General features: G+C 63.4%; 45 protein-coding genes and 1 CRISPR repeat array. Of the genes, 24 read left to right on the top strand and 21 right to left on the bottom strand.

The genetic code is table 11. The features are described from left to right. The first annotated feature begins 123 nt into the window (after nucleotides 1-123). Entirely contained in the window at nucleotides 124-1,647 is a 1,524-nt protein-coding gene (exaC, locus tag PHX69_RS01640; protein ID WP_288042058.1) for an acetaldehyde dehydrogenase ExaC, read from the top strand. 178 nt (nucleotides 1,648-1,825) lie between these two features. Beyond that, entirely contained in the window at nucleotides 1,826-2,212 is a 387-nt protein-coding gene (locus PHX69_RS01635) for a DUF779 domain-containing protein (RefSeq protein ID WP_288042056.1), read from the top strand. A 408-nt stretch (nucleotides 2,213-2,620) separates the two neighbouring features. Here the strand turns inward: PHX69_RS01635 and PHX69_RS01630 are convergent, their stop codons facing one another. The 6 genes from PHX69_RS01630 to PHX69_RS01605 all read right to left on the bottom strand — a co-directional run bounded on the left by PHX69_RS01630 (nucleotide 2,621) and on the right by PHX69_RS01605 (nucleotide 10,044). Continuing rightward, a complete protein-coding gene (locus PHX69_RS01630; RefSeq protein ID WP_288042055.1) occupies nucleotides 2,621-4,594 on the bottom strand; it encodes a methyl-accepting chemotaxis protein in 1,974 nt (657 codons plus the stop codon). Between the two features lie 136 nt (nucleotides 4,595-4,730). Then, nucleotides 4,731-6,413, bottom strand: coding sequence for a PAS domain S-box protein (locus PHX69_RS01625; RefSeq protein WP_288042054.1), 1,683 nt, complete (start codon nucleotides 6,411-6,413; stop codon nucleotides 4,731-4,733). A 299-nt stretch (nucleotides 6,414-6,712) separates the two neighbouring features. Next, nucleotides 6,713-7,543 (bottom strand): orotidine-5'-phosphate decarboxylase, encoded by an 831-nt coding sequence (pyrF, locus tag PHX69_RS01620; RefSeq protein WP_119012191.1) that lies wholly within the window; start codon nucleotides 7,541-7,543, stop codon nucleotides 6,713-6,715. A 33-nt stretch (nucleotides 7,544-7,576) separates the two neighbouring features. Further along, nucleotides 7,577-8,167: a methionine biosynthesis protein MetW gene (gene metW, locus PHX69_RS01615; protein WP_119012190.1), complete on the bottom strand. Its 591-nt coding sequence runs from the start codon at nucleotides 8,165-8,167 to the stop codon at nucleotides 7,577-7,579. Beyond that, the gene (gene metX / locus PHX69_RS01610; RefSeq protein ID WP_288042053.1) at nucleotides 8,164-9,357 is read right to left on the bottom strand and encodes a homoserine O-acetyltransferase MetX; all 1,194 of its coding nucleotides are present in this window, start codon (nucleotides 9,355-9,357) and stop codon (nucleotides 8,164-8,166) included. Before metX ends, metW begins: the two co-directional genes overlap by 4 nt. 123 nt (nucleotides 9,358-9,480) lie before the next feature. After that, entirely contained in the window at nucleotides 9,481-10,044 is a 564-nt protein-coding gene (locus PHX69_RS01605) for a TMEM165/GDT1 family protein (RefSeq protein ID WP_119012188.1), read from the bottom strand. A 451-nt stretch (nucleotides 10,045-10,495) separates the two neighbouring features. Between PHX69_RS01605 and rbp (PHX69_RS01600) the strand changes: the two genes are divergently transcribed. Next, entirely contained in the window at nucleotides 10,496-10,924 is a 429-nt protein-coding gene (gene rbp, locus PHX69_RS01600; protein ID WP_288042051.1) for an RNA-binding regulator, read from the top strand. A 271-nt stretch (nucleotides 10,925-11,195) separates the two neighbouring features. Then, entirely contained in the window at nucleotides 11,196-11,738 is a 543-nt protein-coding gene (rbp, locus tag PHX69_RS01595) for an RNA-binding regulator (protein ID WP_288042049.1), read from the top strand. A gap of 29 nt (nucleotides 11,739-11,767) precedes the next feature. Here rbp (PHX69_RS01595) and lptC read toward each other — a convergent pair whose 3' ends face one another. Genes lptC through PHX69_RS01580 form a run of 3 tightly spaced genes read right to left on the bottom strand, consistent with a single transcriptional unit; the run spans nucleotide 11,768 to nucleotide 13,919 of the window. Beyond that, nucleotides 11,768-12,367 carry an LPS export ABC transporter periplasmic protein LptC gene (lptC, locus tag PHX69_RS01590; RefSeq protein ID WP_288042047.1) on the bottom strand — a complete coding sequence of 200 codons (600 nt, stop codon included), beginning with the start codon at nucleotides 12,365-12,367 and terminating at the stop codon, nucleotides 11,768-11,770. Further along, on the bottom strand, nucleotides 12,364-12,909 hold the full coding sequence (locus PHX69_RS01585) for a KdsC family phosphatase (RefSeq protein ID WP_119012185.1): 546 nt from the start codon (nucleotides 12,907-12,909) through the stop codon (nucleotides 12,364-12,366). The genes lptC and PHX69_RS01585 overlap by 4 nt, the downstream gene beginning before the upstream one ends. A gap of 11 nt (nucleotides 12,910-12,920) precedes the next feature. Beyond that, nucleotides 12,921-13,919 (bottom strand): KpsF/GutQ family sugar-phosphate isomerase, encoded by a 999-nt coding sequence (locus PHX69_RS01580; RefSeq protein ID WP_119012184.1) that lies wholly within the window; start codon nucleotides 13,917-13,919, stop codon nucleotides 12,921-12,923. A 48-nt stretch (nucleotides 13,920-13,967) separates the two neighbouring features. Between PHX69_RS01580 and PHX69_RS01575 the strand changes: the two genes are divergently transcribed. After that, nucleotides 13,968-15,953 carry a monovalent cation:proton antiporter family protein gene (locus tag PHX69_RS01575; protein WP_288042045.1) on the top strand — a complete coding sequence of 662 codons (1,986 nt, stop codon included), beginning with the start codon at nucleotides 13,968-13,970 and terminating at the stop codon, nucleotides 15,951-15,953. 4 nt (nucleotides 15,954-15,957) lie between these two features. Here the strand turns inward: PHX69_RS01575 and gyrB are convergent, their stop codons facing one another. From gyrB to dnaA, 3 genes are all read right to left on the bottom strand, one after another. Continuing rightward, a complete protein-coding gene (gene gyrB, locus PHX69_RS01570; RefSeq protein WP_288042044.1) occupies nucleotides 15,958-18,564 on the bottom strand; it encodes a DNA topoisomerase (ATP-hydrolyzing) subunit B in 2,607 nt (868 codons plus the stop codon). Between the two features lie 115 nt (nucleotides 18,565-18,679). After that, nucleotides 18,680-19,789: a DNA polymerase III subunit beta gene (gene dnaN, locus PHX69_RS01565; protein ID WP_119012181.1), complete on the bottom strand. Its 1,110-nt coding sequence runs from the start codon at nucleotides 19,787-19,789 to the stop codon at nucleotides 18,680-18,682. Between the two features lie 130 nt (nucleotides 19,790-19,919). Next, nucleotides 19,920-21,332: a chromosomal replication initiator protein DnaA gene (gene dnaA, locus PHX69_RS01560; protein ID WP_119012180.1), complete on the bottom strand. Its 1,413-nt coding sequence runs from the start codon at nucleotides 21,330-21,332 to the stop codon at nucleotides 19,920-19,922. 262 nt (nucleotides 21,333-21,594) lie between these two features. On the opposite strand from dnaA, the gene rpmH reads away from it, so the two are divergent. From rpmH to PHX69_RS01505, 11 genes are all read left to right on the top strand, one after another. Further along, the gene (gene rpmH / locus PHX69_RS01555; protein WP_005798102.1) at nucleotides 21,595-21,729 is read left to right on the top strand and encodes a 50S ribosomal protein L34; all 135 of its coding nucleotides are present in this window, start codon (nucleotides 21,595-21,597) and stop codon (nucleotides 21,727-21,729) included. A gap of 64 nt (nucleotides 21,730-21,793) precedes the next feature. Further along, a complete protein-coding gene (locus tag PHX69_RS01550) occupies nucleotides 21,794-22,240 on the top strand; it encodes a ribonuclease P protein component (protein ID WP_288042042.1) in 447 nt (148 codons plus the stop codon). Then, the gene (gene yidD, locus PHX69_RS01545) at nucleotides 22,237-22,530 is read left to right on the top strand and encodes a membrane protein insertion efficiency factor YidD (protein ID WP_119012178.1); all 294 of its coding nucleotides are present in this window, start codon (nucleotides 22,237-22,239) and stop codon (nucleotides 22,528-22,530) included. Before PHX69_RS01550 ends, yidD begins: the two co-directional genes overlap by 4 nt. Continuing rightward, entirely contained in the window at nucleotides 22,527-24,218 is a 1,692-nt protein-coding gene (gene yidC / locus PHX69_RS01540; protein WP_288042040.1) for a membrane protein insertase YidC, read from the top strand. Before yidD ends, yidC begins: the two co-directional genes overlap by 4 nt. Before the next feature lie 71 nt (nucleotides 24,219-24,289). Further along, nucleotides 24,290-25,717 (top strand): tRNA uridine-5-carboxymethylaminomethyl(34) synthesis GTPase MnmE, encoded by a 1,428-nt coding sequence (gene mnmE / locus PHX69_RS01535; RefSeq protein ID WP_288042038.1) that lies wholly within the window; start codon nucleotides 24,290-24,292, stop codon nucleotides 25,715-25,717. A 90-nt stretch (nucleotides 25,718-25,807) separates the two neighbouring features. Then, nucleotides 25,808-26,299 carry a Crp/Fnr family transcriptional regulator gene (locus PHX69_RS01530; protein ID WP_288042037.1) on the top strand — a complete coding sequence of 164 codons (492 nt, stop codon included), beginning with the start codon at nucleotides 25,808-25,810 and terminating at the stop codon, nucleotides 26,297-26,299. Between the two features lie 209 nt (nucleotides 26,300-26,508). Beyond that, entirely contained in the window at nucleotides 26,509-27,579 is a 1,071-nt protein-coding gene (locus tag PHX69_RS01525) for an RNA-guided endonuclease InsQ/TnpB family protein (RefSeq protein ID WP_288042036.1), read from the top strand. 66 nt (nucleotides 27,580-27,645) lie between these two features. Beyond that, the gene (locus PHX69_RS01520; protein WP_288042035.1) at nucleotides 27,646-28,539 is read left to right on the top strand and encodes a hypothetical protein; all 894 of its coding nucleotides are present in this window, start codon (nucleotides 27,646-27,648) and stop codon (nucleotides 28,537-28,539) included. 73 nt (nucleotides 28,540-28,612) lie between these two features. Beyond that, nucleotides 28,613-29,167 carry an anti-sigma factor domain-containing protein gene (locus tag PHX69_RS01515; RefSeq protein WP_119012173.1) on the top strand — a complete coding sequence of 185 codons (555 nt, stop codon included), beginning with the start codon at nucleotides 28,613-28,615 and terminating at the stop codon, nucleotides 29,165-29,167. A 72-nt stretch (nucleotides 29,168-29,239) separates the two neighbouring features. Beyond that, nucleotides 29,240-29,398 carry a hypothetical protein gene (locus PHX69_RS01510; RefSeq protein ID WP_288042033.1) on the top strand — a complete coding sequence of 53 codons (159 nt, stop codon included), beginning with the start codon at nucleotides 29,240-29,242 and terminating at the stop codon, nucleotides 29,396-29,398. A gap of 28 nt (nucleotides 29,399-29,426) precedes the next feature. Next, nucleotides 29,427-29,648 (top strand): hypothetical protein, encoded by a 222-nt coding sequence (locus PHX69_RS01505; protein ID WP_288042031.1) that lies wholly within the window; start codon nucleotides 29,427-29,429, stop codon nucleotides 29,646-29,648. Nucleotides 29,649-29,749: 101 nt separating this feature from the next. Then, nucleotides 29,750-30,789: a CRISPR direct-repeat array (repeat unit 37 nt; unit sequence GTTTCAATCCACGCCCACCATTACTGGTAGGCGAATC). A 226-nt stretch (nucleotides 30,790-31,015) separates the two neighbouring features. On the opposite strand, the gene cas2 is transcribed toward PHX69_RS01505, so the two are convergent. Genes cas2 through PHX69_RS01465 form a run of 8 tightly spaced genes read right to left on the bottom strand, consistent with a single transcriptional unit; the run spans nucleotide 31,016 to nucleotide 39,702 of the window. Beyond that, the gene (gene cas2, locus PHX69_RS01500; protein ID WP_288042029.1) at nucleotides 31,016-31,306 is read right to left on the bottom strand and encodes a CRISPR-associated endonuclease Cas2; all 291 of its coding nucleotides are present in this window, start codon (nucleotides 31,304-31,306) and stop codon (nucleotides 31,016-31,018) included. 9 nt (nucleotides 31,307-31,315) lie between these two features. Next, on the bottom strand, nucleotides 31,316-32,344 hold the full coding sequence (gene cas1c / locus PHX69_RS01495; RefSeq protein WP_288042028.1) for a type I-C CRISPR-associated endonuclease Cas1c: 1,029 nt from the start codon (nucleotides 32,342-32,344) through the stop codon (nucleotides 31,316-31,318). A 26-nt stretch (nucleotides 32,345-32,370) separates the two neighbouring features. Beyond that, a complete protein-coding gene (gene cas4, locus PHX69_RS01490; RefSeq protein WP_288042027.1) occupies nucleotides 32,371-33,027 on the bottom strand; it encodes a CRISPR-associated protein Cas4 in 657 nt (218 codons plus the stop codon). Nucleotides 33,028-33,032: 5 nt separating this feature from the next. Next, nucleotides 33,033-33,911, bottom strand: coding sequence for a BRO family protein (locus PHX69_RS01485; protein WP_288042026.1), 879 nt, complete (start codon nucleotides 33,909-33,911; stop codon nucleotides 33,033-33,035). 12 nt (nucleotides 33,912-33,923) lie between these two features. After that, entirely contained in the window at nucleotides 33,924-34,922 is a 999-nt protein-coding gene (gene cas7c, locus PHX69_RS01480) for a type I-C CRISPR-associated protein Cas7/Csd2 (protein WP_288042024.1), read from the bottom strand. After that, a complete protein-coding gene (gene cas8c, locus PHX69_RS01475) occupies nucleotides 34,919-36,790 on the bottom strand; it encodes a type I-C CRISPR-associated protein Cas8c/Csd1 (RefSeq protein WP_288042022.1) in 1,872 nt (623 codons plus the stop codon). Before cas8c ends, cas7c begins: the two co-directional genes overlap by 4 nt. Then, the gene (cas5c, locus tag PHX69_RS01470) at nucleotides 36,787-37,443 is read right to left on the bottom strand and encodes a type I-C CRISPR-associated protein Cas5c (RefSeq protein WP_502958455.1); all 657 of its coding nucleotides are present in this window, start codon (nucleotides 37,441-37,443) and stop codon (nucleotides 36,787-36,789) included. Before cas5c ends, cas8c begins: the two co-directional genes overlap by 4 nt. 9 nt (nucleotides 37,444-37,452) lie before the next feature. Beyond that, nucleotides 37,453-39,702 carry a CRISPR-associated endonuclease Cas3'' gene (locus PHX69_RS01465; RefSeq protein WP_288042021.1) on the bottom strand — a complete coding sequence of 750 codons (2,250 nt, stop codon included), beginning with the start codon at nucleotides 39,700-39,702 and terminating at the stop codon, nucleotides 37,453-37,455. A 236-nt stretch (nucleotides 39,703-39,938) separates the two neighbouring features. On the opposite strand from PHX69_RS01465, the gene dinG reads away from it, so the two are divergent. The 6 genes from dinG (at nucleotide 39,939) to PHX69_RS01435 (ending at nucleotide 45,487) form a co-directional block, all read left to right on the top strand. Continuing rightward, complete coding sequence (gene dinG / locus PHX69_RS01460) at nucleotides 39,939-42,155, top strand: ATP-dependent DNA helicase DinG (RefSeq protein WP_288042020.1); 2,217 nt, start codon at nucleotides 39,939-39,941, stop codon at nucleotides 42,153-42,155. Nucleotides 42,156-42,189: 34 nt separating this feature from the next. Further along, nucleotides 42,190-42,552, top strand: a complete 363-nt coding sequence (locus PHX69_RS01455) for a zinc ribbon domain-containing protein YjdM (RefSeq protein WP_119012170.1) — start codon at nucleotides 42,190-42,192, stop codon at nucleotides 42,550-42,552. Nucleotides 42,553-42,796: 244 nt separating this feature from the next. Continuing rightward, nucleotides 42,797-42,994, top strand: a complete 198-nt coding sequence (locus PHX69_RS01450; protein WP_119012169.1) for a hypothetical protein — start codon at nucleotides 42,797-42,799, stop codon at nucleotides 42,992-42,994. Between the two features lie 135 nt (nucleotides 42,995-43,129). Continuing rightward, nucleotides 43,130-44,110, top strand: coding sequence for an extracellular catalytic domain type 1 short-chain-length polyhydroxyalkanoate depolymerase (locus PHX69_RS01445; RefSeq protein ID WP_288042018.1), 981 nt, complete (start codon nucleotides 43,130-43,132; stop codon nucleotides 44,108-44,110). Nucleotides 44,111-44,169: 59 nt separating this feature from the next. Continuing rightward, nucleotides 44,170-44,835: an Lcl C-terminal domain-containing protein gene (locus PHX69_RS01440; protein ID WP_288042016.1), complete on the top strand. Its 666-nt coding sequence runs from the start codon at nucleotides 44,170-44,172 to the stop codon at nucleotides 44,833-44,835. A gap of 31 nt (nucleotides 44,836-44,866) precedes the next feature. Next, the gene (locus tag PHX69_RS01435; RefSeq protein ID WP_193552665.1) at nucleotides 44,867-45,487 is read left to right on the top strand and encodes a 3'-5' exonuclease; all 621 of its coding nucleotides are present in this window, start codon (nucleotides 44,867-44,869) and stop codon (nucleotides 45,485-45,487) included. Between the two features lie 13 nt (nucleotides 45,488-45,500). On the opposite strand, the gene chrA is transcribed toward PHX69_RS01435, so the two are convergent. Then, the gene (gene chrA, locus PHX69_RS01430; RefSeq protein WP_288042013.1) at nucleotides 45,501-46,706 is read right to left on the bottom strand and encodes a chromate efflux transporter; all 1,206 of its coding nucleotides are present in this window, start codon (nucleotides 46,704-46,706) and stop codon (nucleotides 45,501-45,503) included. 60 nt (nucleotides 46,707-46,766) lie between these two features. Between chrA and PHX69_RS01425 the strand changes: the two genes are divergently transcribed. Both PHX69_RS01425 and PHX69_RS01420 read left to right on the top strand, forming a co-directional pair. Further along, nucleotides 46,767-47,255, top strand: a complete 489-nt coding sequence (locus PHX69_RS01425) for a C40 family peptidase (protein WP_288042012.1) — start codon at nucleotides 46,767-46,769, stop codon at nucleotides 47,253-47,255. Nucleotides 47,256-47,528: 273 nt separating this feature from the next. After that, nucleotides 47,529-48,140: GAF domain-containing protein (locus PHX69_RS01420; RefSeq protein WP_288042009.1), on the top strand; the 612-nt coding region annotated here is incomplete at its 3' end.

Below are 48,140 nucleotides of genomic sequence, written 5' to 3'. Positions count from 1 at the left end.
CCATGAAATCAAGGCACTGCGCAGTCTGGGTGGCGCTGGCACGGGTTTTGAGTAACAGGAAGGCATCGGACAGCCCGATGGGCCGACCCGGTACACACCACCCATCCACAGGAGACACCACACATGACCGTTTACGCAGCCCCCGGCGCCGCAGGCGCCACGATCACCTACAAGGCCCAGTACAACAACTTCATTGGTGGCCAGTTTGTGCCCCCGGTCAAGGGGCAGTACTTTGACGTGGTCAGCCCCGTCAATGGCCAGGTCTATACCCAGGCCGCGCGCTCCACTGCCGAAGACATCGAGCTGGCCCTGGACGCCGCCCACGCCGCCGCCGATGCCTGGGGCAAAACCGATGCCGCCACGCGCAGCAACATCCTGCTGAAAATTGCCGACCGCATCGAGCAGAACCTGGAGCTGCTGGCCTACGCCGAAACCGTGGACAACGGCAAGGCCATCCGCGAGACGCTCAACGCCGACATCCCGCTCACCGTGGACCACTTCCGCTACTTTGCAGGCTGCGTGCGCGCGCAAGAAGGCGCCTTGAGCAACATCGACGACACCACCGTGGCCTACCACATCCAGGAGCCGCTGGGCGTGGTGGGGCAGATCATCCCGTGGAACTTCCCCATTCTGATGGCCGCCTGGAAGCTGGCCCCCGCACTGGGCGCGGGCAACTGCGTGGTGCTCAAGCCCGCAGAGTCCACCCCCATCTCGATCCTCATCCTGGCCGAGCTGATTGCCGACCTGCTGCCCCCGGGCGTGCTCAACATCGTCAACGGCTATGGCCGCGAGGCGGGCATGCCGCTGGCCAGCAGCAAGCGCATTGCAAAAATTGCCTTCACCGGCTCGACCAGCACGGGCCGCGTGATTGCGCAGGCCGCTGCCAACAACCTGATTCCGGCCACGCTGGAGCTGGGCGGCAAAAGCCCCAACATCTTCTTTGCCGACATCATGGACAAGGACGATGCCTTTCTGGACAAAGCCATCGAGGGCCTGGTGCTGTTTGCCTTCAACCAGGGCGAGGTTTGCACCTGCCCCAGCCGCGCGCTGATCCAGGAAAGCATCTACGACCGGTTCATGGAGCGCGTCTTGAAGCGCGTGGCCGCCATCCAGCACAAAAACCCGCTGGATACCGACAGCATGATGGGCGCACAGGCCAGCAAAGAGCAGCTGACCAAAATCCTCTCGTACCTGGACTTGGGCAAGCAAGAAGGCGCCGAAGTGCTGGCCGGTGGTGGCCAGGCCCACCTGGGCGGCGACCTGGAAGGCGGCTACTACGTGCAGCCCACGCTGTTCAAGGGCCACAACAAGATGCGCATCTTCCAGGAAGAAATTTTCGGCCCCGTGCTGGCCGTGACCACCTTCAAGGACGAAGCCGAGGCCCTGGCCATTGCCAATGACACGCTGTACGGCCTGGGCGCGGGCGTGTGGAGCCGCAACGGCAACGTGGCCTACCGCATGGGCCGCGCCATCAAGGCGGGCCGCGTGTGGACCAACTGCTACCACGCCTACCCGGCCCACGCAGCCTTCGGCGGCTACAAAGAATCGGGCATTGGCCGCGAAACGCACAAGATGATGCTCGACCACTACCAGCAGACCAAGAACCTGCTGGTGAGCTACAGCGAGAACAAGCTCGGCTTCTTCTGATCGAGGCCTGATGCATCCGCCAGGGCGTGGCGCTTTGCCTGCGTCAGCGCCCGGCGCCATGGCCCGTGGGGGCGGCCGCCTCATACTGGGGTACCAGAAATCGGCGGCCACCCCCACGGGCCACGGCGCTGATGAAGTCTGTGATGAATTTGAAAACAGACCCTTACAGGAGAACACCATGGTTGACCGCGTGATTGCCACCCCGGCCGCGTTGGCGCTGATTGCCACGCTGCAAGTCCAACACGGGCGCGAACTGATGTTTCACCAAAGTGGCGGCTGCTGCGACAACAGCGCCGCCAACTGCTATTTGCCCACCGACCTGACCATCGGCCCCTACGACGTGAAGCTGGGCGAGGTTGGCGGCGTGCCCTTCTACATCAGCCAGTCGCAGTACGACACCTGGAAGCACACCCAGCTCATCCTCGATGTGATCGAGGGCACGGGCGGCACTTTCTCGCTCGAAGGCGCCGATGGCAGGGCCTTCCACACCCGCTCGCGCGTGTTCACGCCGGCGGAACTGGCCGAGCTGGGCATCACACCCGCTGCTGGCCCTGAAAAAATTTAAGCCAAAACAGGCTTCAGCGCCCGCCTATCAAGCGCTTGCAGCTATCAAAGTAATAGTAATTTGACCGCCTGCGCCACAGCGTAGCGCGGCGGTCTGCGCCCGCCCCGGGCACGCGGGAAAACCCTGGGGACAAAACTGGCACAAGGCAATAGTTATCCACAGAAAAACGACCCGGCACCAGGTTATCCCCGTTGGGGCGACAGCAGGCACAGGGCGCAGGGCACAGGCATGGCCGGAGTGCAACCCTTTGTCAGGCAAGGGGAAACAGGAGTTATCCCCAGAAAACCGAGCCCTCTACTATTACTACTATGTATTTATCCAAAGTATTTCTCTAAGAAAGAGAGGACAGGAAAAGACCGCGCCGCAGGTCTTGTCCTGAAACCGCGCCCATCTGGGCAGTACCGGCTTTTAGCCCATGCCCAGCGTGCGCACTGCCTGGCGTTGGCCTGCATCGCCATGGCCGAGTTTGAATATCGACACCACCTGCACCAGCTCCTGCGCCTGGCTGCGCAGGCTGCTGGCGGCGGCGGCCATTTCTTCGACCAGGGCAGCGTTTTGCTGCGTGACCTGGTCCATCTGCGTGACGGCATCGCCCACCTGGGCCACGCCTTGCGACTGCTCCTGGCTGGCCGCGCTGATCTCGCCCATGATGTCGGTCACGCGGCGGATGGAGGTGACCACCTCGGTCATGGTGGTGCCCGCGCGGTCCACCAGGCTGTTGCCGTGCTCCACGCGCTCCACGCTGGCCTGGATCAGCGTCTTGATCTCTTTGGCCGCTGCGGCCGAGCGCCCGGCCAGGCTGCGCACCTCGCTGGCCACCACGGCAAAGCCCCGGCCCTGTTCGCCCGCGCGGGCCGCTTCCACAGCAGCGTTGAGCGCCAGGATGTTGGTCTGGAAGGCAATGCCGTCGATGACGCCGATGATGTCGGCAATCTTGCGCGAGGCGGCATTGATGTCGTGCATGGTGGTTACCACCTGGGCCACCACCTCGCCGCCCTGCGTGGCCACGGTGCTGGCGCTTTCGGCCAGCTGGTTGGCCTGGCGGGCGCTGTCGGCGTTTTGGCGCACGGTGGAGCTGAGCTGCTCCATGGCGGCGGCGGTTTGTTCCAGGGCGCTGGCCTGGCTTTCGGTGCGCGCGGACAGGTCGCTGTTGCCCTGGGCGATTTCGCCGCTGGCAATGGCCACGCTCTCCGAGCCCCGGCGCACCTGCTCGACCACGGGGCGCAGCTTGGCGCGCATTTGCTGCTGGGCTTCGATGAGCATGCCCACTTCGTTGGTGCCGTGGGACTGGTCAGCGCCGCTCAGGTCGCCGTTGGCCACGGCGCGGGCCAGCGCTTCGGCCTTGGCCAGCGGCTGGGTGATGGAGCGCACAAACACCAGCGCCATCGCCGTCGTCATCGACAGCGTGGCCACCAGGGCCAATGCCACCCACAGCAGCATGTATTGCAGCTGCTTCACGCGCGTTTGCAGGGCGTTTTGCAGGCTGTCCATGGCCGTGGCGTTGACGGAAAACAGCGCGTCGATGGTGCGGGTAAAGTCGTCAAAGTAGTCTTTGGCGGGCATCTTCAGCTCGGCAGCGTTGATCAGGTTCTGGTCGGCCATCTGGCGCGTGGCCTGGATGCGGGCCTGCAGGTCTTGCACCGGGCCTTGCAGGGTCTGGCGGAAGGCGGGGTGGCTGGCCATGGCACGCTCAAAGCTGCGGAACGTTTCGCCATGCAGCTCGCCAGCACGTTGCTGCAACCCTTGCAGGGTGCTTTTGCCCTGCGGGGTCAGTTCGCCCAGCACCAGAAAGCTCGACCCTTGCGCCCGCATGATGCCCAGCTTTTCGCTCAGCATGGGGGCGTGTACCAGCGTGGTCTGGATCAACGCGCTGATGGCCTCGTCGTGCTCTACCTGCAGGCCGTAGTCGTGGCGCAGCGATTCGCCCAGCAGCATGATGTTGGCAATCAGCTGGGTGTGCTGGGCCGTGCTTTGCGGTGCGCCCAGGCTGCGGTTGGCCACCTGGGGCTCCAGCGCCTGCCAGGCCTGCTTGGCCTGGCTCCAGGCGCTGGCATCGGCGCTGCTGACCTGGGCGGCCTTGAAACGGGTGTCCACCTCGTCCAGCGCCTTGCCAATGGCGTCGCGCACGGCCGGGCGGCGCGCGCCCAGCTCGGCGTTGCCGCTGAGCATGCTGGCCGACAAGCCCCGGTGTACTTGCATCAGCTGCACCAGCTTGTTCAGGGCAAACAAGGGGGCGGCGCCGGTCACTTCACGCCGCGCCGAGGCAATGTCGTTCAGCGAAGTGCTGACGTACAAAAAAGTGGGCAGGGCGCTCATCGACAACCCGATCAGGCCCAGGATGATGAATTTTTGAAAAAGACTGAGGCGGTGAAGCAGCGACATGATCAGGGCCCGACAAGGAAAACACAGAACCCGCTCCAGCCAGTGCAGTGCGCTGGGGCGGTGCAATGGCTGGATTGTCGTGTGGCCCGCTTCGGTCGTGCAATGTTTTCTTCCGGGCGGGGCGTGCCCGGCGGGTCTATGCGTTTTCCTGCTGCGTCAGCATGGTGCCGATTTCGCGTGCTGACGAGGAGGTTTTGGCAGCCAGGCTGCGCACTTCGCCCGCCACCACCGCAAAGCCCCGGCCCGCTTCACCGGCCCGCGCGGCCTCGATGGCGGCGTTGAGCGAGAGCAGGTTGGTCTGCATGGAGATGGCGTTGATGGTGGCCACGATGTCGGCGATGCGCTCCATGGTCTGCTTTTGCACCGACTGGTCTTGGCCATACACGACCACTTTTTCCAGCGCACCGTCGATGTCGCGCACGGGGCTGAAGGTGGCCACCAGCCACAGCGGCTCGCAGCCGGGGGCCTCGATGGCAAAGTTGCTGTGCAGCGGTTCGCCGGCCTGCAAACGCGCCAGCCGCTCGGGCGTCAGTTGGCGCGCCATGGCCTGGCCCAGTGGCTGCGCCACCTGGGCCAGTGCGCTGGCGTTCAGGCGGCGCAGCAGGGCCGGGCTGGCATCGGTGGGTTGGCCGCGCAAGTCCACATCGAACATGCAGGTGGACTCGCGGATGGCCGACAGGCGCACCGCGTTCTCCAGAAACGCCAGCTTGGTCTGCGTGATGTTGGCGGTGACGGAGATGTGCCGCTCGACGTGGCCTTGCGCATCGAACAAAGGGTTGATGGCCAGCGAGATCCACAGCGGCGCGCCGTCTTTGTGGTAATTGACCACCTCTTCGTAGAACGGCTTGGCCGCGGCAATGCGCTCGCTCATGCGGCGCACGGTGGCTGGGTCGGTGAGTTTGCCTTGCAGGATGGCGCCGGGTTTGCGCCCCATGACTTCGTGGGGCTCCCAGCCAAACAGGCGGGTGAAGCCGGGGTTGACGTATTCGATCAGCCCTTGCTTGTTGGTGACGATGACCGAGTTTTCCGTGCCAGCGGCCACCATCGACAAAATGCGCATGTGCTCGCGCTGCTGCACCTGCTCGGTCACGTCCTTGACAAAGGCGGTGTAGAGGATTTTGCCTTCCAGGCGCACTTTGGACAGCGACAGCACGCCCCACAGGATGCCGCCATCGGCACGCTCTATGCGCACTTCGCGCGTGGTGCCCACGATCTTGTCCTGGCCGGTGCAGCGGTTGGCGTCGATGAAGCCGTCGTGCTGCGTGCGCAGCCCCTGGGGCACCAGCATTTTCACGTTCTGCCCCAGCACGGCCTGGCGCGGGTAGCCCCACAGGCGCTCGGCAGCGGCGTTGAACAGGGTGACGCAGTTGTGCGCATCAATCGTCACCACGGCATCGACGGCCTGCTCCAGGGTTTGGCGCACCATTTCGCGCGATTCGCGCTCGGCACTGATGTCGCGCACCACGGCGGTGTAGCCCGCTTTGCTGCCCACATCGGTGCGCGACAGCGCCAGCGACACCCACACCTGCGCGCCCGAGCGCGTGGTGAGCGCCACTTCGCGAAAGGTGCCGACGATGCGGTTTTCTCCGGAGCTGCGGTGGCGCTGGATGTAGCCGTCGTGCGCGTCCTGGTGCATCTGGGGCACCAGCATTTTCACGTTCTGCCCCAGCACCTCGCTGCGCTGCCAGCCCCACAGGCGCTCGGCGGCATCGTTGTAGAACACGACGCGGTTGTGCTGGTCAATGCTGACGATGGCATCAATGGATTGCTCCAGAGCCACCAAGGCTTGTTGTTCTTTGCGGGGAAAAAAGGAAAACATAGGGGCCCAGGAAAATGTGCGCTCTCAGCCAAGGCCGCTGCGCTGCACAAAACGTTCGTTCGATTGTGGCTTCCTTGTTTGACAGATCGACCGCCTTCCAGGCGCCGCAGCCCGCGCAGCCAGCGCCATCCTGTGGGGCAAAAAACCGCCACCTTCCATCAGCACGGCGCGCCCTGTTTTTATGCCAAATCAGCCTTTAACCCTTGCGGGGTGGGCGCTACCAGCTATAAAAATAATAGTTCTTCAGGGGGCCAACCGCCCTGCCGGGCAGGGCAGGGCGCGCTGGATGCCACCCGCGCTCAGGCGCCAGGGCGGGCGGCTTGCAGCAGGTCGCGGGTTTTTTGGGCTTCGCGGCGGGCGGCGTCGGCAAAGTCGGCGCCACCGCTGGCGTACAGGATGGCGCGCGAGGAGTTGACGATGATGGGGCCGTTGGCGCGCCAGCCTGCGCGCACGGTGGCGGCGGCGTCGCCGCCCTGCGCGCCCACACCGGGAATGAGCAGCGGCACCGTGGGCGCCAGGGCGCGCACGCGCTCGATCTCGGCGGGGTAAGTAGCGCCCACCACCAGGCCGAGCTGGCCGTTTTTGTTCCACGGCCCTTGCGCCAGGCGGGCCAGGTGCTCGTACAACAGCGGCTGGCCGTCCACGCTGGCCAGGCGCTGGTTTTGCAGGTCGTCGCCACCGGGGTTGGAGGTGCGGCAGAGCAAAAATGCGCCCTTGCCCGGGTATTGCAAATACGGCTCCACCGAGTCAAAGCCCATGAACGGCGAGAGCGTGACGGCGTCGGCGCCGTAGCGCTCGAAGGCTTCTTTGGCGTACTGCTCGGCAGTGGAGCCGATGTCGCCGCGCTTGGCGTCCAGGATGACGGGCACGTGCGGCGCGTTGGCGCGCAGGTGTTGCATCAGGCGCTCGAGCTGGTCTTCGGCGCCGTGGGCGGCAAAGTAGGCGATTTGCGGCTTGAAGGCGCACACCAGGTCGGCGGTGGCATCGACGATGGCGGCACAGAAGTCGTAAATCTTGCGCGGGTTGCCCTGCATAGTGGCAGGAAAGCGGGTGGGCTCGGGGTCCAGGCCCACGCACAGCATGGAGTTGTTTTGCGTGGCCGCGTTGCGCAGCATGTCGAGGAAGGTCATGGCGGTGATTTTAGGTGGGGGCAGACAGGGCGATCAGGCGCCGCCGCGCTCGAAATGGAACACCGCCGTGCCCGCGCGCGCGTTGGGCAGAAAGCGCACGGTGCGGCCCTCTTGCAGGCCAAAGGCGTCGAGGATGCGCAGCTGGTTTTTGTGCGCCAGCACTTCAAAATCCTTGTACGTGCCGACGCGGATGTTGGGCGTGTCGTACCACTGGTAAGGCAGGCGGCGCGTGACCGGCATGCGCCCGCGCAGCACCGACAGCCGGTTGGGCCAGTGGGCAAAGTTGGGAAAGGCAACGATGCCCGCACGGCCCACGCGCGCCGTCTCGCGCAGCATGACCTCGGCGTTGCGCAGGTGGGGCAGGGTGTCGATTTGCAGCACCACATCGAAAGAGTTGTCGGCAAACAGCGCCAGGCCCTCATCCAGATTGAGCTGGATGACGTTGACGCCCCGGCGTACGCAGGCCAGCACGTTGGCGTCGGCAATCTCCACGCCGTAGCCGCTGCAACCTCTGCTGCGCTGCAAATAGTCCAGCAGCGCGCCGTCGCCGCAGCCCAGATCGAGCACACGGCTGCCTTGCGGCACCAGGGCGGCAATGGCCTGCATGGTGGCTTTTTCGGTCATGCCAGCTCCTTTGCAATGCTATCAAAATATGAGCTTACTACGCCCATGTAGCGGGCGTCATCGAGCAAAAAGGCATCATGCCCGTGGGGCGCGTCGATTTCGGCGTAGCTCACGTCGCGGCGGTTGTCGAGCAGCGCCTTGACGATCTCGCGGCTGCGCTTGGGCGAGAAGCGCCAGTCGGTGGTGAAGCTGACCAGCAGGAATTTGGCCGTGGCGCGCGCCAGCGCCTGCGTGAGGTTGCCACCGTGGGCACGGGCGGGGTCAAAGTAGTCCAGCGCGCGGGTGATGAGCAGGTAGGTGTTGGCGTCGAAGTATTCGCTGAACTTGTCGCCCTGGTAGCGCAGGTAGCTCTCGATCTGGAACTCGATGTCTTGCGTGCTGTACAGGTAGGCCCCGGCGCCCTGCGTGGGCACGGGTGCCGGGTTGGCTGCGGCGCCTTCGCTGGTGGTTTTGTCCATCACCCGCTGGCGCAGTTGGCGGCCAAATTTCTCGTTCATCACGTCGTCGCTCAGGTACGTGATGTGGCCAATCATGCGAGCAATACGCAGGCCGCGCTTGGGGATGACGCCATGCTGGTAGAAGTGCCCGCCATGAAAATCCGGATCGGTGACGATGGCGCGCCGCGCCACTTCGTTGAAGGCGATGTTTTCGGCCGTGAGGTTGGGTGCGCTGGCCACCACCACGGCGTGGCGCACGCGCTCGGGGTATTGCAGCGTCCAGGAAAGCGCCTGCATGCCGCCCAAGCTGCCGCCGAGCACGGCGGCCAGCTGCGTGATGCCCAGCCGGTCGAGCAGCCGGGCCTGGGCATTGACCCAGTCTTCCACCGTGACCACCGGAAAATCAGCGCCATAGACCTGTCCGGTGTCGGGGTGCGGGTGCATGGGGCCGGTGGAGCCAAAGCACGAACCCAGGTTGTTCACCCCGATGACAAAGAAGCGGTTGGTATCCACGCTCTTGCCGGGGCCGATCATGTTGTTCCACCAGCCCTCGCTTTTGTCCTGGCCCGCATAAACGCCGGCCACATGGTGCGATGCGTTGAGCGCATGGCACACCAGCACGGCGTTGGAGCGATCGGCGTTGAGCTGGCCGTAGGTCTCGAAGGCGAGTTGGTAGTCGCGGATGGAGGCACCGCTTTGCAGTGGCAGCGCCTCGGGAAAATGCAAAAACTGAGGGGTGGCAATGAACGACATAAAAAAACCCGGCAACGCTAAAAACGTGGCCGGGCGGGGTGTCGGTCTGTCTTTAGCAGGATTTATAAAGCGCCCGCAAGCTGTGGCAAATCGGCGCGTGGGGGCACTATAGCAAAAGCGTACTCAGGCGGGTACCCACAATGCCAGCACGCCCAAAGCCAGAAAAATCAGCGCCGAAACAATATGCACAGCCCGCACCGGCACGCGCCGCATCATGCGCTCGCCCAGCCAGACGACCGGGGCATTGGCCAGCATCATGCCCAGCGTGGTGCCCGCCACCACCCAGGCATAAGCGTTGTACTGCGCTGCCAACATGACGGTGGCGATCTGCGTCTTGTCGCCCATTTCGGCCAGAAAAAACGCCAGCACGGTGGTGCCAAACACGCCCAGGCGCGGCGCGTTGCCGGTTTCGCCGTCGTCGAGCTTGTCGGGAATCAGCATCCAGACGGCCATAGCGATAAACGACACCCCCAGTACCCAGCGCAGCACCTGCGGCCCCAGCACGGTGGTGACCCAGGCTCCGGCAGCGCCTGCCAGGGCATGGTTGAGCACGGTAGCCACAAAAATGCCCAGCACGATGGGCCAGGGCTTGCGAAAACGCGCCGCCAGCACCAGCGCCAGCAACTGTGTTTTGTCGCCCATTTCGGCCAGGGCAACGATGGAGGTAGAGACGAGGAAAGCTTCCATGGGAGTGATCAGGTCTGGCCGGACAGGTGGATAAACGCATCGACCGCACTCCGACTCCGGCTCAGGGACGGTGTGCGGTCAATGGTCTTGCCAATCCGAAGACTGCGGCTGCCATGGAGCGTGGGGCCCCAAGTGTGTTGACAGCAGCGCACAGGCATTGCACCTGGGCCGGCTACTCCCCAAAGACGGCGCGATCATACTGTGCCGCAGTGGAAAAACTACGCCTTATCTCCTGATAAACCCTCGCCCAGTCCGGTGCCGTAAAGGTCGTTGAAAAATAAATGCCAAGACGTTATGCAAATTGACTCATAATGAACCCGCTTTTCTGCTCTCTGGGCTGGAAAGTAGTTAAGTTAGCGGTGATTGGTCAGTTTCGCGTCTTTGAAGTCGTCACAGGTTTGTTGATTGCGTCGGACTCCATCGCGTTTTCATGTTTTTTGAGGAGTCCTTTATGGGCAACAAACTTTACGTGGGCAACCTGCCCTACACGTTCCGTGACAGCGATCTGGAACAAACCTTCAGCCAGTACGGCTCCGTTTCCAGCGCCAAGGTGATGATGGAACGTGACACCGGCCGCTCGAAGGGCTTTGGCTTTGTCGAAATGGGCAGCGATGCCGAAGCACAAGCCGCTATCCAAGGCGTGCATGGTCAAAACTTTGGTGGCCGTGACCTCGTAGTCAACGAAGCCCGCCCCATGGAACCACGCGCTCCCCGTAGCGGTGGCTTCGGCGGCGGCGGTGGTGGCGGCTACGGTGGTGGTGGCGGCGGCGGTTACGGCGGTGGCCGTAGCGGCGGCGGTGGCCGTAGCGGCGGCGGTGGTGGTGGCGGCTACGGCGGTGGTGGTGGCGGTGGTTACGGCGGTGGCCGTAGCAGCTACTAAGCACACAGCATTTGCAGACTCAGTGTCTGCAAGCTGCGCAAAAAAGGAACCTTCGGGTTCCTTTTTTTATGTCCTCACGTAAAAGACGTGCTGTAGATCGTAAAAACCCTTGCCTTTCGGCCAAACCTCCGGAACATAATGCGCTTGCAGGCCATGCCTGCTTTGGGTTTGCGGTGATCCTTCAGGGTAGGCGTGGCGCATCCATACGGTGGGCTGACGGCGTTTTTGGGGCTCTATCGCTTTGTCATATGTGTTTTTGAGGAGTCCCTTAATGGGCAACAAGCTGTATGTCGGCAATTTGCCGTACGGAGTGCGTGATAACGATCTGGAACAGGCTTTCAGTCAATTTGGCAGCGTCACCAGCGCCAAGGTCATGATGGAGCGCGATACTGGGCGCTCGAAGGGTTTTGGTTTTGTCGAAATGGGCAGTGATGCCGAAGCACAAGCGGCTATCCAAGGCATGAATGGCCAGTCTCTCGGTGGACGAGGCATTGTGGTCAATGAAGCCCGCCCCATGGAGCCGCGTCCTCCACGCAGTGGTGGCGGCTTCGGCGGCGGCGGTGGTTATGGCGGTGGCCGTAGTGGTGGTGGTGGCGGTTACGGCGGCGGTGGCAGCTATGGCGGTGGCCGCGAGGGTGGCTACGGTGGTGGCGGTGGTTATGGTGGTGGCCGCGAAGGCGGCGGTTACGGCGGCGGTGCTGCACGTGGCGGCGAAGGTGGCGGTGGCCGTGGCGGCGATGGCGGTTTTCGCAGCCCCTATGGCAATGGCCCACGCGGTGGTAGCCGTGGCGGCCAAGGTGGCAGCAACTACTGATTAGTTTAGATTCAGGGGCCTGGGGCCATTCAGTGCCCTGGCATCAACACGCCGCGCACGTGGCCCTGCAATTGCAGCACTTGGCTACCATGGTCGTATTCCAGGGTATCGGCGGTAAAGTGGTCTTTACCTCGCGCCAGACTCACTGGTTGGTTTGAACGTACCTGCTCTTTTCGGGGCCAGATATGTAGAAAATCGCCACGAAACTCCAGTGGTGGTTGGGCTGCTCCCAAGGGTTCGCGGATCACTACCGCGTGGCCAAAAAGCTGCACTTCCGAGCCGTCGGCATTGCTCAGTGCGCGATCCGCACTGGCGCGCGTGGCTTGGCCGTTGGTTGCCACTGAATGCATGCGCATTTTGTCGATTTCCAGTGTGTCACTGTCTGGATAGTGGCGCGCTGCTTGGCCATATATCTCGCTTTCCAGTTGACCGGACGCGCCGAAGTTCTGCACTGAGAAATGGTTCATGAAGTAATCCGGCCCAGGGCGCTCCAGTGTAGATACGGGCGACGCCTGGGGTACAGGAGCATTGCGCACCAGCCACCAAGTGCCCAGTGCGAGCAAGGCCATGAGCAACACAGGAAGGTAGATGGAGAGGCCATCCCATCCCCGGCGCAGCAAGCTTGTCATGCGTTGTATTGCGCCAATAAGGCGGCATAGCGGCCACTGGCTACCAGCAGCAGATCGCAGAATTCACGCGCTGCACCATCGCCTCCGCAGGCGTTGGTCACATGGTGGGCTGTAGCACGCACTTCAATTTGTGCATTACACGGTGCGCAAGCCAGTGCGCAGCGGCGCATCACGGGCAAGTCGGGCCAGTCATCTCCCATGGCGGCGGCCTGCGCCCAATCCAGATTCAGCGTGTCCAGGATGTGCTGTGCAGCAGGGCGTTTTTCTTCGGTACCAAAAACGGCGTGCGTGATGCCCAGTGCTTGCAAACGCAGACGCAGCGGTGCCGAGTCACGCCCCGTGATCACCGCTGGCGTGATGCCCGCCTTTTGCAGCAATTTGAGCCCGTGACCATCCAGGGTATTGAAGCGTTTAAGGGTTTCGCCGGTTTCGCTGAAATACAGGCCGCCGTCGGTAAGCACGCCATCGACATCAAAAAATGCCACACGCACGTCTTGCGCGCGCAGCAGCAGCTCGGGGGGAAATTGGAGCGTTGGCAACATGGAACAGGCCCTCAGATGACTTTGGCGCGCATCAAATCGCCAATGTGAACCATGCCCACCAAAACGCCTGTCGCATCGACCACCAACACGCTGGTGATGCCGTGGGTTTCCATCAAGGCGGCGGCATCAACTGCCAAGGCATCGGGGGCAATGGTACGGGGGTTGCCATGCATGAGTTCAGCCGCAGTGGCGCCGCGCAAATCGGCACCCGCTTCCAAGCGGCGGCGTAAATCGCCATCCGTGAAAATGCCCTGCACTTTGCCCGCCCCATCGACGATGGCCGATGCACCCAGCCGCTTGGCGCTCATTTCACGCATCAGGGCGCCAAAATCGGCTTGCGGTGCTACGCTGGGCACTTCATTGCCGCTGCGCATGACGTCGCTGACGTGGGTGAGCAGCTTGCGCCCCAATGCACCGCCCGGGTGGGACCGGGCAAAATCCTCTGCCCTAAAGCCACGCGCATCCAACAGCGCTACAGCCAGCGCATCGCCCAACGCCAATTGCGCCGTGGTGCTGGCGGTGGGGGCCAGGTTCAGCGGACACGCTTCGCGCTCCACGCTACAGTCGAGCGCTAAATCTGCGTAGCGGGCCAGCGTGGAGTTGGCCTGGCCAGTGATGGCAATCAGCGGCGCCCCCAAGCGCTTGAGCACGGGCAGGATGGCGGTGAATTCGGTGCTTTCGCCGCTGTTGGAGATAGCCAATACCAAATCGTGTGCTGTCACCATGCCCAGATCACCGTGGCTGGCTTCACCGGGGTGAACGAACAGGGCCGGGGTTCCTGTAGAAGCCAGCGTGGCGGCAATTTTTCGCCCCACATGACCGCTCTTGCCCATTCCCATGACGACTATCCGGCCCGGCGTTTGCAGCATTTGCTGCACGGCCTGCGCAAAGCGCACGTCCAGGCGCTGGCCCAAGCCGCGCAGCGCGGCGGCTTCAATGTCAAAGGTTTCCCGTGCCAGGCGCAAGGCCTGGTCGGCGTCAAAGGGGCGCGTCGCGGCGGCAGAATGCATGCCCGGATTCTATCGACCGGGGCGTGAAGGCTGGGCTAGCATCCAGAGATGTCCTCACTTGCCTTGACTTTGCTTTACTTATTGGCCGCCGTATTGGGGGTGGTGGTGTGCCGCAGCCTGAAGCTGCCGCCCATGCTGGGTTATTTGGCTGCGGGGGTGCTCATTGGCCCGCATGCCTTGGCTTTGGCACAAAACTCCAGCAGTGTGCGCCACTTGGGCGAGTTTGGTGTGGTGTTTCTGATGTTCGCCATCGGTCTGGAATTCAGTCTGCCCAAGCTGCGTGCCATGCGCAGCAGCGTGTTCGGCCTGGGACTTTTGCAGGTTGCTCTGACCATGGGCCTGGCCTGTGGTGGCGTATTGGTGCTGGCATCACTGGTAGGTGGGGTGTGGGATGTGGGCTGGCAAACGGCATTGGCGCTATCGGGCACGCTGGCCATGAGCAGCACGGCCATCGTGGTCAAGCTCATGGCAGAACGGGCCGAACTGGAGACGGAGCACGGGCGCCGCGTGCTGGGGATTTTGCTGTTCCAGGACTTGGCTGTGGTGCCCCTGTTGGTGCTGATTCCGGCCCTGGGCTCTGCGCCCGATCAACTGCTGACGGCATTGGGCATGGCATTGCTCAAAGCCACGGTGCTGGTGGCGGTGCTGCTGACCGGGGGGCAGAGCGTGATGCGCTGGTGGCTCACACTGGTGGCTCGGCGCAAGAGCGATGAGCTGTTCATGCTGAACCTGCTGCTCATCACGCTGGGACTGGCCTGGCTGACGGAGCTGGCGGGCCTGAGTCTGGCGCTGGGCGCGTTCATCGCCGGTGTGCTGGTGTCGGAAACCGAGTACCGCCACCAGGTGGGCACCGACATCCGGCCGTTTCACGATGTGCTGCTGGGCCTGTTCTTCATCACCATTGGCATGATGCTCGACTGGCACATCCTGCTGGAACAGTGGGCGCTGGTGCTGGGCTTGTTGCTGTTGCCACTTGCGCTCAAGTTGGGTGTGATTTTGGTGCTGGCACGGGCCATGGGAGCTACCACGGGTGTGGCTATGCGCACGGGTTTGTACCTGGCACAGGCTGGCGAATTCGGTTTTGTGTTGCTTTCGCTCACGCAGGACAACGGGTTGGTGCGGCCCGCACTGATGAACCCGATTCTGGCCGCCATGGTGTTGTCGATGTTGGCAACGCCTTTTCTGATCCAGTACAGCAACCGCATCGTGCTGCGGCTGGTAGCCAGCGATTGGTTACAGCAGTCTTTGCAAATGACCACCATTGCCCGCAAAGCCATAGACACCAGCAAGCATGTGCTCATCTGCGGTTACGGTCGCTGCGGACAAAATCTGGCGCGCCTGCTGGAGCAGGAAGGCATTCCGTACATGGCGCTGGATCTGGATCCTGATCGCGTGCGCCAAGCCGCCGCTGCCGGGCATTCGGTGGTGTATGGCGACGCTACACGCCTACAAGCGTTGATGGCTGCCGGGCTGGTACGGGCCAGCGCAGTGGCTGTGACATACCTGGACGTTCCAGCGACCCTCAAAGTGCTCGCCAACACCCGCACCCATGCGCCACAGGTACCGGTGGTGGTGCGCACCCAGGACGATCTGCACCTGGATCGACTACAAGCCGCAGGCGCCACCGAAGTCGTGCCCGAAGCGATTGAGGGCTCCATGATGCTGGCCAGCCACGCTCTGGCACTGGTAGGTGTGCCTATGCGCCGCGTGATTCGCTTGGTGCAAGAACAGCGCGATGCGCGTTATCAGCTGCTGCGCGGCTATTTTCACGGCGCCGATGACGACACCGTGCAAGAGCGTGACCAAGAGCGCCTGTCCACTGTGACCTTGCCGCCCGGCGCCCAGACGCTGGGCAAGCCCTTGGGAGAACTGGCGCTGCACGCCATGGGGGTGCGTGTCGTGAACTTGCGCCACGGCAATGGCCACATGTCCACACCGGGCGACGACACCCTGCTCGCCGCAGGCGATACCTTGGTGCTGTCGGGCCATCCGAACGCCCTGCTGAGCGCCCAAGATAAGCTGTTGCGGGGCTGAGCAGTTACACGTCGATGTTGCTAGCGCGCAGGGCGTTGGTTTCAATGAAATCCCGCCGCGGCTCCACCTCATCGCCCATCAGCATGGTGAATACGCGGTCGGCTTCGATGGCGTCGTCAATTTGCACGCGCAACAGGCGGCGCGCCTGCGGATCCATGGTGGTTTCCCACAGCTGCTCGGGATTCATCTCGCCCAGGCCCTTGTAGCGCTGGCGCGCCGTGGTGCGCTCTGCCTCGGCGATCAGCCAGCGCATGGCTTGGCGGAAGTCGGCCACTTTTTCTTCCTTCTGGCGTTCGCCTTCGCCGCGCTGCACCCGGGCGCCTTCGCCCAGCAGACCGCGGAAGGTGTTGGCCGCCTCGGCCAGTGCGGCGTAATCAGCGCCATTGACAAAGTCTTGCGTGATGACGCTGCTTTTGACGTTGCCGTGGTGGCGGCGGCTGATGCGCAGCAGCGGCTTGTCGGTGCGGGCGTCAAACTCGCCCGCCACTTCGGCGGGGATGCCGGTGGTGTTGAGTTCGCGCAGCTTGTCTTGCAAGATGGCGGCGCAGGCTTGGGCATCTGGCAGGGTTTCCAGGTTCAGCACCACGCCATCGGCTACGGCGCGCAAAGCCTCGAAATCCATGAAATTGGACAGGCGCGCAATCACGCCCTCCGCCGTTTGGTGCTGGCGTGCCAGTTCGGCCAACGTGTCACCCGTGAGCGTTTGTGCGTTAGCCCCGCCGGTGGTCACGCTGGCGTCTTTCAGGGCAATGCGCAGCAAAAAGCCGTCCAGCGCCGCAGCGTCTTTGAGGTACAGCTCTTCCTTGCCTGCCTTGACCTTGTACAGCGGCGGCTGCGCGATATAGATGTGGCCCCGCTCCACCAGCTCGGGCATCTGGCGGTAGAAGAAGGTGAGCAGCAGGGTGCGAATGTGGGCGCCGTCCACGTCGGCGTCGGTCATGATGATGATGCGGTGGTAGCGCAGCTTGGCCACGTCAAAGTCGTCGCCGCCGGTACTGCCGCCCGCCTTGCCGATACCGGTGCCCAGCGCCGTGATCAGTGTCAGGATTTCCTGGCTGGAGAGCAGCTTTTCATAGCGTGCCTTCTCCACGTTCAGGATCTTGCCGCGCAGCGGCAGGATGGCCTGGAACTTGCGGTCACGTCCTTGCTTGGCGCTGCCCCCGGCGGAGTCGCCCTCGACGATGTAGATCTCGCACATCGCCGGGTCTTTTTCCTGGCAGTCGGCCAGCTTGCCGGGCAGGCCCATGCCGTCGAGTACGCCTTTGCGGCGCGTCATTTCGCGGGCTTTGCGGGCGGCTTCGCGGGCACGGGCAGCCTCGACAATTTTGCCGCAGATGATCTTGGCGTCGGCCGGGCGCTCTTGCAGGTAGTCGGTCAGCAGCTTGCCCACAATGTCTTCGACGGGCGCGCGCACTTCGCTGGACACCAGCTTGTCTTTGGTCTGGCTGCTGAACTTGGGTTCGGGCACCTTCACGCTCAGCACGCAGCACAGGCCTTCGCGCATGTCGTCGCCGGTGACTTCCACCTTGGCCTTCTTGGCAAATTCGTGTTCTTCGATGTACTTGTTGATAACGCGCGTCATCGCCGCGCGCAGGCCCGTGAGGTGGGTGCCGCCGTCGCGTTGCGGGATGTTGTTGGTAAAACACAGCACCTGTTCGCTGTAGCCGCTGTTCCACTGCATGGCCACTTCGACACCGATGTGCGTCCCGGGGATGCCACCGTAGGTTTCAGAAGGGCGCTCGCCTGCCGCATAGAACGAGGTCGGATGCAGCACGGTTTTGCCCTTGTTGATGAACTCGACAAAGCCGCGCACACCGCCCGCGCCGGAGAAGTCGTCTTCCTTGCCGCTGCGCTCGTCAATCAGGCGAATGCGCACACCGTTGTTCAGAAAACTCAGTTCGCGCAGGCGCTTGGCCAGGATTTCGTAGTGGAACTCGTTGTTTTCTTTGAAGATGTCGGTATCGGGCAGGAAGTGAACTTCGGTGCCACGCTTTTCCGTCTCGCCAGTGACGCGCATGGGCGAGACGTCCACACCATCAGCCGATTGCACGATGCGGTTTTGCACAAAGCCGCGGCTGAAGTCCAGCACATGCACTTTGCCTTCGCGGCGCACCGTCAGGCGCAGTTTTTTGGACAGGGCGTTGACGCAGCTCACGCCCACGCCGTGCAGGCCGCCCGAGACCTTGTAGCTGTTCTGGTTGAACTTGCCACCGGCGTGCAGCTCGGTCAGCGCGATCTCGGCAGCGCTGCGTTTGGGCTCGTGCTTGTCGTCCATCTTCACGCCCGTGGGGATGCCACGGCCGTTGTCGGTCACGCTGATGGAGTTGTCGGAGTGGATGGTGACGACGATGTCGTCGCAGTGCCCGGCCAGGGCCTCATCGATGGAGTTGTCCACCACCTCAAAGACCAGGTGGTGCAGGCCGGTGCCGTCCGAGGTGTCGCCGATGTACATGCCGGGGCGCTTGCGCACCGCTTCCAAGCCTTCCAGGATCGTGATGGCACCTTCGCCGTAGCCTTCGCTGGCACCCGCCTGGTGGGCGTCGATCTTGGGCACGGCGGGGGCCGCGTGGCCGTTTTCTTCGGGTGCGGGCGTGGGGGTTTCTGCGGTCATGGTCGGCCTCGGCAAGACAGGGAAGCCAGGGCTTCCCGTTTTTCAATAATGGTCAAATATGCTTCTAGCGCTTACGCAGTAAGCGCCACAAGCTATAAATTGTGTAGCAAATACGTCAGATGCGCATGGGCATCACCACGTATTTGAAGCTGTGGTTGTCGGGAATGGTCAGCAGTGCCGAGCTGTTGCCGTCGGCCAACTCGATCTTCACCATGTCTTGTCCCATGCTGGTCAGGGCATCAATCAGGTAAGTCACGTTGAAGCCGATTTCAATGGCATCGCCGCTGTAATCGATATCGAGCTCGTCCACCGCTTCTTCCTGCTCTGCGTTGTTGCTGGCCACGCGCAGCAGGCCGGGCTCGATGTTCAGGCGCACGCCCTTGAACTTGTCGCTGGTCATGATGGCCGTGCGCTGCAAGCAAGCCAGCAGCGGCGCGCGCCCCAGTGTGACGCTGTTGCGGTGGTTGCGCGGGATGACGCGGTTGTAATCCGGGAACTTGCCTTCGACTAATTTTGTGACGAATTCCATCGCACCAAAGTTGAACTTGGCCTGGTTGTTGGCAAAGCACATCTCCAGCGCGGTATCGGTGTCGCTGAGCAGGCGTTGCAGCTCGATCACGGTTTTGCGCGGCAGGATCACTTCTTGTTTGGGCACTTCCACATCCAGCGTGGCGCTGGCAAAGGCCAGGCGGTGGCCATCGGTGGCAACCAGGCTCAGTTGTTTGCCCTCGGCCACGAACAAAATACCGTTGAGGTAGTAGCGGATGTCCTGCACCGCCATGGCAAACGCCACCTGGCTGAGCAGGTTTTTCAGGGTGTTTTGCGGCACGCTGAAGGTGGGACCAAAACTGGCCGACTCTTGCACCAGTGGAAAGTCTGCGGCGGGCAGCGTCTGCAACGTGAAGCGGCTTTTGCCACCTTTGAGCACCAGCTTGTCCTGGCTGCTGCTTTCCAGTCCTACGGTCTGGTCGCCGGGCATGGTGCGCAGGATGTCGATGAGCTTGCGCGCGTTGACGGTGGTGGTGAAGTCGCCGGTGTCGCCGCCCAGCTCAGCGGTGGTACGGATCTGGATTTCAAGGTCGCTGGTGGTGAACTGCAAGGCGTTGCCGGTTTTGCGCAGCATGACGTTGGCCAGGATGGGCAGCGTGTGGCGGCGCTCAACGATGCCGGCGACCGACTGCAACACAGCGAGTACCTTGTCTTGGGGGGCCTTGAGAACAATCATGTCAACCTCTTGTGGATTTGGGTGTCAGTGGGGGCGGCCTTACAGGCGCTGCCCCTGGGGCTGTCAAGCCCATCATTTTGCCCGCTCGGGGGGTGGTTTCTGGTGACAACGCAGCCGGTCGGCGCCATCGTCAGCCCTTGAGGGTTTGCTCCAGCACGTGCAGTTGCTGGTTGAGTTCCGTGAGCTGTTGGCGCTCGGCAGAAATCTTGCGTACAGCGTGCAGCACCGTGGTGTGGTCGCGGCCGCCAAACAGCTCGCCAATTTCGGGCAGGCTCTTTTGTGTCAGCTCTTTGGCCAGGTACATGGCAATCTGGCGGGGCCGGGCAATGCTGGCTGGACGCTTTTTGCTGTACATATCGGCGACCTTGATCTTGTAATAGTCAGCCACCGTTTTCTGGATGTTTTCCACGCTGATCTGCCGGTTCTGGATGGAGAGCAGATCGCGCAGCGCCTCGCGCGCCAGCTGGATGGAGATTTCCTTCTGGTTGAAGCGCGAGTAAGCCAAAATTTTGCGCAGCGCACCTTCAAGTTCGCGCACGTTGGAGCGCACGTTCTTGGCGACAAAGAAGGCCACTTCTTCGGGCATCTCCACGTTCTCGGCGCGCGCCTTGTTGATCAGGATGGCCACGCGCATCTCCAGCTCGGGCGGCTCAATGGCCACCGTCAAGCCCGAATCAAAGCGCGACACCAGGCGTTCGTGGATATCGGCCAGCCCCTTGGGGTAGGTGTCCGAAGTCATCACGATGTGGCTCTTCTTGGCCAGCAGCGCTTCAAAGGCGTTGAAGAACTCTTCTTGTGTGCGATCTTTGTTGGCAAAAAACTGCACGTCGTCGATCAGCAGCAAATCCAGCGAGTGGTAGCGCTCTTTGAATTCGTCGAAAGTTTTGCGCTGGTAGGCTTTAACCACATCCGATACGAACTGCTCGGCATGGATGTAGAGAACTTTGGCATCGGGCCGGTCGGCCAGCAGCTTGTTGCCCACGGCATGCACCAGGTGGGTTTTGCCCAAACCAACGCCGCCGTAGATAAAAAGCGGGTTGTACAGGTGCCCTGGCATGCCAGCCACGTGCATGGCTGCGGCACGGGCCATGCGGTTGGCCGTGCCCTCAACCAGGGTGTCAAACGTCAGGCCGGCATTGAGTCGGTTGCGCAAAGCGCCACGGGCGCTGTCATCGGGTGCAGCAGGGGGATCCACTGCCCCCATGTTGGCTGGCGAGGGCGCCACAGAGTGCGTACGGGAAACGGCTGTACGCTGAGCTAGCGCTAACTCCAGTACGATGGACTGGCCATACAGAGACTCGACCAGAGCGGCAATGCGACCGGCATATTGGGCGCGAATCCAGTCGAGCGTGAAGCGGTTGGGTACGTACAGGGTGATGCGGGAAAAGTCGCCAGCCACCTGCGCCACCAGCGGTTTGATCCAGGTATTGAACTGCTGCGCGGGCAGGTCTTGCGCCAGTTGTTCAATGCAGGCCTGCCACAGCGCCTGACCGGCATCCGGCCCGGATGGATGGGGGGTGTTGCGGGGAAGTTCCTCTGTCATTTCAGGAATATTTTTGTGGATAGGAGGAACGGTTCGAGGCCGGAAATTGTAGCTTGCCCACGAGTTATCCACAACTTATGCCCCGCTGTAGAAGTCTTGTTGCAGAAACTTGGTTGCAGACTTTCATTGCTTGTACGGCACAAGCCTGCGATAATTTGCGGTTTCCCTGAATGTGTTCAGGGCAATGATTTGACCGGCCATCGCCAGATAGGCGCCTCAGGGCACCGCAGCGCACCGGACTGAACCCTCTCAAGGAACCACCATGAAACGCACTTACCAGCCCTCCAAGACCCGCCGCGCCCGCACCCACGGCTTCCTCGTGCGCATGAAGACCCGCGGTGGCCGCGCTGTCATCAACGCACGCCGCGCCAAAGGCCGCAAGCGCCTGGCCGTCTGAGGCCCACCAGGGTTTTGGCTCGCTCCCCGGTTGACACCGGCAGAGCCCGGACGGGGGTGCTTGCATGCAGCGGCTGAAAACGCGTCCACAGTTCCAAGCCGCCATGGCAGGTGGCACTGTGGCGCGCACGCCCCATTTCGCGCTGCACCGCTTGGCCTTCAGTGCCAACAGTGCTGCCATCCAGGGGCATCCTGAGACAGGGTCGGGTTCAGAACCACAGCCCCTGTTTATCCAACCCGGTGTCTGGCTAGGAGCGATGGTGCCCAAACGCTGGGCGCGCCGCGCTGTCACGCGCAATACCATCAAACGACAAATTTACAGTGTGGCTGCGCTCTTTGAGCCACACCTGATGCAGGCTGCCCATGTGGTTCGCCTGCGCTCTGCTTTTGATCGCAAACAGTTTGTCAGTGCCCGCTCCGATCTGCTCAAGCAGGCCGTGCGGGCAGAGCTGCTGGAGTTGTTTGAGCGTGCAGCGCTTTCGAGTGGGCCGCGTGCCCGCCAGCGCCCATGATGCGCCGTTTGCTCATGGCGGTGGTCAAGGGCTACCGCCTGCTGCTGAGTCCCTGGCTGGGCTCGGCCTGCCGGTTTGAACCCACCTGTTCAGCCTATTCGCTGCAAGCACTGGAGCAGCATGGCGCTGCCGCTGGCAGCTGGCTGACGCTGGCACGCCTGGCCCGCTGCCACCCTTGGTGCCAGGGCGGCCACGACCCCGTGCCACCAGAGCCGCCACGGGCTACCCGGCTGTTTTCACGGCTGCTCTCTTCTGCTCCCCCCTCATCCTCACCAAAGAAGTCTCCATGAACGACATCCGCCGCACCATTCTGTGGGTGATATTTGGCTTTTCCATGGTCCTGTTGTGGGACAAGTGGCAGATGCACAACGGCAAGCAAGCCACTTTTTTTCCAACGCCCGCTAGCACGGCCGCCTCTGCGCCCGCAGCCGTGCAGGCAGGCAATGCTGCAGTGCCATCGGCCAGTGCACCGGCTGCGCTGGCGCAAGGTGCTGCCGCCGTGCCTGGTCAGCCTGCTGCGGCTCTCCAGACTCCGCGTGAACGGATTGAAGTCACCACAGACATCTACCGCCTGGGCTTTGACACCGAAGGCGGCTCCCTCACAGAGGCCGAGTTGCTGCAGCACGCCGATATGGCAGACAAGTCGAAAAACTTCCTGCTCTTCGATGAAAGCGCACAGCGCGTGTATGTGGCGCAAACCGGCCTGATCGGCGGCAACTACCCCACGCACAAGACTGCGATGGTGGCCGTGCCCGGCCCGCGCACGTTGCAGCCCGGCGAAAACGAACTGCGCATCCGTTTCGAGTCGCCCGATCTGGGTGGCCTGAAACTGGTCAAGACCTGGACACTCCAGCGCGGCGCCTACGACATCGCTGTCAAGCACGAAGTGGTCAACACCGGCAGTGCAGCCGTGTCGCCGCAGCTCTACCTGCAACTGGTGCGCGATGGCAACAAGCCGCCAGGGGAATCGTCTTTCTACTCGACCTTTACTGGCCCGGCGGTTTACACCAACGACAAGAAGTACCAGAAGGTGGAGTTCAAGGACATCGAGAGCGGCAAAGCCGACTTCGCCAAGGAAAGCAGCAACGGCTACGTGGCCATGGTGCAGCACTATTTCGCCAGCGCCTGGCTGCTGCCGGAAGGCGAGCAGCGCGAAATGTTCATGCGCAAGGTGGACACCAACCTGTACTCGGTGGGCATGATCACCCCGCTGGGCACCATTGAGCCCGGCGCCACTAAGTCCTTGGAGGCGCGCCTGTTTGCTGGCCCCCAGATCGAGAAAACCCTCGAATCCCTCACCCCCGGGCTGGAACTGGTCAAAGACTACGGCTGGCTGACCATCCTGGCCAAGCCGCTGTACTGGCTGCTGGACAAAATCCACAGCTTCCTGGGCAACTGGGGCTGGTCTATCGTCGGCCTGGTGCTGCTGCTCAAGATCATGTTCTATTGGCTCAACGCCAAGGCCTACGCCAGCATGGCCAAAATGAAGGCCGTGAACCCCAAAATCATGGAGATGCGCGAGCGCCTGAAAGACAAGCCCCAGCAGATGCAGCAAGAGATGATGCGCATCTACCGCGAGGAAAAGGTCAACCCCATGGGTGGCTGCTTCCCCATCATGATCCAGATTCCGGTGTTCATTGCGCTGTACTGGGTGCTGCTGTCCAGCGTGGAAATGCGCAACGCCCCCTGGATCGGCTGGATTCACGATCTGTCCACCCCCGACCCGTTCTTCATCCTGCCGCTCTTGATGACGCTCAGCTCGCTGCTGCAAACCGCGCTCAACCCAGCGCCGCCCGACCCGATGCAGGCCAAGATGATGTGGATCATGCCGCTGATCTTCAGCGTGATGTTCTTCTTCTTCCCTGCCGGCCTGGTGCTGTACTGGCTGACGAACAACATTTTGTCGATTGCCCAGCAGTGGCTCATCAACACCCGCATGGGCGTGCCGCCGCAGTTCAATCTGCCCAAGTTCAAGTAACGGCTTGAACCACCCCACCCAAGGCCGCGCAAGCGGCCTTTTTCATGCAACCCTGTACAGTGACTGCCACCATGCTTGCCCGCCACCACGACCCCATCGCCGCCATTGCCACTGCCCCCGGACGCGGAGGCGTGGGCATCGTGCGGGTGTCAGGCAAGGGCTTGCAGGGCCTGGTGCAAACGCTGTGCGGGCGACCACTCACGCCGCGCCAGGCCACCTACCTGCCGTTTTGCGATGCCGCCGGACAACCCATAGACCAGGGCCTGGCGTTGTACTTTCCGGCGCCGCACTCCTATACCGGCGAAGACGTGCTCGAACTCCAGGCCCACGGCGGCCCCGTGGTGCTGCAACTGCTGCTGGCGCGCTGCCTCGAAGCGGCCAACCAGCCCGACCCTGCCAGCGGCCAGCGCGTGCTGCCCGGCCTGCGCGTGGCCCAGCCGGGCGAGTTCACCGAGCGCGCTTTTCTCAACGACAAAATTGATCTGGCCCAGGCCGAAGCCATTGCCGACCTGATCGACGCCAGCACCGAGGCAGCCGCCCGCAGTGCCAGCCGCTCGCTGTCGGGGGCGTTCTCGCACGAAATCCATGCGCTGCGCGATGCGCTCATCCACCTGCGCATGCTGGTCGAGGCCACGCTGGATTTTCCTGAAGAAGAAATCGACTTCCTGCGCAAGGCAGATGCGCGCGGGCAGCTATCAAAATTAGAGCAAACACTGGCCCAGGTGCGCCAGCGCGCACAGCAGGGCGCGCTGCTGCGCGAGGGCATCAAGGTGGTGATTGCCGGCCAGCCCAATGCGGGCAAAAGCTCGCTGCTCAACGCGCTGGCGGGCGCCGAGCTGGCCATCGTCACGCCCATTGCCGGCACCACGCGCGACAAGGTGCAGCAAACCATCCAGATCGAAGGCGTGCCGCTGCACGTGATCGACACTGCGGGCCTGCGCGAGAGCCACGATGAGGTCGAGCGCATCGGCATCGCCCGCGCCTGGGACGAAATCGCGGGGGCCGATGCGGTGCTGTTCCTGCACGACCTGAGCCGCTGCGATGCTCCTGAATACATAGCTTCTGACGCAGACGTAGCGGGCGCCATGGCCGAAAAAGTCTCCAAAAATGTGCCGGTCATTGATGTCTGGAACAAAAGCGACTGCGCTGCACCCGCAGCCCGCCTGGTGGCCACGGCGGGCGCACGTGCCAGCGTGCGGTTGTCGGCGCGCACGGGCGATGGTCTGGCCGACCTGCGCCGCACCCTGCTTGACGTGGTGGGCTGGCAGGCCGCGCCCGAAGGCGTGTTCATTGCCCGCGCCCGCCACGTGCAAGCCCTGCATGCCGTGGCCGAGCACCTGGCACAGGCCGCCGCGCAACTCGACGCCACCGGCCCGGCCCTGGACTTGCTGGCCGAAGAACTGCGTCTGGCACAAAACGCCCTGGGCGACATCACCGGCGAGTTTTCTTCCGATGACTTGCTGGGGGTGATCTTTTCCAGCTTCTGCATCGGTAAATAATTACTTTTATTCTCTCTTGGTGTAAGAAGCAGTAATCAGGCGTAAGAAAGCCTTGTGGCTTACCACCGTTCACGTTAGCTTCAACGATCTATGCAAGCCCTCCACCTCTCCGCCAGCAAAACGGGGCTCCAGGGCCTCATCCGTGCCATTGATGAAGCCCAGGCCGAAGACTGTCTGGCCAACCCCCTGACGCCCGCGCAATGGGAGGCGCTGTCTGCCTACTTGCAGCCCTACGCCCTGGACGCAGGCCAGGTGCTGTTTGCCCAGGGCGTGTCTGACCGCACCCTGTACCTGATTGAGAGCGGCAACCTCAGCGTGCATTACGAAGATGAGAAAGGGCGCCTGCGCATGGCCATGGTGGGCGCCGGATCGGTGGTGGGCGAGGGGGCTTTTTTCTCGCACCGCCCGCGCAGTGCCACCGTGCAGGCGGCGGCGCCATGCCGCCTGTGGGCGCTGACGGCGCTGCGCTTTACCGAGCTGTCCAACCGCCAGCCCGCCATTGCGCTGGGCCTGTGCATGGCTGCCGGGGCCGTGCTGGCCAAACGGCTGGGCAACCGGCGCCGCCGCGTGGCCGCCACCTGAGGCTTTTTCAGCAGTATTTGTGCCGCCAACGGCCTGCGCCAGGGCCGTCAGAGCAACACAGTCACCCAATGCGCGGGAAGCCTATGTGTTCGCAGCCCGGGGTTGAGAGCGCGCACGCCGCAGGCGTGCTAATCGGGTGCATGCTGCTGTTCCATGTATTGCCAAAGAACATCGATCTGTTGAACTCTGCCGATTGATAATCCCACGCCATGGACTGCACCAAAACCCTGCGCTTGCGCATCAAAGACAAGCACCGCAGCGTGCTGTCTGCGATGGCGTGCGAGGTCAACCAGGTCTGGAACTTCTGCAACGAAACCAGCCACCGAGCCATCCGCGAGCGCCGCCAGTGGCTCTCGGGCTACGACCTGCAAAAGCTGACCAACGGGTTCAGCAAATGCGATGGCATCCACATCGGTTCGCCCACGGTGCAGCAAGTGTGTGAGGACTACGCCAAAGCGCGCAAGCAGTTCAAAAAAGCCAAACTGCGCTGGCGCGTGAGCAATCCCCAATCGAGCAAATACAGCCTGGGCTGGATTCCGTTCAAAGCGCGGGCCTTGCAATACAAGGCTGGGCAGATTGCTTTTGCCGGTCAAAGATTCAATCTTTGGGACAGCTATGGCCTGGCGGACTACGAGTTGCGTGCGGGCAGCTTCAGCCAGGACACACGCGGGCGCTGGTACTTGAATGTGGTGGTCAAGGTGCAGCCTCAACCCACGGCGGGCACGGCCAGCGTGGGCATCGACTTGGGCTTGAAAGAGGTAGCGGTAGCCTCTACGGGCGAACGCATCGAGGGGCGCTTTTATCGCAAGCTGGAGGCACAGCTGGGCATGGCGCAGCGGGCACACAAAAAGCAGCGGGTCAAAGCCATCCACGCAAAAATTGCCAACCAGCGCAAAGACCTGCTGCACCAGTTCAGCACGCGGCTGGTGAAACACAACGCCGCCATTTTTGTGGGCGACGTAGCTAGCGCAAAGCTGGTCAAAACCACCATGGCCAAAAGCACGCTGGACGCGGGCTGGTCAATGCTGAAGACGATGTTGGAATACAAGAGCCACCAGGCCGGTATCGTCTTCGACGTAGTCAACGAAAGCTACACCACCCAGACTTGTGCGTGCTGCGGGGTTATTCCCGCCAGCAGTCCGAAAGGTAGAGCAGGTTTGCGAATAAGAGAGTGGACTTGCAGCGATTGCGGCGCGGAACACGACCGCGACGTGAATGCCGCCAAGAACATTCTCGCGGCGGGACATCGCCGTCTGGCAGCAGGAATCACCGTCCTTTAGGGCAAGGATGATGTCAAGGTACACTCTTTTCGGATTTTTACAGGTGCTGTCCGAAGAAAGAAAGCCATGTCATTGCTTAGCTGGTTCATGCGCAAATCTGCACCCGCCAAACCGCGGGCGGCCGATGCCTCAGGTTTGCTCAATGCCGATGCGACAGTCCCCCTGATGCCCGGGCGCGATGGTCGTCCCTTGCTCACACCCTCCGCGCCACCCGAACATGCAGCCAACCGCGTCAACGAACGCATGGAGCGGCGCGAGCTGCTCTATATCGTGGTGCGCGATGCCATGGTGCGCGCGGGCGTGTTGTCGGCCAGTTACAAATTCAAGGTGCTGTCGCTGGACCAGCGCGGGCGCCAGTTTTTGATCATGATGGACTTGGCCCGCGAATACGGCGGCGAAACCGTGCGCCTGAGCGAAATCGAAGCCCTGATCGCCCAGACCGCCAAGACCCGCTACGACATTGCCGTCACGGCCGTGTACTGGCGCATCAACGACCACGTGGCCGTGGGCCTGCCGCAAAAAGGCATTGCGCCCCATGGGGCCAGCGTGTCGGCGGCCCCGGCCGCGCCTTCGGCCCCCATGCCTCCGGTAGCGCCTGTACCACGCCCCACGCCACGCCCTGCCGCGCCCGAGCGGCCTTTGTTACAACCCCGCCCTGAACCGGTGGTAGCAGCACCCGTGCGCCCAGCACAGCCGCCGGGGCCGTTGTTGACGCCCACCCCCCCCGCTCCGAACCTGTTTGACCCCATCGAAGCCGACGAAGTGGCTGCCTTCAAGCGGGCACTGGCCAGTGCCGCAGCGGCCCGCCCCACATCGCCCGCGCCGTTGGGGGTATCGGTGCAAACGGGGCCGTTGCTGCACCCCTCGCCCAGCGACACCGGGTTTGCCGACACCGAAATGCCCACCCACGACCCCCGTGCCCCCGACTTGAGCAGCACCCAATACGGCGAACTGCGCTGAAGCCAGCGCAGGCCCGCCGGGCGCACGCACCGCCCAGCGGCCATACTGGGGCCTGATCCACCGCACACGCCCTATGTCTGATACCCCCTCCACGCCGTCCACCCCCGAAGTTTCCAGCGCACCCAGCGCCACAGCCGCGCCCCCACGCTGTGCCAGCCCGTGGTGGCGGGTGTTGTCCGTGGCGCTGGCTTTGGCGCTGCTGCTGGGCTGGGCCACCAGCGCCAGCATGATCGTCCAGCTCAAGGCGCAAATCCAGCACTTGCAGCGCAAAGTGGAGCTGCTGCCGCAGGTGCGCTACCTGGCCGTGCTGCTGGACGGGGCGCAAAAACCCGCCCTGCTCGTGACCTTTGACCCCGGCGCAGGCGTGCTGCAACTGCAACACCTGCACAGCGAGCGCGAGAAGTCGCAACAAAGCCTGCAACTGTGGGCGCTGCAAGAGGGCAAACCGCCGCGCTCTTTGGGCCTGACCCTGAGCGAATACCAAACCCTGCAAATCCCCGCCCAGGCGCAAGACCTGGAGGGCATCACGCAGCTGGCCATCAGCGTTGAAGAAAAAGGCGGCGTACCCGACAGCCAAGGCCCACGGCTGCCCTACCTGTACCAGGGCTGGTGGGTCAAGAAGTCGTAAATTGCTATTTTTTCAATAGCTGCTAGCGCCCGCCACGTAAGCGCCAGAACCTGTTTTTATAGGTAAATTTTGATGTCCATACACCGCATCTTGATGGCGTTGCTGGGGGCCGCTGGTGCGGCGCTGTTCTTTACCTTCGTGGGCTGGCATTGGGCGTTTGGGGTCATCGTGCTGGGCACGTTTCTGGCGATCGGGTGGCCGCTGTTCACGTTCTTGCTTGGACGCAGTTAAGCCACCCTGATGGCACCCCGCATTGGCTATGTCCCAGCTCCCTGACCCGCCGCCTGCACCTTCACCACTGCCGCGCAGCGTGCGCGCCATGGGCATCTATCTGCTGGGCTTGGTGGTGCTGGGCGTGCTGTTTTGGGCACTGGGCCTGCCAGACCCTTGGACATTGGCGGTTCAGTGGGCCAGCGGCATTGTTTTTGTGCTGATGGCGATCACCCTGGCCCTGGGATTGCTGGGCATCGTGTTGCACTGAGCCAATTCCTTTACAAAAAGACCGCGTCCAGGCAAACGCCCGACGCGGTTTTTGTTTGTCCATCAGATCCACCACTGCGGCAGTGTTTCAATGCACATGTCTTTTCTACCCACGCCCACCATTACTGGTAGGCGAATCCGGCGTGCCCACCACGCGCCCACCTTCCATGGCGTAGTTTCAATCCACGCCCACCATTACTGGTAGGCGAATCGACGCCCGCCAACATCCCCGGAATCATCCGGGGCATGTTTCAATCCACGCCCACCATTACTGGTAGGCGAATCAGTCACGGTGACGTTCTGGCCATTGACCCGCACCGGTTTCAATCCACGCCCACCATTACTGGTAGGCGAATCAGCCCGCGCGGGATTTGCAGCGAGCCCAGGGTGTGGTTTCAATCCACGCCCACCATTACTGGTAGGCGAATCTCCGTCGGCGGCCAGTGGGTGCTGCGCTTCAAAACAGTTTCAATCCACGCCCACCATTACTGGTAGGCGAATCAAAAGTCCCCACGCTGATGGGCTGGCCGTTGCGGGTGTTTCAATCCACGCCCACCATTACTGGTAGGCGAATCGCCCACCAGGGCGTATGGCTGCGTGATTTTGATGGTTTCAATCCACGCCCACCATTACTGGTAGGCGAATCTCTAGCTTGCCGGGGTGTACCAGCAGCGGGGTGTTGTTTCAATCCACGCCCACCATTACTGGTAGGCGAATCATCCACGGCACCTGGCACACTGGAGGGGCGGTAGGTTTCAATCCACGCCCACCATTACTGGTAGGCGAATCGCGCTGGCGGTCTGTGCAGCGTTTCCCTGCACACCGTTTCAATCCACGCCCACCATTACTGGTAGGCGAATCGGCGTTGGTGGCGGCTGGGACGGCGGGGACGGTGTTTCAATCCACGCCCACCATTACTGGTAGGCGAATCAGCCCTAGCCGAAGGCTTTGCCGACGCCGTGGGCGTTTCAATCCACGCCCACCATTACTGGTAGGCGAATCTCCGGGCTTCAGGCCGCTGGGCGGTGGCGGCTTGTTTCAATCCACGCCCACCATTACTGGTAGGCGAATCGCCCTCAGTGTTCGCCGCGCAGGCGTTTCACAAGTTTCAATCCACGCCCACCATTACTGGTAGGCGAATCACTTCGCATGCAACACCTTGTCAATCAACAGTTTTTCCTTTTGCTTGCGCGAACCTGGCAATGAAGTCATGTGTTTTCACAAGAGGCCACCATCAGACCAACAAAAAACCGAATAAAAACAAGCTGTTGCGAAGTGCGCGAACCTCTCAGTAAAAACACCATCACTAGGGGTTCGCGGCGATCACCATAACATGGCAAATCACCATCGCGACCCGATCCCAACGTGTCAGAGCACCAGCGGGCCGTCAAAATCAACAGCCCTGAAAGTGCCGTGCTCAATTACCTCAAATCCGCGTGTTCCGGGCATCCGGTAGAGCCGAAGACAGTCGAGCGAGACATCTATTTCTGCCAGTAGCCGACGCTCCAGCGCTTCGTACTTCGCTACATCCAACTGGCACTCGAACACCGATTTCTGCACCCGCTGCCCGGTGCTTTCACACACGCGCGCCACGCGGCGCAAGCGGCGGCGCCCCTCTTTGGTTTCAGTATTTACGTCGTAACAAACCAACACCAGCATGGGCGCCTCCTACTTGGCCACAAAGGGAACGTAGGGCGCACCGTCTTCGCGCAAAGCACGCGCCAACAAACGGGCCTGCACCAGTGGCACCAGGCCCAGGGGCACGGGTTGCGCCAGGAGCGGGTGGTTGATTTCGTCCTTCTTGCGTTCCTGGTAAGCCACCACCACGGCTTTGCGTGCGTCTGGCTGCAATGACACCGCACCGCCTTCGCGCAGCACAAAGTCATGCGCTTTCAGCTGCCCCCGGTTGATCAGCGTCAGCGCCAGCCGGTCGGCCCAGGGGCGAAACTCTTCCATCAAATCCAGCGCCAGGGCAGCACGGCCCGGGCGCAAGGCGTGCAAAAAACCTACCTGCGGATCCAGCCCGGCAGCCTCCAGTGCGCTGCGGCAGTCGTTCATCCACATCGCGTACAAAAACGACAGCATGGCGTTGAAGCGGTCGCGTGGCGGGCGGCGGGTGCGCCCATCCATGGCAAAGTCGGCGCGCTGGTCGGGGCGCACCAGCAGGCTCAGGCCGCTGAAGTATTGGCGCGCGGCCTCGCCCTCTACGCCGCGCAGGCTTTCCAAGCTGTCCGCACTGGGAAGGGCACGCAAGCTGGCAGCCAGGTCATCAGCCAGGCGTGCCAAAGCGTTGGCTTCGTCTTCCACCTTGGCTTCGCGGGCGCCGCGCTGCAAGACTTGCCGGGTGTTTTTGATCTTGCCAGCCACGCTGGCGCGGGCCATATCCAGCGTGAAGACCGGATCGGCCACACGCTGAAACTGGGCTTGCCGCAGCAGCACGTTGCCGCTCACAGCCCCTTCCAGCCGCGCCTTGAAGCGGCCGTTGTCGTCCAGCAGCACCAGGCCAATGCCCCGGTCAGCCAGCAGGTGCATCAATGGCGCAGACAGGTTGATATGGCCAAAACACACCACGGCGCTCAGGTGGTGCAGTGGCACGCGCAGCCGCGTTTCGTGGTTGACCTCCACACGCAGGGTTTCGTTGTCCAGACGCAGGTAGGTGTCGGGCGTGGTGACGTAGAGGGTGTTGAGCAGTTGCATGGTTTGGCCTGTGGGTGGGCACGCTGCTACGCGTCGGGGTCAAACAAGGACTGCCGGGCGGCAATGAGACTGGCATGCGTGGCTTGCGGCTGGCAGCGCTCTTGCAACGAGCAGCCTTTGCAGCGCCTGCCCGCCTGCGCACCCGCCAGGGGCGGTGGCAATTGCCCGCTGGTCAGCATGTGCCGAACGGCCTTGGCTGTTTGTGCTACGTCGACCCGCAATTGCGCCGTAATGGGCACGATCCGGCGGCGCTTGGAACTGGCGTAGTACAGCGCACCTTCATGCACGGGTTTGCCGGTCATGGCCTCCAGGCACAGGGCTTGTCCGGCCAGTTGGAGGTCGTCGCACGCGGCGATATCGGCAGCTTTGTTGCGGCTGCCGTGTTTGTATTCGACGGGGTAGGGCACACCACCGGCCAGAAACTCGACCACGTCTGCTTTGCCAATCAGCCCCAGCACGTCGTGCCACAGCGGCAAGGCGCGCTCCACACGCACGCCCTTCGCTGTGTCAACGCCAGGCAGGTCGGCCTTGGTATGCACCGCCTGCCCGCGCAGGGTGTGGAGGTTGTCATCAAACACCTGCTCCAGGTGGATCAGGCCGCACTGGCGCGGGCAGTATTGCCAGTGCTGCAAGGCAGACAGGGCGATGGGTTCGGGCTCTGCTGCGGGTGGTGCAGTCTGCATGGGCTTTACGGCTTTTTCGGCGCCTTGATGGCTTTGACGGGCGTGGCCGTCTTTGCTGCCTTGGGTGCTTTGGGTACCGCCGATGGCAGGTAGTTGTCTCCCGTCACCACGGATTGGCCCGTTTGGCTCTCCAGCTGCGTGCGGGCCTGGCGGGCGATGCGACCACCTGCCTGGGCGGCATTTTTGTTTTCTGCCATGCCGGTGGCGTTTTGGCGCTCGGCAATCTGGCGGGTGGAGAGTTCGGCCAGGGCGGTGAAGATGAGTTCGGCCTCGCTCATGTGGTCGCGCAGGTTGTGGCTGGTGAGGCCTTTGGCTTCCTTGTGTTCAGCCACGCTCAGGCCCGACCATTCCTGGTGGATGAGGTTGGTGAGGATGGCGAACTCGCGCCCTTTCTCGATGCCGTGCTCGCCCCAGTAGTCGGTGAGCTTGTTGCGCGTTTCCTGGCCGGTCATGCGCTGCTGGATCCACTTGTCGCTGCGGCCTTGCTGCTGCCAGGTTTGGCGCGCGCGATCCAGCGCTTGGGCTGGGTCGGCCATTTCTTGCATGCGCTCGTACCCCACCTTGGCCAGCCACAGCTTGATGGGTTCGGCCTTGGGGCTGGGGACGGATTGCACGATGCGCAGCAGGCTCTGGGCAGTGGCGCAGTCGGTCAGGCGTTGCTTGCCATCCGCAGCGGGTAATTTCAACTGTCGACAAAATGTCGACAGTTCAGCACCATCCTCTGCTTTGACGCGCTGCTTCATCTTGAACCAGTAGTCACGGGCGTTTTCGCTATTGGTCAGCACCTGCACGATGTCGATGACCGAGAACCACCAGGTATCGGTGGTCTCGTCGTACACGCGGCGGATGGCCTGGCCGTCGAATTGGGTGGGCAGGATTTTCATGGCCGCCCTTGGTCAGCAAAGCCGGGTCAAGGTCACGCCTGCTGCGGGCTGCACCGATTGCCCTACCGCCAGGCTTTGGCCGTCGAACGCTACCGAGTACGCATCAAAGCTGCGCGCCACGGCGCCGGCCTCCTTGGGCTGCACTTGCAGGCGCTCAAACAAAGCGTGCGCCGGGGCGTTGCCCAGTTCGCTGTCGTGCTGGAACACATACAGCCCGCGCGTGGACATTTCGCCGCGTGCGGCAGAGCGGTCGTGCTCGAACATTTGGCCCAGCGCCTGCCACAGCAGCTCCAAGTCGTCTTGACCAAAGCCGGTTTGCTTGGCCAGGAAGGACGAGACAAAGCCATGGGCCACATACACGCCATAGGGAACGGTGTGCTTGCGGCCCATGGTGCGGTTGTCGCCTTGCTGCTTTTCTGCCTCGGCCTCGGTGGCTACGGCCATGCGGGTGATGGAGTGCTCCAGCGCCACGATGGGCTCCACCGACCGCGCAAAGGTGAACTGCACCGGGCCGCGCACCTGGCCGCAGTTCACCCCGGTGGACATGACGGCGCCAAAGGTGCGCACGTCAAAAAAGTTCTGGCACATCCATTGGCGCGCCAGGGCCACTTCGTCGGCGCTGCCTTTGCGCTTTTCTTTGGCGGGTTTCTTCTTTTTGGCGTCGGTTGCTTCGTTTTCTGTAGCTGCTTGCGCTTGTTCATCCGGCGTTACGGCCAGATTCAATGCGGAATAGGCGCGCTGGTTCTGGTGGTTCAGGATGGCTTTTTCGCGCACGTAGATTTCAAAGCGTTTTTCACCGTCCACCGGGGCGCGTTCGTCTTGCTCTTTGACCAGCCCGACAAAGTTGCGCACTTTGCGCTTGAGCGACACATCGGTGATCAGCCCGTGGCCGGATTCGGCGTCCAGGCGCGGCATATTGCCCGCGTCGGGGTCGCCGTTGGGGTTGCCGTCTTTGACATCCATGATCAGCACAAAGTCGTAACGATGGGCGAGGGGTTGGGCGGGGCTCATGCGGTGGTTCCTTCCGTGTCGGTGGCGGGGTGGGGGGCGTCGTCGGTTTTCTTGCTGAAGAAGTCTTGCCGCTGGTGGTAGTAGCCCAGCGCAAAACGCCCTTGGTCGGGCAGGGGCAAGTGCTTGGGAAAGTCGGTGACCGGGCCGAGCACTTCGCCCAGCAGCTTCTCAAACTGGGCGGTGCGCCCGGCAGAGAGTTTTTTCAGGTGGGCGTTTTTCAGGCGCAGCAAGGTGGTGAACACCGCCACCGGCGTGCTGGAGGCTGCACCGTAATAGCGGTCGCGGATGGTGGCGTTCAGCCCAGGGCTGGCTTCTTCCTGGATTTTTTCCAGCACCGCAAAGAGCCGCCCCAGGCGGTAGGCCGGGTGGGGGTTGCTGAGGTCAAGCATGGGCAAAAACTCCTTTTCAAGTAAGTGCGGTGGCGCAGAAAGGTTGGCTCGGCGTATCTGTCGATTGAGACTGGCTTTAATGACTGCCGCCCTGGCATACGGAACGTTTTGTGCATGCGCGCCTTGCTGGATTTTCTTGGCCTGTTCTGCTCGGCACCTGCCCACTGCGGCGTTCAGCCACATCGCTGGATAGGGGGCGTTTTCACCGGCAAAAATGGCATCCACGATGGCACCACCCAAATTAGGCGGGAGGCGGTCTATGTCGCCAAAAGGCTGGCTGCTGGTGGCGAGGCAAACCGTTTGCAGCAAGCGTTTCAAACTGGGGTACTGCGCATCGTGCGGGCCACGCACCAATGCCAAGTCTTCGAAATGCTGGGCTATGCGCTGGCCCAACTCCCGCAAAGTCACGCAATGAAAAAAGCGGACGCTGATACGCGCTGCGTTCGGCGCCAGGCCCAGCACGTAAAAGCGCAGGTGCTCGTCAGACTGTCCCCACTTGCCGCTGTGTACGGCTTGCAGCAGGGCCTGCACGGCGCGGGTGCTTGCGTCAGGGTTGTCGGTAAAGATGTCGCCAAAAATGCTCTCGAATGGGTCTTGCCTTTCGGCCCAGAACACGGTGGAGGCATCGCCCACCTGCATGCGCTGGGGCGAGTCTTTGCGCAGCAGGTGGTTCAGCGCCGTGGTGTAGGCAAAGGCGGCGGCTCGGCTGACTGGGGCGTTTTCCCCCTGGCGCTCGGTTTTGCCGTAGGACTCGAAGGCACGCGCGTTGAAGGAGACGATGTTTTTGAGTGCCATGGCACCGGGTTTGTCCCACACACCTTTGATGGCGGTGTGCAAACGCTCCACTGGAGCCTGCTCGCCTGTCACCAGGCACATGGCCTGCGGTGCGTCGTCTGCACCAGCAGTGTGGAGCGCCGCCTGCACCACAGCGGGGCGCTGGCATACCAAGTCCAGATCGCCGTGCAGACGAAAACTCAATACCGGGTTGGTTGCCAGCACATCGCCCCACCCGGGCTGGCACTCCAATCGCTCCGTATTCGCACTTTGCAGAAATTTCAGTACCGCGATGATTCCCGCGTCCTGTAAAGCCGTGGTGGAAAGCGCCTGAATTTTTGCCACAAACGACGCTTGCATTTGTTTCAAACGTTCGCGGTATTCGCTCTCTTTGTCCTTGAGTTTGCTTTCTTCCAGTTTCTTGGTGTCTGGTACGCCCAGCACGTATTCGGCGTTGTCCCATAGAAGGTTGGCGGCTACGCCGGAAGTTTTTTTGATGCCCATCGGCACCTTGAAAACACGGGCCACTTTTTTCTTATCTTGTATTTCGCGGGTGTCGCGCAATTGCAGCAGCTCACCCTCGGCGCTGATCTCCAGAATGAACGGAATTTCCTTCTGCTCCAGGCCAAACACAGGCAGGCGCTGCGCCGGATCGGGGTCATCGCACTTGCGGCGGTAGTAGTCGCTCAGGGCTTGCAAAATCATCCGCGTGTCTCCTCGAACGGTGGCACCTGAATCACACCTTGCTCCATGCGTGCATTGAAAAAGCGCGGCTGCGGGTTGGCGGGGTCAGAAAAATCCAGGTCGTGCAGCATCCAGCCCAGTTCGCGGGTATCGCCAATCGGCGTGGCCGGGGGCGTGTCGGCGGTGACCAGGCGAAAGTCGGCGGCAAACTCGCGACAGCCCAAATAGGGCTGGTTCACGCACTGGCCTTTGCGGGCGCGACGGGTGAACATTTCGGTGTATTTGGCCAAGGGCTCGGTGCAGCCCGGGGCCAAGGCCAAGTCGGCGTGGATACGGTAGGCCACATCGCGCAAAAAGTAGCCTGCGCGCTGCTGGCGTTCGTCTTCGATATACAGACCCAGCGTGCCGCTGCCCGCCGCCATGGCCTGCTGCACATTGCGCGTGGACACCACGGCGCTGACTTCATTGCGCCGCAGGTTGATCCAGCGGATGGGCCGCAGCACCTCAATGCGCTGCACGCGCCAGCGGATGGCGGGTTTCCACAAAATGGACTCAAACACGGCACGGGCGGCGGAGGGCGTCATCACGTCATACGAGACACGCTCGACCTTCATTTCAGGGCGGGTAAAGCAGGCGAAGGGGCCTGCAACTTCGAGGGAAAAGCGAAACAGCATGGGACTCCTTTACGAGACAAAACCGCTGGGGTGGTAGAGGTCGGCATCGCCTACCAAGCCCAGAATGTCACTGTACAAATTATCAGCATTGGCCAGCACGTACAGCCCCGGCACGGGTAACGAGAGATCGCCTTGCGCCAGCATCTTGTCTGCCTCACGTTTCTGGATACTTACGGTGTAGCGTTGCAATTTGCGCATCAGCCAGCGCTGTGGGCCTTGGGCAGCCAGGATGGCCAGCCATTTTTCGATCTCGTCGCGTTTCAGTGCGTAGCGCACTACCACGGTGGCGGTGTCCTGGTCGTCAATCAAACGGAAGGCATCCGCAGCAGTACGAAACTGCACCGCCAGCGTGCGAGGCTCCACCTTGAGTTGGGCCACGATGCCGTGGCGATCTAACTCCACCGAGTGGTAGAACTCTTTGAAATAGCGGTCAAACAAGCACCTTGCCAGTGGGTCGTGTGCTTGTCCGTGCAAGGTGGTAATGCAGGCATCAGCCCCTTTGCGCAGGTAACCCATGGGAGGGCGCTCGGGCGGTACAAACACCACCACCCGCCCCAGGCCCTCCAAACGCCCTTCGCGGTTGCAGCGGCCTGCGGCTTGGGCGATGGAATCGAGCCCGGCCAGCGCGCGATACACCACCGGGAAATCCATGTCCACGCCCGCCTCCACCAGTTGCGTGCTGACCACGCGCAGGGGGCGGTTGTCGCGCCCCTCCCGCTTGGCTTGCAGGCGCTGTTTGATCTCGGTAACCACATCCTTGCGATGGGCACCGCACATCAGTGCTGACAGGTGCAGCGTGCCTTCGGGCATCAGGCGCTGCAACTTGCGCGCGGCTTTGCGGGTGTTGACGATGGCCAGCACGCAATCCTCGGCACTGAGCTGCGCGGCCACATCGGCCCAGGCCGTGGGCGTCGTCCAGTCGGGTGGCAGCTCGACATGAACGCGCTTCAAGGCGGCAAACAAGGCATCGGAGTTATCGATGATCTCGCGCACGTTGGTGAGGCCGCGCAAGTTTTTGCTGGCGTCAAAGTAGGTGGTGCTGTTCAGCGCTGGCTGCGTGGCGGTGCACAGCACCACCGTGACGCCGTAGTGCGCTACCAGCAGGTTGAGCACGTCCAGAATGGGCTGCAAAAAGCCGGGTGGCAATTGCTGCGCTTCGTCCAGCACGATGACGCTGCCCACGAGGTTGTGCAGCTTGCGGCAGCGCGAGGTTTTGGCGGCAAACAGCGATTCGAACAGCTGCACGTTGGTGGTGACGACCAGCGGTGCATCCCAGTTTTCGCAGGCCAGGCGGCTGCGGGCGGTTTCGTCTTTCTCGGCGGCGTCAAACTGGCTTTGGTGCTCGATCAGCACCTCGTCGCCCAGGGCCTTGAACACGTTGCGGAACACGTCGGCCGTCTGCTCGATGATGCTGGTGTAGGGGATGGCGTAGATGATGCGGCGATGGCCGTGTGCCTGGGCGTGCTCCAGCGCAAATGCCAAGCTGGAGAGTGTCTTGCCACCGCCCGTGGGCACGGTGAGCGAGAAAAATCCCGCAGGCAATGCGGCTTGGGCGCGGCATTGGCGCAAGACATCGGCACGCAAGCGGTTGACCAGGGTGTCGGCCACGGGCAGCGCGGCCATGTGGGCATCCAAGGCCAGCCGCATCTGCGCCAGCGTGGGAAAGCCTTCGCGGCGTGCGGGCTTATCCGCATCGAAGTGCGCTTCAGTGTCCAGAAAGTCGGCATCCACCAGGCACGAGAACAGCATGCGTACCCACAGGGCAAAGCCCGCCGGGCCACCCGGAATGCGCGCCACCAAATCGCCATGCGCCAATACATCGGCGGGCGGCTGGGCGGCCAGGGCATCAGCCAGCTCTTGCTGGGCATCGCTGCTTTGCAGCCGCTCTTTCAGCCCACCATCCCAATCGTCCAGCCCGGCGTGGTGGCCTGCAATCAGGTAGGCCAAGATGTGGCCATACGGGCGGTTCGGCTGGTTCAGCTGCTGAATGGCCCACAGCGCCCCGGCGGCCGAGTGGGTTTTCTCGCGCCCGCCTACTTTGCCTTCGATGTGCGCGTTCTCGCCATCGGCCAGGCGCACATAGCGTTGAAACCCGGGCCGGTATTTGCCCAGGTCGTGCCACAGGCCCGCCAGATAGGCCCAGCGCCGCGCGGGTTCTGCACTGTCAAAAGCTTGAGAAAACTTTGCTGCCAACGCGGCAACTGTGTGCAAATGCGCGACCAGCAAGTGCCCGCCCGAATGGGCCAATGGTTCTGACATGGCATGTATTCCAAAAGTGGATGGATGGGCCTCAGCTTAGCTAACGAGCCTCCCCGCTCTCGCTGGCGAGGATCCGCTGTTACACGCCCCCGCTACAGCCCTTGCCAGTCCAGACTGGCGTGGCGTTTTACTATTTTTTTGATAGCTTGTAGCGCCCACCACGTAAGCGCCAGGGCCTGTTTTGGCCTAAAAGCCACCCCGCCGCAGCGCTGCCCCTGTGCCACACTCTCGCCCCTATGAGTTCTACAGAGTGGGCACTAGCGGCCTTGCAGGCGTTTGATGCGGTGGTGCAGGCTGGCGGCGGCCTGCGCGACCGCCCCGGCCAGCGGCTGATGGCCGAGCGGGTGGCGCACACTTTCAGCCACGCTGACCTGGGCAAACCCGACGACGAGGGCGCCGTGCCCACGCGCGCCATTGCCGTCATCCAAGCGGGCACGGGTGTGGGCAAATCGCTGGCCTATTGCGCTCCGGCCATTGCGGTGGCATTGGCGCGCGGCACGCGGGTGCTGATCTCCACCGCCACCGTGGCGCTGCAAGAGCAACTGGTCAACAAAGACCTGCCTGCGCTGGCGGCGCAGATGCCCCAGCCGTTCAAGTTTGCGCTGGCCAAAGGGCGCGGGCGCTATGTCTGCAAGCTCAAACTGGAGCGGCTGGCGGGCACCGGCGAGGCCTACGGCGAAGACGACGACCTGTTCCCCGAAGAAGCCGCCGCCGCCCGCCCGCGCCACGAAACCGAGGCGCGCATGCAGTTCTACGCCAGCATGGCGCAGGCACTGGCCCAGGGCGGCTGGGACGGCGACCGCGACACGCTGGACGTGCCGCCCGAGCCCGAAGTCTGGAGCCCCGTGGCCGCCGAGACCCACTCCTGCACCGGCAAGCACTGCCCGCTGTTTGGCAGCTGCACCTACTTCGACAAGCGCAAAGAGCTGGTGGGCGCGCAGGTCATCGTGGCCAACCACGATCTGCTGCTGTCGTCTTTGGGCGCGCGCGTGCTGCCCGAGCTGGACAACAGCCTGCTGGTGCTCGATGAAGCCCACCACCTGCCCGCCACCGCGCTCGACCAATTCGCGTGCAGCATGGATTTGTCGCGCCTGACCTGGATCGACCGCCTGGCCAGCCACGGCCTGCGCATTGGCCAGCTGGTGGAAGTGAGCGAGGTGGCCGACATCCCACGCCACGCCGCCCAGCTGCGCCAGGGCCTGCAAGACCTGGCCCGGCTGGTGATGGACGTGTACGGCGAGGCCCTGCGCAACCCGCCCCCCGCCTGGGGCCAGGCCCGCACGCGAGCGCCTGATGCGCGCAACCCGGTGCGCGTGCGCGTGCCTGGCGGCGCCCTGCCCGAGGCGCTGACCGCACCGCTGGCCAACCTGGCGCACCACGCCGCAGGCTTTCTGGAATGCCTGCGCGCCATCAGCAAAGCGCTCAAGGCCGAAATGCGCGACAAACCCGACGAGGCGCGGCGCCTGTCCACGCTGTACGCGCAAATCGGCATGCTGGCGCCGCGCCTGGAGGCGGTGTACGACACCACGCAACTGCTGCTGCAAGACACCCCCCTGCCCGAGGAGGGCGCAGAGGCCACCGATGCCCCGCGCACCATCCCCAACGCCAAATGGTTCACGCTGGAGATGGACGGCGAGCTGATTGCCCTCAAGGCCCACGCCAGCCCCATCCTGCCCGGCGCCACGCTGCGCCGCCACCTGTGGAGCGCGGTGCGCGGCGCAGTGCTGACCTCGGCCACGCTCACCAGCTGCGGCAGCTTTGATTTTTTTCTGCGCGAATCGGGCCTGCACGGCGACGAGGCGGCCAGCACCCTCGAAGTCCACAGCCCCTTCGACTACGCCGCCCAGGGCACGCTGGTGGCTGCCGAAACCCGCGCCGACCCCAAAGACGCGGCCCACTTCACCGCCGAGATGGTCGATGCGCTGATGCTGGACTTGGCGCTGGTGGACTACGGCGCGCTGGTGCTGTTCACCTCGCGCGAGCAACTGCGCCAGGCGGTGGACGCCCTGCCCACCGACATGCGCGCCCTGGTGCTGGTGCAAACCGCGCTGCCGCGCACCCAGCTGCTGGCGCGCCACCGCGAGCGTGTGGCGCAAGGCCAGCCGTCCATCATTTTTGGCATGCAGTCGTTTGGCGAAGGGCTGGACTTGCCCGGGCGCCTGTGCGAATCGGTGTTCATCACCAAACTGCCTTTTGCGCCGCCCGACGACCCGGTGGGCGAAACCCGCGCCGAGTGGCTGCGCGCCGTGGGGCGCGATCCGTTCAGCGAGCTGGTGGTGCCCGCCACCGCGATGCGCCTGGCACAGTGGGCTGGCCGCGCCATCCGCACCGAAGAAGACCAGGCCCATGTCTATTGCTATGACCGGCGCCTCACACGCACCCACTACGGCCAGCGCCTGCTCAAGGGCCTGCCGCCGTTCACGCTGGTGCGGCGCGGGGCGCAGGGACAATAGCGGCCTTGGCGCTACGCCCTACTGAAAGCATCCCATGCCCCACACCATCCCCGCCTGCCCGCAATGCGGCCTGGAGAACACCTACCCCGATGGCGAGAACTACGTCTGCCCCGACTGCGCCCATGAGTGGCCGCAGGCTGGCGCCGCTGCCGACGATGCCGCCAGCGATGGCGCTGGCCAGGGCGCCGTCAAAGACGCCAACGGCAACCTGCTGCAAGACGGCGATGCGGTCATCCTGGTCAAAGACCTGAAGGTCAAAGGCTCGTCGTCGGTGCTGAAAAAGGGCACCAAGATCAAAAGCATCCGCTTGGTCGATGGTGCCGATGGCCACAACGTGGACTGCAAAACCGACCTGGGCAGCATGCTGCTCAAATCCGAGTTCTTGAAAAAAGCGTAATCCCTGGCCAATCCAAGGCCCGGTGCCCGGTTCCCGCAGTGCTGATCGGGCGCAGAGCTACATCAAAAAAGTGAGCTGCTGGCGCCCGCTGCATCAGCGCTGGAGGCCAAAAACAGTCTCCATTTTGCCGGCGCCGCAGTGCCGTGGACTGTGGGAGATACCGCACAACACGCCACGCTGCGCGCCCACGCGCTATGGGTGGGGGCAGGCCTAGAGTGGATAGCTCCATCACCCCGGAGCTACCATGAAAAACACCGCCCCCCAAGACCGCCAGGAACCCGGCAAGCACAAGGTGGAAAACGACCACAACCGCCAGGGCGAGCAAGCACCGACGCAAAAAAACGAAGCTCGCCGCACCCCCGAGAGTCGCAGTGACCGCACCGACCACATCGGCAGCGACAACCAGTCGCAGTCGCGCAAGCGCGGCCCGACCGAGCCGTAGTGCGCTGGCGCGATCCTGCAAACATCCGGGTTCTTTTTTAGGATAGCGGCAGGCCGTGCGGACTGCGGGCCGGGCGCTGGAAACCAGCGTATCCGGTCTGGCCTGCATGGTCGGCTTTATCGACAAGGACCCACCATGGACGGCAACGCAACCCCCTCTGCCACCAACGCACTGGTGCACACCGAGCCCCCGGGCAGCTTTGAGTACGTGGACTTCCGCCACGCTGGAACGCTGCACCATTACCGGCTGTATGTGCCCCCAGCCGCTACGCCACAGCAGCCCATGGCGCTGGTGCTGATGCTGCACGGCTGCACCCAAAACCCCGACGACTTTGCCATCGGCACCGGCATGAACCTGGCAGCAGCGCAGGCCAACGCCCTGGTGCTGTACCCGGCCCAGCCGCGCAGCGCCAACGTCAACGCCTGCTGGAACTGGTTTGAACCGCACCACCAGCGCCGGGGCATGGGCGAACCCGCCCTGCTGGTGGCCATGGTGCGCGACGTGGCGCAACGCCACAGCGTGGATGCGCAGCGGGTGTACGCGGCCGGGCTGTCAGCAGGCGGTGCCATGGCAGCGGTGCTGGGGCGTGAATACCCCGATGTGTTCGCTGCCGTGGGCGTGCACTCGGGCTTGCAGGCCGGTGCGGCCCACAACCTGACGGCAGCCCTGTCGGCCATGCGCACGGGCACCCGGCCCACTGTGGTGCCCGCGCACGCCGCCCCGAACCCGGCCTCGTACCCCCCGCTGATCGTGTTCCATGGCGATGCCGACACCATCGTTCATGCCAAAAACAGCGAGCACCTGGTGGATGCCGCCTTGCAGGCCCTGGCCGGTAGCCCCGCCAGGGTGCAGCGCCAAAGCATTCCGGGCCAGTCGGTGGCAGGCCAGCGCTACACCCGCACGGTGTACCACCACCGCAGGGCCGGCAGGGTCAGCCCCGGTGCCGATACCGACGTCGATGCCGATGTGGTGGCCGAGCACTGGGTGCTGCACGGCGCAGGCCATGCGTGGTCGGGCGGCCATGCCACAGGCAGCCACACGGACCCGCGCGGCATCAGTGCGACGCAAGAGATGCTGCGCTTCTTTCTGGCACATCCCAAAACAGCCGGGCACTGAAAACACCGCTGGCGGGCAGCTACCATGCAACCATGTTGGATGCCCGCAGGAGAACCCCCATGAAACCGCTCGTACCCGTCTTTTGTCAGGCGCTGGTGTGCCTGGCCAGTGCTGTGGCGCCTGCGCTGGCGCCTGCACAGCCTGCTGCGCCCGCCGCCCTGGCTGCGCCAGAGGCTGAAGCAACAGATGCCGCTGCGATATCGGCGGACGCCACCGCAGCCGCTGTGCCTGTCAAGGCGCAGTGGGTGTTGTCTGCCGATGGCGCTTACGCCATCGACCAGCGCGCCCACCTGGCCTGGCCGCGCTGCGTCCACGGCATGCGCTGGAACGGCCGCACCTGCACCGGCCAGCCGCTGCTGCTGACCTACACCGAAGCGGCTGCGCTGGCCACCGCGCGCTGGAAGGCCGAGGGAGTGCGCTGGCGCTTGCCACGCGTCAATGAGCTGCGCCGCCTGGTGAACAAGCGTGCCGATCCGCCCGGCCTGGACCCCGAGCTGTTCCCCAACGCGCCGCAAGACTGGCATTGGACGGGCACGGCCAACATCAAGACCTTCTCGGTCAATGCCTATAAATACGACAACGTCCAGCAGGGCAACAGTGACCGCAGCGCCAACCAGATGGCCTTTACGCAGGGCTGGGCGGTGGACTTGTCCAGCGGCGAGGCGCGCGGCGACATCGCCAAGAGCGAGTTGCTGCCCGTACGCCTGGTGCGGCCACGCCCCTGAAGCGTTTTCTTTCGATTGCCCCTTGCTGCCTATGTCTCCCATCGCCGTCATCGACTTTGAAACCACCGGCATCTCGCCCGATCAGGGGGCGCGCGCCACCGAGGTGGCCATCGTGCTGCTCGAAGGGGGCCGGGTGGTAGACCGCTTCCAGAGCCTGATGAATGCGGGCACTTGGGTGCCGCCCTTCATCACGCAGCTCACGGGCATCACCAACGCCATGGTGCAAGCCGCGCCTGCGGCGGCCAGTGTGATGGCGGAGGCCGCGCGCTTTGTGGGCAGCGCGCCCATGGTGGCGCACAACGCGGCGTTTGACCGCAAGTTCTGGCAGGCCGAGCTGGCACTGGCCGGTCTGCCCGCAGCGCAGCCCTTTGCCTGCACCGTGCTGCTATCGCGCCGCCTGTACCCGCAGGCGCCCAACCACCAGCTGGGCGTGCTGGTCGATTACCACGGCCTGCCGCGCACCGGCCAGGCCCACCGCGCGCTGGCCGATGCCGAAATGGCCGCCGCGCTGCTGGCGCGCATGCAGCACGACCTGCGCACCCGCTGGGGCGTGGCCGCCCCCGACCACGATCTGCTAGTGCAGTTGCAGCGCTGCACCAAAGCGGCGGTGCCCACGTTGCTGGCCCAGCTGGCCGCTGCTGCGCAGCCGTAGCGCCCCAGCACCGTCAAAGGGCGTGGGCTAACACCGCACCCCCCACAGCGCTGCCCAGCACCACCAGCCAGGGCGGCCATTTCCAGAACATCAGCGCCACCCAGGCCACCAAGGCCAGGCCAAAGTCTGGCGGCGTGTGGATGGCGCTGGTCCACACCGGCTGGTACAGCGCTGCCAGCAGCAGCCCCACCACCGCCGCGTTGGTGCCCGCCAGCGCCGCTTGCGTGCGGGTGTGGCCGCGCAGGCGCTCCCAGAACGGCAAGGCACCCAGCACCAGCAAAAAAGAGGGCGCAAAAATGGCCAGCAGGGCCACCACCCCCCCCAGCCAGCCCGTGGGCGGCTGCTGCATCGCCGCGCCCAGAAACGCCGCAAAAGTAAACAACGGGCCGGGCACAGCCTGCACGGCGCCGTAACCGGCCAGAAAGGCATCGTTGCCCACCCAGCCCGTCGGCACCACCTCGGCTTGCAGCAGCGGCAGCACCACATGGCCGCCACCAAACACCAGGGCGCCTGCGCGGTAGAAGGCATCGACCAAGGCCAGCGTCTGGTGGGCCGATGCGCCAGCCCACAGCGGCAACCCGATCAGCAGCGCAAAAAACAGCGCCAGCCAGAACGCGCCCGCCCGTGGCCCGATGGCCATGGGCAACGGGTCATGCGCCTGTCCGGGCGGTGGCTTGCACCAGCGCAGGCCCACCGCCGCCGCCAGGGCCATCACCCCCACCTGCACCCACACCGACGGCACCAGCAGCACCGCGCAGGTGGCGGCCACCATGGTGGTGATGCGCGGCACATCGGGGCACAGGTTGCGTGCCATGCCCCATACGGCCTGCGCCACCACCGCCACCGCCACCACCTTCAGGCCGTGCAGCACACCCGTGGGCAAGGCATCGCCGTAATAGGTGATGCCCTGCGCAAACAACATCAGCACCACCGCCGACGGCAGCGTAAAACCCGCCCACGCCGCCAAGGCCCCCGCGTAGCCAGAGCGCGACAGCCCCAGGGCGATGCCCACCTGGCTGCTGGCAGGCCCTGGCAGAAACTGGCACAGGGCCACCAGGTCGGCATAGCTGCGCTCGGTGAGCCACTGACGCCGCACCACCAACTCCTGGCGGAAGTAGCCCAGGTGGGCTATCGGCCCCCCAAACGAGGTCAGGCCCAGGCGCAGAAAAATCCAGAAAACAGCCCAGGGGCTGCGGTCAGTCTGGGGGGTATCGGTCATGCAGGCAGGCGGCGTGGTGGCAAGGGGGCCATCATCATCGAATTGCGCTACCCTTTTGCCATGCGATCACTCCATACCCTGGCCCTGTCATCCGCATTGGTGTGGTGGCTGGCGGGCTGTAGCACCCCGCCAGCGCCGCGCGCACCGACTGCACCGCCGCCGGCCTCGCGCCTGACGGACGAGATGGCCCACGACATCGCCATCCACGCCCTGGGGCTGGTGGGCACGCCCTACCGCTACGGCGGCAACACCCCCGACAGCGGCTTCGATTGCAGCGGACTGATCGGCTACGTGTACCGCGCCCGGGTGTCGGTGGCGCCGCCGCGCACCGTGGCGCAGCTCAGCGGCTGGGGCCAGCCGGTGGCGGGCGAGCAGCTGCGCACGGGCGATCTGGTGGTATTCGGCAAGGGCCGCGCGCCCCACCATGCAGGCATTTATGTGGGCGAAGGGCGCTTTGTCCACGCCCCGTCCACGGGTGGCACCGTGCGGCTGGACCGGCTCAACGCACACTACTGGTCAGCGCAGACCGTGGCGTTTCGCAGGCCCTGAAAAAACCAATCAAAAGTGCCTCCAGCCCTTGCATGACAAGCGCTATTAGCTCACTTTTTCATAGTGTCACAGAATTGATGTAACCGTGGTTTGCCGCCACAACCTGCGGTGTAGGATAAATACCCCCTGAGAACGCCCACGGCGTAGGCACCATTGCCTTGGTGCTGCGTCGGTGGTTCTTTTTTCAACCGACCCCAGCGATGGATCCATGCAAGCGTTCTGGTTTCTTTCCTACCGAATCAGCGCCTGTCCGCTGTGGCACAGAGCAGGCCCATGACCGCACCCGTGCAGCCCGGTAACGCCGAAGCCCAGCGCCTGGCTGTGCTGCAGTCGCACGCCATCATGGACACCGCGCCCGAAGAGGCCTTTGACCAGCTGGCCCGTCTGGCTGCGCAGGTGTGCGCCGTGCCGATGGCGCTGGTCAACTTCGTCGATGCCCGTCGCCAGTGGTTCAAGGCGGCAGTGGGCGTGGCCATGCCCCAGACCGACCGCGCCGTGGCCTTTTGCACGCACTGGCTCGATGGCCGGCGCGAGGTGGTCGAGGTGCCCGATGCGCGCCAGCACCCGCTCTTCAAAGACAACCCGCTGGTGCTGGGGCCACCGCACATCCGTTTTTATGCCTGCGCGCCGCTGGTCACCCCCGACGGTTTTGCCCTGGGCACGCTGGTGGTGATGGACACCCAGCCACGCACCCTGGACGTCGCCCAGCGCAGCGCCCTGCAAAGCCTGGCCAGCCAGGCCATGGCGCAACTGCAACTGCGCCGCCAGCACGAGGCGCTGCGCCTGAGCGAAGAGCGCTTTCACCTGGTGGCTGACGCCACCGCCGATACGGTGTGGGACTGGGACGTGCGCAGCGGCAACATCTGGTGGAGCGGCTCGTTCAGG

This window comes from Simplicispira sp. (genome assembly GCF_028687295.1).
Lineage (GTDB): Bacteria > Pseudomonadota > Gammaproteobacteria > Burkholderiales > Burkholderiaceae_C > Simplicispira > Simplicispira metamorpha.
The sequence above is the reverse complement of the archived record's forward strand: the minus strand, read 5'-3'. Positions and strand labels throughout refer to the sequence as shown.

Coding starts and splice junctions, on each gene's coding strand:
- PHX69_RS01425 (WP_288042012.1), top strand. CDS start 46,767: ATGCGATCACTCCATACCCTGGCCCTGTCATCCGCATTGGTGTGGTGG.
- cas1c (WP_288042028.1), bottom strand. CDS start 32,344: ATGCAACTGCTCAACACCCTCTACGTCACCACGCCCGACACCTACCTG.
- chrA (WP_288042013.1), bottom strand. CDS start 46,706: ATGACCGATACCCCCCAGACTGACCGCAGCCCCTGGGCTGTTTTCTGG.
- PHX69_RS01575 (WP_288042045.1), top strand. CDS start 13,968: ATGTCCTCACTTGCCTTGACTTTGCTTTACTTATTGGCCGCCGTATTG.
- rpmH (WP_005798102.1), top strand. CDS start 21,595: ATGAAACGCACTTACCAGCCCTCCAAGACCCGCCGCGCCCGCACCCAC.
- PHX69_RS01440 (WP_288042016.1), top strand. CDS start 44,170: ATGAAACCGCTCGTACCCGTCTTTTGTCAGGCGCTGGTGTGCCTGGCC.
- PHX69_RS01630 (WP_288042055.1), bottom strand. CDS start 4,594: ATGTCGCTGCTTCACCGCCTCAGTCTTTTTCAAAAATTCATCATCCTG.
- PHX69_RS01550 (WP_288042042.1), top strand. CDS start 21,794: ATGCAGCGGCTGAAAACGCGTCCACAGTTCCAAGCCGCCATGGCAGGT.
- dnaA (WP_119012180.1), bottom strand. CDS start 21,332: ATGACAGAGGAACTTCCCCGCAACACCCCCCATCCATCCGGGCCGGAT.
- PHX69_RS01530 (WP_288042037.1), top strand. CDS start 25,808: ATGCAAGCCCTCCACCTCTCCGCCAGCAAAACGGGGCTCCAGGGCCTC.
- PHX69_RS01485 (WP_288042026.1), bottom strand. CDS start 33,911: ATGAAAATCCTGCCCACCCAATTCGACGGCCAGGCCATCCGCCGCGTG.
- PHX69_RS01445 (WP_288042018.1), top strand. CDS start 43,130: ATGGACGGCAACGCAACCCCCTCTGCCACCAACGCACTGGTGCACACC.
- PHX69_RS01520 (WP_288042035.1), top strand. CDS start 27,646: ATGTCATTGCTTAGCTGGTTCATGCGCAAATCTGCACCCGCCAAACCG.
- PHX69_RS01435 (WP_193552665.1), top strand. CDS start 44,867: ATGTCTCCCATCGCCGTCATCGACTTTGAAACCACCGGCATCTCGCCC.
- PHX69_RS01525 (WP_288042036.1), top strand. CDS start 26,509: ATGGACTGCACCAAAACCCTGCGCTTGCGCATCAAAGACAAGCACCGC.
- gyrB (WP_288042044.1), bottom strand. CDS start 18,564: ATGACCGCAGAAACCCCCACGCCCGCACCCGAAGAAAACGGCCACGCG.
- PHX69_RS01635 (WP_288042056.1), top strand. CDS start 1,826: ATGGTTGACCGCGTGATTGCCACCCCGGCCGCGTTGGCGCTGATTGCC.
- PHX69_RS01580 (WP_119012184.1), bottom strand. CDS start 13,919: ATGCATTCTGCCGCCGCGACGCGCCCCTTTGACGCCGACCAGGCCTTG.
- yidC (WP_288042040.1), top strand. CDS start 22,527: ATGAACGACATCCGCCGCACCATTCTGTGGGTGATATTTGGCTTTTCC.
- cas8c (WP_288042022.1), bottom strand. CDS start 36,790: ATGATTTTGCAAGCCCTGAGCGACTACTACCGCCGCAAGTGCGATGAC.
- lptC (WP_288042047.1), bottom strand. CDS start 12,367: ATGACAAGCTTGCTGCGCCGGGGATGGGATGGCCTCTCCATCTACCTT.
- PHX69_RS01515 (WP_119012173.1), top strand. CDS start 28,613: ATGTCTGATACCCCCTCCACGCCGTCCACCCCCGAAGTTTCCAGCGCA.
- mnmE (WP_288042038.1), top strand. CDS start 24,290: ATGCTTGCCCGCCACCACGACCCCATCGCCGCCATTGCCACTGCCCCC.
- PHX69_RS01585 (WP_119012185.1), bottom strand. CDS start 12,909: ATGTTGCCAACGCTCCAATTTCCCCCCGAGCTGCTGCTGCGCGCGCAA.
- PHX69_RS01510 (WP_288042033.1), top strand. CDS start 29,240: ATGTCCATACACCGCATCTTGATGGCGTTGCTGGGGGCCGCTGGTGCG.
- PHX69_RS01605 (WP_119012188.1), bottom strand. CDS start 10,044: ATGGAAGCTTTCCTCGTCTCTACCTCCATCGTTGCCCTGGCCGAAATG.
- PHX69_RS01505 (WP_288042031.1), top strand. CDS start 29,427: ATGTCCCAGCTCCCTGACCCGCCGCCTGCACCTTCACCACTGCCGCGC.
- cas5c (WP_502958455.1), bottom strand. CDS start 37,443: ATGCTGTTTCGCTTTTCCCTCGAAGTTGCAGGCCCCTTCGCCTGCTTT.
- dnaN (WP_119012181.1), bottom strand. CDS start 19,789: ATGATTGTTCTCAAGGCCCCCCAAGACAAGGTACTCGCTGTGTTGCAG.
- rbp (WP_288042049.1), top strand. CDS start 11,196: ATGGGCAACAAGCTGTATGTCGGCAATTTGCCGTACGGAGTGCGTGAT.
- yidD (WP_119012178.1), top strand. CDS start 22,237: ATGATGCGCCGTTTGCTCATGGCGGTGGTCAAGGGCTACCGCCTGCTG.
- exaC (WP_288042058.1), top strand. CDS start 124: ATGACCGTTTACGCAGCCCCCGGCGCCGCAGGCGCCACGATCACCTAC.
- dinG (WP_288042020.1), top strand. CDS start 39,939: ATGAGTTCTACAGAGTGGGCACTAGCGGCCTTGCAGGCGTTTGATGCG.
- pyrF (WP_119012191.1), bottom strand. CDS start 7,543: ATGACCTTCCTCGACATGCTGCGCAACGCGGCCACGCAAAACAACTCC.
- rbp (WP_288042051.1), top strand. CDS start 10,496: ATGGGCAACAAACTTTACGTGGGCAACCTGCCCTACACGTTCCGTGAC.
- cas7c (WP_288042024.1), bottom strand. CDS start 34,922: ATGAGCCCCGCCCAACCCCTCGCCCATCGTTACGACTTTGTGCTGATC.
- cas2 (WP_288042029.1), bottom strand. CDS start 31,306: ATGCTGGTGTTGGTTTGTTACGACGTAAATACTGAAACCAAAGAGGGG.
- cas4 (WP_288042027.1), bottom strand. CDS start 33,027: ATGCAGACTGCACCACCCGCAGCAGAGCCCGAACCCATCGCCCTGTCT.
- PHX69_RS01465 (WP_288042021.1), bottom strand. CDS start 39,702: ATGTCAGAACCATTGGCCCATTCGGGCGGGCACTTGCTGGTCGCGCAT.
- PHX69_RS01455 (WP_119012170.1), top strand. CDS start 42,190: ATGCCCCACACCATCCCCGCCTGCCCGCAATGCGGCCTGGAGAACACC.
- PHX69_RS01450 (WP_119012169.1), top strand. CDS start 42,797: ATGAAAAACACCGCCCCCCAAGACCGCCAGGAACCCGGCAAGCACAAG.
- metX (WP_288042053.1), bottom strand. CDS start 9,357: ATGTCGTTCATTGCCACCCCTCAGTTTTTGCATTTTCCCGAGGCGCTG.
- metW (WP_119012190.1), bottom strand. CDS start 8,167: ATGACCGAAAAAGCCACCATGCAGGCCATTGCCGCCCTGGTGCCGCAA.
- PHX69_RS01625 (WP_288042054.1), bottom strand. CDS start 6,413: ATGTTTTCCTTTTTTCCCCGCAAAGAACAACAAGCCTTGGTGGCTCTG.